Origin of the sequence: Acinetobacter sp. P8-3-8, assembly GCF_000214135.1 — a bacterium.
GTDB lineage: Bacteria > Pseudomonadota > Gammaproteobacteria > Pseudomonadales > Moraxellaceae > Acinetobacter.
In genome coordinates this window covers 1-57671 of the sequence record NZ_AFIE01000016.1, presented here as the reverse complement: position 1 = coordinate 57671, position 57671 = coordinate 1, and the positions used below count along the sequence as shown (strand labels likewise).

Genomic DNA, 57671 nt, shown 5'->3' with positions numbered 1-57671 from the left:
GGATTTCTGTACTGTTCTTCTTTGTTGTCATCACCATTGTGAATTTAGCCAATGTTAAATTTTATGGTGAGTCGGAATTTTGGTTATCGATCATCAAAGTTGCAGCTGTTGTTTCAATGATTGTTTTTGGCTTATATCTATTGATGACTGCCGATGCAGGTTCAACCGCATCATTTACTAACCTTTGGGCTCATGGTGGATTCTTCCCACATGGCTTTGATGGGTTATTTTACATGCTGGCATTTTTAATGTTTGCTTTTGGCGGCATTGAATTGATTGGTATGGCTGCTGCGGAAGCAGAGAATCCTGAAAAAACGATTCCTAAAGCAATCAACCAAGTTGTTTTCCGTATCCTACTTTTCTATGTAGGTTCGTTAACTATTCTTTTATCACTTGTGCCTTGGAATCAGTTAGACCTCGGTGGCTTGGATAAAAGTCCATTTGTTATGATTTTCAGTCAATTGGGAATCGGTTGGGCAGCACATTTACTGAATTTCATTATCTTAACAGCAGCTCTTTCTGTTTATAACAGTGGCATGTATGCCAATAGCCGTATGCTCTTTGGTTTAGCGCAACAAGGAAATGCACCGAAAGTCTTCTCTAAAGTGAATAAGCAAGGCGTTCCGATCCCAGCAGTATTGTTCTCTGCACTGCTTATTTTTGGTTGCGTATTGTTGAACTATTTTGTTCCTGAAGATGCTCTAAGCCACTTAATGTATGTGGTTGTTGGTGCTTTAGTTTTAAACTGGGCAATGATCAGTTTGACTCATCTCAAGTTTAAACAAGCAATGCAAAAAGCGGGTAAGTTAACTAAATTTCCTGCGCTTTGGTCGCCAATTAGCAACTATTTAGTATTGTTATTCATTTTAACTGTACTTTATATTATGTGGATGCAAGGGTTTAAGGAATCTGTAATCATGATTCCTGTATGGATCGTCGTCATGGCCATTTTGTTTAAAATGCTTAATCCTAAAAAATCGAGTTAGTTGATTCTGAACAGAACTTAACGCTTATTTTAAAAAGCTATTATTTCGATAATAGCTTTTTTTTCATAGGTATATACGGTAAATTACTTGCCTATCGTGCCCTTAGCTTAACTGGATAGAGCAGTTGCCTCCTAAGCGACCGACGTGGGTTCGAGTCCCGCAGGGCGCACCATTTTATGGTTTAAAATAGCTGTTGATAACGAAAGTAGTCTACTTTAATCGAGCATTTTAGTTTTACGAATTTCTCGAGGAGTCATACCAAAAAGCAATTTGAACTGCTCGGTAAATCTAGATTGAGATTGATAACCACATTGCTCAGCAATATTACCAATATGAAATTGCGTCGTTTGTAATAAATGAAGCCCGTACCCTAATCGCACTCGATTGCGAATATCTTGAATATTATTACCTTCACTTTTGAGCTTACGTCTTAATGTTGATGCACTCATACATAAATTCGAAGCAATTAGATCAACAGGCCAATCACAAGAAACATCATTTGAAAGCATGGAATGAACTTTTTCACTCATGCTTGGAGGCTCAATGATATTGCAAATATCCTTGTAACCAGAGTGGTAAATGATCTCAAGTATTTCTTTTTTCCTAAGCTTCAAAATTTGAGATGGTGCAATGGACGAAAATTCCATGAATTGGCAGAGTGCGCTAGCAAGAACTGGGTTTATTTCACCCTGAAAATATTTTTTATATGGTGCATGATTCTTAGGAAGTTCAGAAAAATCTTCTTTATCAAAATCAATAATTACTGCAAAATATTCCTCTTGAACTGGAATATTACGTATATCTATACAGGGACTATTTGATAAAAATACAAAGCTACCTGACAGACATTCGACCGAACCAGATTTACCCAATTGTTTGGCGCCACTCAATATAAAAATAAGTAAAGGCTTTATAATTGGAACATTAGTAATCATCTGCTCTTTATGCGATGAATATACAGAAAAAGGTAATTTTGATTGGTTTTTAATCGCTTTTTTAGCAACTAGAATAATATTATCCATAATTAAGCGTTGGGGATATAAGCCAAATCTTCCACACTATACCCCAAAACTCTCCCCCCTAATATTAAATTAACACCCCATAAATAAATCGAACAATTTCATAAACTTATATTTCAATTAAAAGCTAAAGTAGAATTCTTCTAATACCCCTCATGATATATCAAGACAGATCTCTAATATGTAAATTCTATATCTTTAATCCAACAAATAAGATGCTTTATCTTTTATATAAGGCTTCTATCGTACTTGATGCCAATGAATTGGCTTTAACCATATAACCTGTTAATGCTCCAGATGCGTCAGCAGGTAATTCCAGTTTCTTTGAAAGAGCATACACAGTAAATTGATAACGATGTGCTCCATCTCCTTGAGGCGGGCATGCTCCCCCAAATCCCTTTTGACCATAATCATTGGTTACATTAATCACATCTTTATAATCAAACTTACCATCACTAGATGAAATTGAAGTCACTTCAGCAGGGATATTCACCACTTGCCAGTGCCACCAACCACTACCAGTTGGTGCATCTGGATCATAGGCCATGATTGCATAAGCCTTTGTTCCAGTTGGAGCACCACTCCATGACAATTGAGGAGTTTTATTTTCGCCCGAACAGCCAAAACCCTGGAATTCGAACGTTTTTTCCATGAATACGCCGTGTGCAATATTGTTACTTTTTAATTTAAATTCATCAGCATGTGTAAATCCTGCGATCAGTCCGATCAAGAGCAACAAGTGTTTTAAAATAGATTTATACATTAGTATCTCTGTTTATGGAGGAAATACGCTAATCTTAATGTTTTTGATTCCTTCAAATTCTCTCTAACACGCCATATTTTCGCTTAAACACATCAATCTTATTAGGATATCTGAATAGAGACTGGCTCTCCCCTCAAGGGAAAGCCTTTCAAAATAAATGAATACTTAGTTCTCTAAAGCATAAGCAATCACATAATCACCATGGTCAGGAGACTGGCGTGCTCCGCCCGCAGAGACAACAACATATTGCTTACCTGTTTTTGGTGAAATGTAGCTCATAGGCGTTCCTTGGCTACCCACAGGCAAACGTGCTTTCCATAGTTCTTCACCATTAGAAGAGTTGAATGCACGTAAGTAATAATCCTGAGTCGCTGCAAAGAATACTAAACCACCTTGAGTCGCCATCGGTCCACCAATGGTTGGCATACCAATCGGGGCTTTTAGACCCATTTTGATCCCCATTGGCCCAGTATCTTGTACTGTACCCAAAGGCACTTGCCAAGCCACTTGACGAGTTTTCATATCAATCGCTGTCATCGTTCCGAAAGGTGGTTTCTGACATGGAATACCAAAGACTGACATAAAGCGGTTTTTATTTACTTTATAAGGTGTCCCATTCATCGGCACCGCACCCATACCAGTATTCACCTTCTCACCACCACTTGCCTCAACTTTAAGATCTTCTGGTGTTTGTTTAATGAGCTGAATCCAAAGCCCTAGACGCATATCATTCACAAACATATAACGATGAGTTGGATCAAATGCAATACTACCCCAGTTCATCCCGCCCAACGATCCTGGAAAACTTAGAGAAATATCCGTTCCAGGTGCTGTAAATAAACCTTCATAACGCATGGATTTAAAATTAATACGGCACATTAACTGATCAAATGGCGTAGCGCCCCACATATCCGATTCAGTCAAAGTTTCATTACCAATTTGTGGCATTTCAACTGAACGAGGTTGAGTTTTACTATATTGCTCACCCGGAATATCAGCGACTTTAACAGGCTGTTCAATCACTTTAGTTAAAGGCTTCCCTGTTAAACGATCTAAAACAAAGAACTGACCTGATTTTGTCCCAATAACCACAGCAGGTTTCGTCGTACCATCTTTTAATGGAAAATCGACAAGGCTCGGTTGCATTGGTAAATCAAAATCCCATAGATCATTGTGAACCGTTTGATAGATCCATTTTTCATGTCCTGTGGTCGCATCTAATGCCAATACCGAAGTATTATATTTATGATCAATTGGCTGACGATTTCCACCCCAGACATCAACTGATGAACTCCCCATTGGTAAAAATACAGTGTTCATTTGCGGATCATAAGACATCGCTGCCCAAGAGTTCGCTGAACTACGTTTATAGATTTCACCCGGTTTTAAAACATAATTTGGATCAGGATTACGTGGATCAAATGCCCAACGTAATTGTCCAGTGATTGCATCATAGGCACGAATTACCCCACCTGGCATATCTGCCGCCACATTATCTGCAACACGGCTACCTACAATAATACTGGTTCCTGCAACAGTTGGTGCCGAGGTAACTTCAAAGCGAGGCGCTTTAGTTCCATCGCCTAAACCAACCAATAAATCTACTGTTCCATTTACACCAAAATCTGCACAACGTTCACCAGTATCTGCATTCACTGCAATTAAACGAGCATCAGGCGTATTGGTATAAACACGGCGTGGGCATGCAGTATTGCTTGCTACCGCTGTAACAGGCGTTGCACCTGCCAAAGTCGGTTGTTGCAATGGCTGAGTCGAATCAAAGTAAGCTACACCACGACAACGTTCCCATGCATCTGCTGTAGAATTCACCTCAGCTTTCCAGATTTGTTTTCCTGTATCGGCATCTAACGCAATCATATTGTTATGTGGTGTACATAAAAATACTTTATTCCCGACTTGCAATGGGGTCATTTGATCTTCCGCACCATTGCCTGAACCTGTACTGAAATCACCTGTTTGGTAACGCCAAGCTTCTTTCAACTTAGATACATTATTACGGTTAATTTGATCCAGTGCAGCAAAACGACTACCACCTGCATCATTACCATAGTGAGACCAATTCACTTGCTGCGACGCAGCTGTAACAGGAACGAGTGGTAATTCCTGACCATTGGCTTTAACCGTTGGATGAGGAATAAACATGCCATATAAACCAGCCAGCATACCTAAAACGGTAAGACCACCTATGGCATAGGCAGGTGTTGATAAAGGGGTTTGAAATTGATATTTACGAATCGAAGGTAAAGTCAAAACTAGTGCCGCAAATACACCTGCTGGAAACATCAGTCTGGAAAAAAGTGCCCAGAAATCCCAACCCGCATCAAATAGCGCCCAGAGAATCGTGCCTAAAAAAACCAGTGCAAATAGCCATACACCGAGTGCTTTTTTTCGGAAAATAAAAATTGCCGATGCAAGGGTCAATAATCCTGCAATCAAGAAATACCATGAACCACCAAGGCTTATGAGCTTTCCACCGCCAATCACATAAAATAAACCTGTTAATAACAGGGCAAGTCCCAGTATAAAACACCATATTTTGAATATGGGCTGAGACTTGGTATGATCTTCAGACATACATCTTACTCCTAGTATTGTGAACTAAAACGATTAACCACTTGCATTTTTAATCATTATTTTCAATTACATAAAAACATTTCACTGTACAGCCAACTTTCATTAACAACTTACTAACGAATAACGCAAAACTAATAACGTAGAAATTAATAATTTAAAAATAAACACAGTTACATAATTGACTATTTTTTAATCACATTCAAATCATTATGCAATTAAAAATTAACTTTCATGGTTAAACCTGCCACCCATGCATCATCTACTTCTTTCACACCAGCAGGTTGATAAACATATTGCAGATTGGGTCTAAGCATGACTGCTGGAGACCATTGATAGGTATAATTTAATTCGACGTTCAATTCATCTCGTTGAATGGGAATATAGTCATTGGCAAAAGCATCGTAACTGTAATAACCATTCGCTTCGTTACTCGCAATTTGACGATCTTTTGCTCGGTCATTGACTACATAATTAGCTAAACCGAAGCCGACTGAATCATTCGGGCGGCTGTCGAAAGGCCCTTTGTACCATAGTGCTAATTGCTGCGTACTTTCGACCATCGTGGTGGCTTTATCATTGATCACACCGTTAAAACTGACATATAAACCACGTTTTGGGTCTGCCCCTTGTTGAGTCAGTTGTTGTTGTGCATTCAACCAAAAACTATGTTTTCCATCATGAACTTTACCTGCGGTTTTAATATCATTGGCTTCTGCATTTGAATACAACGCGCCAACTTTATATTCACCAGGTAGATCATTAAATGCTGCTAGTTTTGGCTTCCAAGCTAATTCAACAGGAATGGTCACCCCTTGAACATTATTCATGTCCAGATTAAAACCATCACTGTTTGATTCAGTTTTAACATTGTCAGGATTAACTTCATACACGCCTAAACCGAATGACCAGTCGGGTGCAAATTGATATTTAACATTGGTGCCCCACAAACTTACAGGCCAGTTGTACCAAATTGAGCCGATAGATTTTCCTAGTTGACCGCCACAAAGTAGTAAGTTCTGAAATTCACATTGTGAACTGTTAAAGTCATCTGACATGCCCATACGACCAATCTTAAATTGGACACGATTGTCATCAAATCCTGTTTTGATCCATGCCTGAGTTAAACGCCAAATTTTGCCACGCCCATATATTTCCTGCGTATTTCCTAAAGCACTGCTACGAGGGTCTTTTATACGTTCCAGACTCAAGGCATTCCCATCACGTTTGGTGATCATAATTGCCGCTGTAGTGTCTTCCCAACCTGCAATTTTATTTAAATCAAAATTTGCACCTAACGTTAACTGAGCTGCGTTTTCGAATGTATTGTCATCGTTATAACCTCCTGACAAATTGGTCGCTGCCTCGCTCATTATTGAAGCCGTAAACTTATAACCCTTTTGTTCTAACTGAGTACGTTCTCCGTCCCAATCACCAAGTAGCCATTGACGGTCTGCTGACCAAAACTCATTGGCTGAAGCAAACTGGCTCGATAAAACAGCTAAAGATAATGTGCCAAGTTTTAAAATGTTTTGCATCACGCATATCCTTCTTGTTTTGGAAAAGCTCACAGCAACGGAGCTTTTCCTATGGTCATTCTTCAACTGACAATTATCGAACAGCAACGGCTGAGCTTAGCTCAGAAGTTGCACCTAAATGGTCGGTTATATTGGCAGTTACACTGGCATAGCCGCTCACTGCTTTCCAACTGGTTTGCGCTTTACCATCTGCATCAGTCATCACGACTTGTGTACCTAAATATTGTTCAGCTTCCTGAGTCTTGGCTTGATGATTGCCAAAATATTCAATTTGATAGCGTTGATTCGGTTGTGCCTGCAATTGCGCAGTCACTACACCTTTGCTGTAACTTAAACGAGGTGCCTGAATGTTTTGATTTGGCATGGCATTACAACCTTGCTCATTAGGCTGAGTGCAAGTTTTTTGTAGCTTCGCTTCTTCAATCACCACACCACCACCACGAGAACCAACAAAGCCTGCATGTTCAAGCGCAGGTACAGCAAAGACAATTGCTCCTAAACGTTGATTCGGTACGCAAGAACCGCCTGCCTCACAACGCTTGATATCTTTACCATTATTCCAAATTAAGTTTTTGGTTAATGTCGTTCGTGCATTGGCATCTTTTTCTGAACGAATAGCAATACCTAGTCGATTTGCATGGACTTTATTACTGTCAAAAATATTACCATCACCGGTTAAATTAAAACCAATAGAATTGTTTGTAAGTTCGTTGTACGCAATGTAATTACGTTTGCCCCAGTTAATTTGTAAACCATCAGAATAGTTTTCAAACTTATTACCAATCACTGCATTATCATTCCCCCACAAAATTTCAATCCCTTGCGAAGGTTCTGGATTGGCTTTGGTCGAAGTAAATAGGTTATTGGCAACAAGGTTAAATGCCGCACCACGGGTGAGCTCTAAGCCATCACCATTATCAACAAACAGATTATTTAAAACTTTGTTGTTATTGGTGGTGGTTGAAGTCGGATTACCCTTACCATCATCACCTGTCAGCATCACCCCTGAACCACCATAGTTATTACTGATGCGGTTGTGTTGAATCAAGTTATTGCTCGCACGATTGATCAAGACACCAATACAGAAACGATGGATATCTAAACCTTGCAAGGTCACACCATTCACATCTTGCAGAACCAAACCGGGTAAGGTCATGGTACGGACATTGGTACCATATTGTTCAGTATTTGCTCCCGGACATGCTTTAGCACCCTCGCCTTTAATATAATTAGAACCATCAATGGCAATAAATTCACCTGTTTTATCCCATTGTGTCCCGATGATCTTCACAGAAGATTTGATTGGCGGTAGAGGTTGATTCAGCTTAATCGTATAAGGTGCTTTACCCACCGCTTGAATTTGAATTTCATTTTGTTGTGTTGCATTGGCATTTGATTGTTCAATTGCCCAACGTAATGAACCTTTCGCTGTATCGTCTTGATAACGGTCTACCACGTAGGTTTCTGCACTGGCTAAACCTGATACAGCTAAACTCAAAACCAATGTGGTCAAACGTAAAGTTGATGATTTCATATTTAAATCCTTCTCTATCCTGAACACTTAAGGCGTGGGTTGTACAGTTTTCAGCAACTGTTTTAACTGTGTTACATCAATTTGACCGGGTGCAGAAGCTTCACCAATCATGCCAAAGCTCAAACTACCGCCCATATTGGCAGTTGCAATCCGTGAAATAGTGCCTAACTGTCCCATTGACATAGTGAGTAATGGTTTTTTGCTCTGCTGACTGACTGCCAAAGTCGCATTCATCAGTGTGAATACATCTTGTTTTGACTGAGGCATTACTGCGATTTTGAGAATATCTGCTCCCATTTGGTCTTGCTTGAGTAGACGGCTTTCAATTTCTTTTTGCTCAGGTGTTTTAGCAAAATCATGATTCGACATAATCACTAAAACATGATTTTTATGTGCCAGTTCAGTCAATTGCTTCACTACTGTTGGATCACGAAACATTTCGATGTCCAGCAATTGCATAAACGGTTTTTTTAAATAATCGCTATATGTTTTTAAATATGCTTGATCTGTAATCGTCATTTTTCCACCTTCATTGTGAGTACGAATGGTGGCGATTAGCGGTTTATCTTTCAGAATTTGATTCAGTTGCTGACCAAGTGCAATCACTTTTTTAGTGTCGGCAGCGAACTCAAGTAAGTCGATGCGAAACTCAGCAACATCTGCATTTGAATTGCTGGCAATGACTTGCGCCTGAGCAATCGCCTGCTCTGCTGTTTTTGCAGTAATCGGTACAATAGTTTTTACAGGTAAATCACCAATATTGAGGTTTTTGACCATATAATGCTGTGTGGTATGCGACACTGATTCTGCTGCAAATGCAGATGGGAGTGTGGCAAATACAGCCGTGCTGATGCAAATTTGCATCACTAATTTTTTTATCATAAACATTACATTTCCTTGTATTTTCAAGAGGGTTGCGAAATATAAAAATTGCGTGCAACCACATAAAGAGTCATAAAATAAACAACGAGATTGCCGTAACTTAACTAAATCATTGGGTTCAGAATGCGATCAATTCAGTGACCGCAATTCCTTATTTCCAATGCTTCAATACCGCGTTTAAATATCTAAAAATACGGTTTCGTTCTCACCTTGAATACGAATATCAAAGCGATATACCACTTCACCATCACGTTCTTCACGTTTTGCAATTAAGGTTTGACGACGAGGTGCCCATTCAATACTTTTTAATACAGGATCTTGTGCATTGGCTTCGGCTTCATCTTCAAAATACACACGTGTATTCAAGCCAATATTTATCCCACGAGCAAAGATGATCAGTGCAATATGTGGTGCTTGAGTCGAACCTTTACGTCCCGGCACTGCGCCCGGCTTGACAGTATTAAAACTCCAAAAACCTGTTTCGAAGTCAGCACCTGTGCGTCCCCAACCCAGAAAGTTTGGGTCAGCTTGCTTGCCTTGCGTATCAGCAGCACTTGGATAAACACCGTTGGCATCAGCTTGCCAAATTTCAATCAATACATCACGTAAGGGTAAACCTAAACCATCAAACACTTGACCTTCTAAACGAATACGCTCACCTAAGGTCTTGTCTTGAACTAACTGATTATCAAAGTTATTTTCAAACACTTCGATATTGGCTTGCTTTGGTAATAAACCAATATGTACGTATGGCCCACCTGTTTGAGATGGCGTTTCATGCAATTCCTGAAAATTCCAATTGTTCATGTTATTCTCCCTGTATTAAGTCAAATCATTTTCGAAATATGTCGCACGACGACCACGCAAAGTGATGTCAAAACGATAACAACGACTGTCTGCTTCAATAAAATTGCTCTTATCTTCTAAAGCAATCAATGCGCGGCGTTGTTCTTCCGAAGGAATGGTTTTAAGAATCGGGCACGAATCAATCAACGTATCGCCTTCAAAATAAAACTGAGAAATAAGACGCTGTGCCCAACCATTGGCAAGCAAAGAGAAATGAATATGTGCTGGGCGCCACTCGTTAATACGGTTACGCCATGGATAAGGGCCCGGCTTAATCGTACGGAATACAAAATAACCATTTTCATCGGTCATCATACGACCACAGCCACCAAAGTTTGGATCCATTGCACCAATGTATTGGTCATTCGGATGACGATAACGCCCAGATGCATTGGCCTGCCATACTTCCAATAAAGCATTTTTCACTGGACGCCCAAATTGATCACGAACATAGCCATGCACAATGATACGCTCACCAATTGGTAAGCCTTCTTTAGCATGGTTTAAAATCAAATCATTGTCTTTCGGGCCAAACTGCTCTGCACTAAAATGAGGTGATGTCACTTCAGTTAAGGTTTCTGCAATTGAAATCAACGCATTTTTTGGCGAACGTAACACACTGGTTTTATAACCGGGCGCGTATGCTGGCGGATGATCTTCGGTATTACGTTGTGCATAAGCACCTAAGATAAGTTGCGACATTTGCTATCTTCCTTTCTATCTCGTTCCATTACTCATGATTTAACTGTTGATTTGCTTGCGCTTGCTGCAATTGCTTTTCATTCAACGGTTGCGGTGCTATACCCATTTCGGCAAAAACCTCTTCTGCCATATGCATGGCTGCATTAGCCGCAGGTAAACCCGCATAAAGTGAACAATGCAAAATCAATTCTTTTAAATCGTCTTTGGTGACATCATTGTTAAAACAAGCACGTAAATGCATGCGCAATTCATCTGCACGCCCCAATGCCAATAAAACAGCAATGGTGACTAAACTGCGCGTGTGACGAGGCATACCAGGTCTAGACCACACATCACCCCATGCAAAACGGCTAATAAAATTTTGGAAATCTGCATTAAAATCATTCAGGTGCTCAAGTGAACGATTGACATGCTTTTCACCCAGCACTTCACTGCGGACGGTGATACCTTGTTGATAACGTTGTTCATCATTCATAGGAGAAACCTCAATTAAGTTGCATCGGTATGTGCAACCAGTGATTTAACAAAAATAGCCACTGCTGCTGCGGTTGCAGGAATCAACAGCAAACTTAAAATGGCAGTAAACGACCAATCATTCCCCAGTAAAACTGCACCAATCCATGCACCAAATACCGCACCGAAACGACCGATTCCCGACATCCATGCCACACCTGTTGCACGGCATTGTGTTGGATAAAAACGAGCACTCAGTGCTGGCATAGCTGACTGTGCACCATTAATTGCAACACCTGCGCAAAGCACTAAGATGGCAAGTAATGTTGGATTTGCTAAGCTCTGACCAACGGCAAAAGCAAAGATCCCAGCGACAAAGTAGAAGCCTGCAATAATGCGATTCGGGTTGAAACGGTCCATTGCCCAGCCAATAAATAAAGCACTAAGTACACCGCCAAACTGGAATAAACCACCGATGAATGCAGCACGTTCCATGGTTGCGCCTGTTTCGCGCATTAAGGTTGGTAACCAACTGGTGAGCAGATAAATCATGACCAAACCCATGAAATAGGTGAGCCACAGTAAAACAGTACCTTTGACATATTTCTGAGAGAACAGCATGCCAAACACGCCTTTTTTCTCTGTGCCTTCGATATGCTCTTCTGGTACATGAAACTCAGTCACACCCTGTACTTTTTCAGGTGCAATACGTGCCAGAATTTTGCGGACTTTTTCACCATCACGTCCTTTTACAATCAGGAAACGGTACGATTCAGGCAGGAAAAAGATCACTAAAACCATTAAAATTAATGGTGACCAACCACCCAATAGAAATAAACTGTGCCAACCGAAAGTTGGAATCAGCCAACTACTGATAAAACCACCTGTTGCCATACCCAAGTTGTATCCACAGAACATACAAGTCACGAGCAAAGAACGAGAGCGCTTTGGACAATACTCAGAAAATAATGTGGTCGCATTTGGCATCGCAGCGCCTAAGCCGATCCCAGTTAAAAAACGCAACGCCACTAAAGTATTCAAGTCTGTGGCATAAGCAGACGCCAAAGTAAAACCACCAAAAATCAGCATGGACACACTTAAAACAATCTTACGTCCAAAGCGATCTGCAGTCGGGCCAGACACTAAAGCACCAATGATCATGCCACCCAATGCAGCACTCATCACAGGGCCAAGTTGCGAACGGTCTATTCCCCAGTCCTGTGCTAAGGCTGGTGCGATAAAACCCATAGCTGCCGTGTCGATACCATCAACAAAAACAATGAAAAAACATACAATTGCAATCAACCACTGATATTTACTAAACGGTGCATCGTTGATCAGTGCCTGTGCGTCTATACTCGTTTTCTGAGTAGTGTATTCCTGAGACGCCATACCTGCCTCCTTGGGCTTAAAGTCCTTTTACGTTTCTGAGTTACTGAACAGACTCAACAAATTTGATAAATGTCTGATTAAATAATTCAGGTTGTTCAATATTGGAAAGATGTGATGCTTCAATCTCTACCAGCTCACTGCCTTGAATCTGTTGTTGCATAAAGATGCCATCGGCAACTGTGGTGACAGGGTCAAATGCACCTGCAATAATTAAAGTTGGAATGTGAATATTTTTAATTTCAGCAGTTAAATCTGCCTGCGCCAAAGCACGACAAGATTCTGCATAGCCTGCTGCGGGTGTGACTGCTAAAGATTGGATGGTGCGTTGTGCCAAAGCATTATGTTGATAATCAAATCGCTCACTAAACCAACGGCTATGCGTCGTTGTGACTAAATCTGCCAAACCATTTTGTATAACGGCATCAGCACGAGTATTCCAGCCATCTGTTGTCCAAATTTTCGCAGCTGAATTGGCTACGGTAATACTTAAAAAACGATCTGCATGGTAAATACCCAACCATAACGCTGTTATTCCTCCCATCGAAATACCGCAAAAATGCGCTTTTTCAATGTTTAAACCGTTCAGAATATCAATCACATCTTCTGCAAGATTCTGTAGAGTTGTATGCTCAATTACATCACTTTGACCATGACCACGGGTGTCATAAGTCACTACTTTAAACTGCTGTTCAAGAGCAACAACCTGTGGTTGCCACATGTTTTTATCTGTACCCAATGAATTGGAAAATATAATGACAGGTGCATTTTCCTGCCCACTTACGGTGACAGATAAAGTTTTACCTTGACGATTGGTCATTGTGATATTCACTTTGCCTCTCCTTTCGCTTCCTGCAAAACTGCATCAATCTGGTCTTGAATATTGCCTAGATAAGACGCTGGTTTAAAAATTTCTTCGATTTGGTTTACATCAAAGTAAGCTTGCACTTCATCAAGCTCAGTCATTACTTCTTTTAAATGAATGTTTTTTTCTACGGCTGTTTTACATGCAACTTCAACCACATGATGCGCCTGCAAACGTCCAATATGGGGAGCTAAAGCCATCATCATTGCTTCAGCCATAATCAAGCCTTGCGTACAATCCAAATTGCGTTGCATATTTTCAGCATTCACTTGCATTCCTTGTAAAACGTCCAAAGTCCGTTCCAAAGCACCTGCACATAATTGGAAAATTTCAGGCAATGCCAACCATTCCGCATGCCATCCACCTAGACTACGCTCATGCTCTTGCACCATGCTTTGGTACAAGCTCGACATCAGAACTGGAACACGGTTAGCCGCTGCTAAAACCGATGCCGCAGCAACAGGATTACGTTTATGTGGCATGGTTGATGAACCACCACGACCTTTCGCTGTAGGTTCAAATACTTCTGCAATTTCAGTTTGCATCATCAATGACCAATCACGAGCCATTTTGCCCAAACTACCTGTTACCATAGCCAAAACGCTCGCAACTTCGACAATACGATCACGCTCGCCATGCCAAGTGCATGTTGGAACTGAAAGCTGTAATTGTTCAGCAAAGGCTTGAACTACTACCGTTCCTTGATCTTGCAATGATGCTAATGAACCAACAGCACCGCCCAATTGCGCAGTAAAAACTCGCGATTTCATTGCATCAATACGGTTTAAATCACGGTGAAATGCGGAAGCCCAACGTGCTAACTTATGTCCCAAAGTAATCGGCAAAGCCTGTTGTAACCATGTGCGCCCAATCATGACTTGAGAGCGATATTGTTCAGCTTGAGTCAATGCAGTGCGATAACATTGTTGAATCAAAGACTCAATCTGTTGTAATCCAGCACGACATTGCAAAATACATGCAGTATCTAAAATATCCTGACTGGTTGCGCCCCAATGTACATAACGTGCAGCATCTTCATCTTGTTGTTTAACAATGGCTGTGAATTGTTTTACGAACGGAATCGCAATATTCCCCGCCAATCCTGTTGCAACAGCTAAAGCATCAAAATCAATTTGCTCAATAGCAAATTGTGCAGATTGAGAAATCGCTGTTGCAGCTGATTCAGGAATAACACCGACCTGAGCCTGAGCTTGTGCCAAAGCGACTTCAGCTTGAATCATGTATGACACCAAAGCTTGGTCACTGAAAATTTCAGTCACCTCTTTTTGATAAAATAAGCTGGCATATAACTGGCTCATGATTGTTATTCCTTAATTTGCCTTAAACTCTTTCAATAATCATCGCAATGCCTTGCCCAACACCAATACACATCGAACACAAAGCATAAGTCCCACCCGTTTGTTCCAACTGATTCAAAGCCGTCGTCACTAAACGCGCACCCGATGCGCCAAGAGGATGACCGATTGCAATCGCACCACCATTCGGATTCACCTGTGTTGTATCATCCGTTAAACCAAGATCACGCGTCACAGCAAGTGCTTGTGCGGCAAAAGCTTCATTCAACTCAATCACATCCATCTGTTCGATGCTGAGATTGGCTTGTTTAAGCAGCTTTTTGATGGCAGGCGCAGGAGCAAATCCCATAATGCGCGGTTCGATTCCTACAGTTGTGGCTGCAATAATTTTGGCACGCGGTTTGAGTTGGTATTGCTGAATGGCTTCATCCGAAGCAATCAATAAGGCTGCTGCACCATCATTAATTCCTGATGCATTGCCTGCAGTGACTGTTCCATCCGTTTTCACTACACCTTTGAGTTTGTTTAAACCTTCTAGTGTAGTTGATGCACGTGGATGTTCGTCTGTATCCACGATGATCGGGTCACCTTTGCGTTGTGGAATGGTGACTGCAATAATTTCGTGTTTAAAGAAGCCTTGGGCTTGTGCCGCTGCTGTCCGTTGTTGGCTGTTCAAAGCAAATTGGTCTTGATCAGCTCGGTTGATGTTGAATTGTTCTGCTACATTTTCAGCCGTTTGTGGCATGGTATCTACGCCATACATGGCTTTGAGTTTTGGATTGATAAAACGCCAACCCATGGTGGTGTCTTCTATTTTTTGGCTTCGGCCATAAGCTGTTTCTGATTTACCCATCACGTAAGGTGCACGGGACATGCTTTCCACACCACCTGCGATGATCAAGTCTGCTTCGCCTGCTTTAATCGCACGCGCTGCCATCGCAATAGCATCTAAAGATGAACCACATAGGCGATTGACTGTTGTTGCTGGAACTTCAACGGGTAGTCCTGCCAATAGTGCCGACATACGTCCAACATTACGGTTGTCTTCTCCTGCTTGATTGGCACAGCCGTAAATCACGTCATCAACTTGGGTCCAATCAATGCTTGGATTACGTTGCATCAAGGCTTGTATCGGCAATGCACCGAGGTCATCTGCACGAACAGGGGCTAAGCCTCCTGCATAACGGCCGAATGGGGTACGAATCGCGTCAATAATGTAAGCGTTTTTCATTTTTTAATTTTTCCATTTCTACCTCCCTTTGTCCCTCCTGAAAGGAGGGAGATGAACTCTATTTAACGTATTGAACGTTTCCCTCCTCTTAGGAGGGATTCAGGGAGGTCATATTGATTCAAAAGTTAAGCTTGCGTCGCATCCACTAAAGTTGCACCCGTCATTGACTGCAATTCTGCAAAGCTTAGGCCGTCGACTTTTTCAATCACTTTTAAGCCTTCAGGTGTGACATCAATGACACACAGATCGGTGTAGATGCGGTCCACGCATTTCAGACCTGTGGCTGGATAGCTCAGTTCTTTGACGATTTTCGGTTCACCTTTTTTGGTGACATGGTCTGTGGTGATAAAGACTTTCTTTGCACCTACAGCTAAATCCATTGCACCACCCACAGCGGGGATGGCATCGGCCGCACCTGTATGCCAGTTGGCCAAATCACCATTTTCGGCAATTTGAAATGCACCGAGTACCGCAATATCTAAATGACCACCACGCATCATGGCAAAGGAGTCACCATGGTGAAAAAAGCAACCACCTGGTAATAGCGTGACGTATTCTTTACCTGCATTAATCAGTTCGGGATCTTCTTCGCCTTGTGCAGGCGGTGGGCCAAAGGCCAGTAAACCATTTTCAGAATGTAGAAAAACGTCTTTGTCCGCAGGTAGGTAACTGGCAATTTTTGTGGGTAAGCCTATGCCTAAGTTGACATAGGCGCCATCAGGGATATCTTGTGCCACGCGTTGTGCAATTTGATCACGGCTGAGTTTGTTGTAGCTCATGGTTATTCTCCCGATCCAATTATTGTGCAGGTGTCACAGCAACAACATGCTGTACAAAGATGCCTGGTGTAACGATCTGTTCTGGATCGAGTGCGCCGAGTTCAACCACTTCTGTGACTTGGGCAATGGTGATATCGGCTGCCATAGCCATGATCGGACCGAAGTTTCGTGCGGCTTTGCGGTAGATGAGGTTACCCCAACGATCGCCTTGTTGGGCTTTGATCAAGGCAAAGTCGGCTTTGAGTGGGGTTTCGAGGACGTAGTCTTTACCTTGGTAGTTGAGGGTTTGTTTGCCTTCTGCCAGTTGTGTGCCAAAACCTGTTGGGGTGTAGATTGGACCCAATCCCATGCCTGCGGCTTGGATGCGACAGGCTAAGTTGCCTTGGGGGACTAATTCGAGTTCGATTTTGCCTGCACGGTAGAGTTCATCGAAAACCCAAGAGTCGGATTGGCGTGGGAATGAGCAAATCATTTTACGCACTGCGCCGGCTTTGAGGAGTTTGGCAAGGCCATAGTCGCCATTGCCTGCGTTGTTATTGATAATGACGAGGTCTTTGACGCCGAGTTCGATTAAGCCATCGATTAATTCGGCAGGTTGTCCTGCTGTTCCAAAACCGCCAATCATGATGGTGGAACCATCTTGGATCTGGCTGAGTACTTCCTTCATGGATAATGAACTTTTATCGATCATCAGATAACTCCATTGCGCGTCACGCGAATTAGAAAAATCATGGAAACCTAACTTTCTGAGAGATAATTCAACTAAAACAATATTCCCGAGTGCTTTAGTTCGATTTCCTTATTTGTTCATTTTTTATCATTTCCAATCTAAGGGCTAGGTCATTAAGGTATGTTTTGTTCGATGATCGAACAAATTCACTATGTATCGAACAAAACCTGATTATTTCACTCTGATTTCACGTTATAGTGAATCATCAAAACCTCAAATGAATAAAATTCCGAAGGCTGCTTAAAATGGATAAAACATTAAATGAATCTAAAAAAATGATTCAAAATAAAGACAATAAAAAAGTCATACGACACGAAGACTTTGTGGCTGGTATCAGTAAAGGTATGGCGATTTTGGATAGCTTTGGAACAGATCGACATCGGCTGAATATTTCAATGGTTGCAGAACGTACAGGCATGACCCGTGCAGCGGCACGACGGCATTTACTTACACTTGAATATTTAGGTTATTTAGAAACAGATGGTCATTATTTTTATTTAACGCCAAAAATCTTAAAATTTTCAGGATCTTATTTAGGTGGAGCACAACTTCCTAAAATTTCTCAGCCTTTATTGAACTTACTGACCAATCAAACATCTCTTATTTTTTCTGTCATGGTATTGGATAGCTATGAAGCTATTACCATTGCTCGTAGTGCAGCGCATCAACAAACAGATCGTGTTAATCCTTATGGCTTACATTTGGGTAATCGTTTGCCTGCCCATGCGACTTCTGCTGGAAAAATATTATTGGCATATTTAACGCAAAATGAACAACACGAATGGTTAGAAAAATATCCTTTACAGCGTTTAACCAAATATACAATAACGGATAACCACGATTTTCTTGCTTTGTTAGATAAGATTAAGGAACAAGACTGGTGCTATTCTAGTGAAGAACATGAACTCGGCGTACATGCACTGGCTGTACCTATTTATGACCAAAAGTCTAAAGTTGTTGCTGCATTGAATATTGTTTCTCCAACCATGCGAACCACCAAAGAATATTTAGTTCAACATATTTTGCCGTTGTTACAAGAAACAGCGCGAGAATTACGTAATATTTTATAATTATGAGGGAAGAAAATTTATAAATGCATCAACGTTTATAGTTGCTATTTATGTATATTTTCAATAGATAAAACGATCTGATCAGCAAGCTTCGGCAATAACAATGAGGCATTGACTGTTAGAATTAATTCTTAGATTAGCATTTGAAATAAACTGCCTATGACGAACCAATATAATAGTGGACTTGATTCTGTGAAATAAAATACAAGAGTGCAAGTCCACTATTTTATAAACCTCTACAAACTGGTCATTTATAAATTATTGCTTCGCATATGCATTTATAGTCGAAATTAAATCTGTAAATTTCTGTCCTTGAATCACAACATGCTCACGTAATAATGTCGCAGCTTTCGTTTCATCACCACCAATAATGGCTTGAACAATCTCATTATGCTCTGCAAAAGAATTGTTCATTCTGTTGTTTACTCTCAGTTGTAATCTACGATATGGATGTAATCTTTTATGTAGGCTACTGGCTTGTTCAATTAAAAAAGTATTGTGACTCGCTGAATAAATTTGAAAATGAAACTGTCGATTCATTTCATAATAATTTTCCGAATCATTCGATTCTAGATATTCCTCACAGCGTTTATGCAAATGTAATAACTGCACTTTTTCATCTTCTTGAATACGTCTAGCAGCCAAGCGCCCACACATCCCTTCCAACTCAGCCATCACTTCAAACATTTCGCATAAAGTCATCGGGTTAACTTCAGGAACAATTGCGCCTCGTCTTGGGCGAATTTCAACAAGCCCCTCTGCAGCAAGCAGTTTCAAAGCTTCTCGTATAGGTGTTCTAGAAGCACCATAACGTTCACAGAGTTCAGCTTCATCAAGCTTTGTCCCAGGTAAAAAATGCCCAAAGATAATATCATCTTCTATTTTTTTACTGACTTGAATAGATAACGGTAAGTCTTTGATTAAATTCATATCACACCATTTTGTATACAATATTATGTATTTTGAGCACAAAAATATTGCCATTTGAATACATTCTAGATATAACTATAACAAAATATAAGGATGTTTATTACTACTAAATCTCGATCCATGGAGGATAGAAGATGATTATTTACGGTACAGCATTACTCGCAATCTGCCATCTACTTGGCGATTATCTCGGTAATACACTGGGTATTTTACTTGGTGTAAAAGCAAATGTTGGCGGCGTTGCCATTGCCATGATCCTTTTAATTGCCAGCAAGGAGTTACTGGCTAAAAAAGGTTATTTGCCTAAAGTCACTCAATTTGGTGTTTTGTATTGGTCAGGCATGTATATCCCTATCGTTGTAGCGATGTCTGCGGGGCAAAACGTTGTTGCGGCTTTATCTGGTGGCATGGTGGGTCTGATTGTTGCAGTTGGTTCTCTCATTGCAACGGTTTTGGTGATCCGCTGGTTAAACAAATTCAGTAATGACTATGACAGTTTTGAATGGCCTACTGAACAAAAAACACAATCGACTGATGCAACTAAAGCATAAAAGTCACCACTCCTCACATATAAAGGAATTTAGGGAGTTTTTGTATGGACGTTTTAATTCAAGTATTAACCAAAAATGCATTAGTCACGGCACTCGCTGTCACTGGATTGATGATGTTTGTTTCGCAGATTCTTTCAAAATACCTAACTGGAGGTAAATTACAGAGTTCTGCGATTGCAATCACAATGGGCCTTGTCGTTGCCTACTTTGCAGGTGTGTATACCCACGGTACTAAAGGCTTATCCGATATTGCGATTTTCTCAGGTTTTGCACTCCTTGGTGGATCAATGATCCGTGATTTAGCGATTGCATCTACAGCTTTTGAAGTGGATGTAAAAGAAGTTAAAAAAGCGGGCAAGGTTGGACTGATTGCACTGGTTTTAGGTTGTGTTATTCCGTTTATTGTGGGTGCAGGTGTGGCATGGATGATGGGCTATAAAGATCCGATTTCAATGACCACAATCGGCGCAGGTGCCATGACTTATATCGTCGGCCCCATTACAGGTACAGCAATCGGTGCGAGTTCAGAAGTCATTGCTTTGTCCATTGCGATTGGTCTCATCAAGTCGGTCTTTTTCATGGTCGGAACACCACTTCTTGCTAAATTTATGTATTTAAAAAGCCCACGTTCTGCAATGATTTTTGGCGGTATGGCAGGTACAACAAGTGGTACTGCTGCTGGTCTTGCGGGTACAGATGTTCGCCTTGTGCCTTATGGTGCTTTAGTTGCAACCTTTTACACAGGTTTAGGCTGCTTACTGGCTCCCTCGCTCTTTTTCCTGACAGTCAATGCAATTTTCAGTTAAAAATATCAGGTGATTAAATGAATAACATCATCAATAAGCGACTTTGGAATACACAAAAGTCTAGAACGCTTAAAAAGCTTGAACAGGCAAAATTAAAAGGTTTTGAAAAACAGGTCACGCATTCTCGTGTGATAGAACTGCTAGAAACGGTTATTTCCAGTGGAGATAAAGTTTGCCAAGAAGGTAATAACCAAAAGCAGGCAGATTTTTTATCAAAAGCACTGAGTCAGTGTAATCCTGAAGTTTTGCATGATCTGCATATTTTACAATCTGTACTTGCTCTACCGAGTCATTTAGATGTTTTTGAAAAAGGTATTGCATCAAAAGTTGATTTTTCATTTTCAGGACCTCAAAGCCTTCGTTTAGCACAGCTTGTACAACAACAGAAGATTTCTATTGGTTCTATTCATACCTATTTAGAACTTTATGGTCGTTATTTCATTGATCTAACACCAAATGTTTGCTTGATCACAGCACATTCTGCAGATGCTGAAGGTAACTTATACACAGGTGCGAATACCGAAGATACTCCTGCGATTGTAGAAGCCACAGCTTTTAAAAGCGGTATTGTCATTGCGCAAGTGAATGAGTTAGTTGATAAAGTTCCACGTGTCGATATTCCTTCCGATTGGGTTAATTTCTTTATTGTCAGCCCTAAAGAAAACTATATTGAACCGTTATTTACCCGTGATCCAGCGCAAATTACAGAAGTGCAGATCCTTATGGCAATGATGGTGATTAAGGGCATCTATGCACCTTATCAAATTCAACGCTTGAATCATGGTATTGGATTCGATACAGCAGCTATTGAATTATTATTGCCTACTTTTGGTAATGAATTAGGTCTAAAAGGAAAAATTTGTACCAATTGGGCTTTGAATCCACATCCTACTCTCATTCCAGCTATTGAAAGTGGTTTTGTTGAATCAATTCATAGCTTTGGTTCTGAAGTTGGTATGGAAGAATATATCCGTAATCGTTCAGATATTTTCTTTACTGGTGCAGACGGTAGCATGCGTTCAAATCGTGCTTTTTCTCAAACAGCAGGTTTATATGCGTGTGACCTATTTATTGGTTCTACCTTGCAAATGGATTTACAAGGGAATAGTTCCACTGCAACAGTAGACCGTATTGCTGGTTTCGGTGGTGCGCCAAATATGGGTTCTGATCCGCATGGGCGACGCCATTCTAGTTTTGCTTATACCAAAGCAGGCAAAGAAGCTGTTGATGGTAAAGCCATCAAAGGTCGTAAATTAGTTGTACAACTGGTTGAAACATTCCGTGAACATATGCATCCCGTATTTGTAGAAGAGCTTGATGCATGGCAATTACAAGAAAAAATGGGCAGCGACTTCCCTCCAATTATGATTTATGGCGAAGATGTCACTCATGTTGTTACCGAAGAAGGTATTGCCAATCTACTGCTTTGTCGGACGGCTGAAGAACGTGAGCAAGCCATTCGTGGTGTTGCAGGCTACACAGCCATCGGCATGGGACGTGATCATCAAAAAGTAGAAGAACTCCGTAGCAGAGGCATTATTCAACGTCCAGAAGATTTAGGCATTGATCCCTCACAAGCCACTCGTGACCTGCTTGCCGCACAGTCCGTTAAAGATTTAGTGAAATGGTCTGAAGGCATGTATTCCCCTCCAAGCCGCTTTAGAAATTGGTGATTGTTATGGAACAACTGAATTTTTCCCTTCGTTCAAAGCCAACTGAACTGGCACAGCATGACATTATTTGTGGTGTGGTTGGTTCAGGAAACTTAGAAGTTTTTGTTAAGCCTCTAGAAAATACGCAAATGTGCGAGATTTCAGTCAATACCTCTGCAACTGGTTTTGAAAAGATTTGGCATGCTGTACTCACTGAGTTTTGCAATCGACACAATGTTGGCGGACTCAAATTTCAGCTCAATGACATGGGTGCTACACCTGCGGTAGTCAGTTTACGCCTCAGTCAGGCTGTTTCAATGCTGAAGGATGATGAACATGTTTAATATGATTAAAAAAAGCTTTTATGAAAAAACCGCAAGAAATCGTATTTCCAGTCTTGTCGATCAAAGTAGTTTTGCTGAGTTTCTAAAGCCAGGAACTGTTGAACTGAGTCCGAACTTACTTGCCTTAGATATTCCAGGCAGTTTTGATGATGGAGTGATTATTGGTAAAGCCACCATCAATCAAACCCCTGTACATATCATCGCTCAAGAGGGTCAATTCATGGGTGGTGCTGTTGGTGAAATTCACGGCGCGAAGATTGTAGGGCTATTGCTCAAAGCAATTCAGGAAAAATCTTCTGCTGTAATCTTCCTTGCAGATTCAGGTGGTGTACGTCTGCACGAAGCCAATGCAGGACTGATTGCAATTTCTGAAATTATGCGCGCCATGCTAAAAGTGAGAAACGCTGGTATTCCAATTATTACTGTCATTGGTGGGACGTGTGGTGCATTCGGAGGTATGGGGATCAGTGCATGTTTGAGTAGCCATATTATTATGTCTGAAGAAGGTCGTTTGGCGCTTTCAGGACCAGAAGTGATTGAAACAGTGAAAGGTGTGGAAGAATTTGACTCCAAAGACCGTGCCTTAGTCTGGCGAGTGACAGGTGGGAAAAACCGTTATTTACTCGATCATGTACAAGTGCTGACTGAAGATGATACGGATGACATTAGAAATAGCATTATCAATGCCCTATCAATAAAGCCAGAAGCTTTAAATTTAAATACGCTACAACAAAAACAGCAATCTCTGGAACAGCAATACCACCGCTGGTTCGGTCAAAAAGATGGCTTAGACATTTGGAAGGCGATGGGAATTGAAAATGCAGAACAAATTCCAATGCTGAGTGCTGAAGAAGTCATCCAGATTAAAAAAGGAATTCATTATGGAAACTGAAGTTATTTTAAATCAGCTATTCCCTCAGGGACTGAATTACAACATTCAAGGACATTTTATTAAAGGTTCCGCACAAACTTCTGCTGGAAAAGTTCGCATTGTGGGTACAGTAAACTCAGCACCGATCAATCAAGAAATTGCCCTGCAAATTGCAACAGAAGTGTTAGATATCATTGCACAAAATGATCAAAGCCCTGTTGTTTTTATTGTCGATACGCAAGGACAGGCTTTATCTCGCTCAGATGAATTATTGTGCTTAAACAGAACTTTTGCTCACCTTGCCAGCTGTGTAGATTTGCTACGCAGACAAGGACATCCGAACTTAGCAATTATTTTTGGAGAAGCGGTCAGTGGTGGTTTTCTGTCTTATGGACTCATGGCGAATCAAGTCTTTGCTTTGCAAGACAGTCAGGTCAAAGTCATGGATTTAAATGCAATGTCGCGTGTCACAAAAATTCCAGTAGAACGATTGAAAGAACTGTCACAAAGTTCGGCAATTTTTGCTCCAGGCGTACAGAATTTTTACAAAATGGGAGCCATTGCTGAAATTTGGGATGACCTAAGTACTGATCTAATTGGTCAAGCCATTCAAAAGCAGACCTTTCAGATAAATACTTATCTAGATGATGAACGTCGAGAACTTGCTCAACAAAGACAAGGTCGTCATTTGTGCAATGACATTGTTCAGGCTGTATTATCCGCATAAAGGAATCACAAAATGAACCGCCACGATCTGATCTATCTTCAAACAACAGATAAATATCAATTTTTAGATGAATCTCTTTCTCAAGAAGTTCAATCTAAAGTACAGGATATGATTCTGCACAATATTCCGTTTACTGTGTGTAGACAGGAATCTGAAGATTATTTCAAAGTGGCAATCAATTGTATGGTTCAAGGTCAAAAACACCGTGTGGCTTTGGGTTTAACCAAGACACCAAAGTTAAGCCATAGACCACTTCTGTTATCGACCATCCTTGATTTTTTTAATGATCAAACCAGTGCTGAACTGAAAAAATTTATTCGCCGAATCGCTATGCTTTCATGTTCAGTACATGTCTATGGCTCTTATGCAAATCAATTTTTAACCAAAGAACCTTTTGTACGTACGCAATCGGATTTAGATCTGCTGATTCAACTTGAAAATATCAGTGGCTTAAATCCGTTACTTGAAGAAATTATTCAATTCAAACAGCGTATTCCCATCAATATTGATGGAGAAATAAATATAACTGAAACTCAAAATATTTCATTTAATGAACTTATTTTTGCGCTTCAGCATCAACAAGAGCAAGTCATTGTAAAAGAATTACGACACATCAGCCTGCAAAATATTGCTGATATCGGTGGAGGTCAGCTCAATGTATTACAACAGCAACACCATTACCAAGCCTGAATATACCTTAGATCTTGATTATATTGCAGATCAAGTCGATCAATTGGCTTTGTCTGCCCTACAAGATGAAGTAAGCCTTGAGCTTAAACCGGGACTGGTTTGCCCTTCAAGTCGGGGAAGCCATACCGATATGGATTATGCCTTGTTTCTAAAAAGTATTCGCTCTATGCAGAGTTATTATGCGCAGTTGTGTGAACATGGTTTTGCCCAAAATCCATTTCATCGCTTACAGCAAACTGGCATACACTATGAACAGCGTATGCTCAAGGCAACAGGTAATATTAATACCCATAAAGGTGCGATTTTTAATCTCGGCTTTGCTTGCGCAGGCTTAGGTCAATGTCTGAAAAAAAGCCTACCAATACGCACTGAACATATTTGTCAGCAAATTATTGAAAACTGGCAATCTGACTTATTACACAATCTGGCAAGAAATCCATTGAGCCACGGTCAGCAAATGCGCAAAAAATACGGCATTACAGGTGCTATTGAGCAAGTTGCTCACGGTTTTGAAATTATCCAAAATCAAGCATTGCCCTGCTATAAATCGACCCTGCTTGCGACAGGTGATTCCGTTTCAGCATCTATGCAAACCCTGTTATTGCTCATTAGCCAATTATCCGATACCAATATCGTTTGGCGTGGTGGGATGAGTGCGCTTTTTATTGTCCAAGAAATGGCAAAAAAGTTTCTTGATGATGGCGGTGTGTTACAACATGATTGGAAAACCAAATTAAATCATATGAACCAATATTTTACAGCACATCAGTTGAGTCCTGGTGGAAGTGCTGACCTTTTGGGTATTACTTTATTTTTTTATAAGGTGGAACATGAACTTTGTCGTGATCTTTAGTGGACAAGGTCTACAGTCAATTCAGCATATTCAGGAAGTACAAGCAGGTGCTCAAGAATATGCATTGAATATACAACATTTATCCGATCAATTATCAAGCTTAGATGTACAGATAAAACCCGAAACGATTTTTGAAAATCAGTTTGCTCAACCTTTTATATTCACTTTGCAATATTTAAGATGGCAAAAAATTATGACCCAGTTGCCAGAGCCTGAACTGCTTGCAGGCTATTCATTGGGAGAAGCCAGTGCATTTTGTTGTAGTGCGAATATGGACTTTTCTCAATCCCTACAAGTGATTTCAAAACGGGCGGAATTTATGAGCCAGCACAGCCCTGAAAATAGTGGTCTAGTTTCAATACAGGGTTTAAATAGCGAGCAACTTTCACCCTTACTGAAAAGCACCCATACCGAAATTTCAATTAAGCTAAATGAAGCACATTATATTATTGGTGGTACAGATTTCGAGCTGGAACAATTGTTGCAAAGCGCTCAATCTCAAGGCGCTCAAAATGCGAGTAAATTAAAAGTTTCTATTCCCTCACATACCTCTTTTTTAAAAAGAGCTGCAGATGACTTTTCTACATATTTGCATCAACAATCTTTAAATAGAATGAACTTCTCGTTGATCAGTGCCAGTCATGGGCAAAAATATTCATTAACTCAAGATGCTATAGCAATTTTGTCAGCACAAATTGATCATGCACTCAATTGGTATAATTGCATGGAAACCATTCAAGAGTACCAACCCGATGTTATTTTAGAAATAGGTCCAGGTAATGCATTAACCCGCATGATTAACCAAGTGATGCCGAATGTACATGCTCGCAGTATCGATGATTTTAGTAGTATGGATGGAGTGAAAAATTGGATTTCTAAATTTATTTAATAATTTATTTAAATTGTGATTTCAAAAATAGCGATTCTGCTTAAATCTAGCTAAATCGATATTTATCAGGAATATCATTTGATTTAGATTGATTTTATTTTTTAAGAAAATTCGAAATTTCCTCAAAATCATGCTCAACAATTTGACGAGCATTTTCTTCCATACGTCTAAATTGATTGAGAATTTTTTCTCCAAAATCAGTAACCGTTGCACCACCGCCATGCGTTCCACCCTTTTGCGTTTCAACCAAAGGATACAAAAAACTATGGTTCATGGTTTCAACCAATTGCCATGCGCGGCGATAACTCATATTCATGCTTTTCGCTGCTTGTGAAATTGAACCAGAACGGCGGATTCCTTCCAATAACTCAGCCTTACCGGGGCCAAAAGCAATATCTTCTTTGAGTAGCACTCTTAACTGTAATTTTAATTTGACGTCATGCATAAATTTACTCAAACAAGTAGATAGCCTTACAATCGTGGATAAAAAGATATCCATTCAATTTTATTTTTCTATAAAAATTTGCTTTTAAATCATCACGTATATAAAACAAAACCATCACCACGGCAAAAACTCGCCAATGTGAGACCTGATCTTTTTGCCATATTGATCGCCATACTGGTTGGCGCGGAAATACATGCAAGCAGACCAATATTAAGCTGTGCACATTTACGAATCAATTCATAACTTGCCCGACTGGTCATGACTACAAAGCCTTGGCTTACATTACACTGGTTTTCAGCAATATAACCTAATAATTTATCTAGAGCATTATGTCGCCCGACATCTTCAAATAAGGCAATAATTTCTCCAGATTCAACCCATGCAGCGGCATGTGCTCCACCTGTGATTTGAGTAATTTTTTGACGTGTCTTGAGTTGAGAAATGGCTTTGGGAATTTGAGCCAGCCATGACTCAGTAACTTGCGTAGTAATTTGAGGTAAATCAAAATGTAGTTGTTGTAAACTTTCAATACCGCACAAACCACAGCCTGTTCGTCCAACCATCATACGACGATGTTGTTTAAGTGCCATAAATGCTCTGGCAGAGATCGTCATTTCAACTTGGATGCCAAACTCAGTTTCTTGTATTTCTAAAGAATAAAGCTCTTTCAAACTTGTCAAAATACCTTCTGACAAACTAAAACCTTTGGCAAATACTTCAATATCTGCTGGAGTAGCCATCATTACAGCATGCGAAATTCCATTATAAACCAATGCAATAGGGTATTCTTGTACAACAAAATCAGACTGTTCCACGGCTACATTCTGATTTAAACGCTGAATATCAACGCTTTCATATCCCTGAGAATTCAACATCGGCTTCCTTACATCCATTTTGGTTTTATCGAGATTTTTTAGCAGCAATAAAAACTATAAAAATTTCAAACCATTTGATCGTTGGAATGACACTTTGAAAAAATGTCATTCCATAAATCAATACATTCTTACTTTCTAAACAACATACAACCTAATTATGCCTTAGCCTGCTCTTTCTATAATTTCATCCGCATTTTCAGGATCTACTGCTTCTGCTAAATTGAAATGTTCAGGTGCTTGTCCCGCATGTAAAATCACAGGCACACTTTTTGAGGCAGGAATTTTTGCATATTTATCATGGCTACTGAGCGCAACCAATGGATTTGTTTCAGGATAATAAGCAGCCAAACTTCCTCTTGGAATATTGTACGGTACAATACGGAAGCTCTGAACGACACGTTTAACACCATCTGAATAAATACTTTCGATATCCACCCACTGATCTGCGACAAAACCTGCAGCAGCGATATCATCAGCATTCATAAACAATACACGGCGTTGACCATATACACCACGATAACGGTCATCTAGTCCATACAATGTTGTATTGTATTGGTCGTGAGAACGTGTGGTCATCAAGGTATAGACTTTTGCGCCCGTATATTGTTCAGCATATTTATTTTCTTTATCCGCATAGACCTCAGCCAATGGGGTAATTAAAAATTGTGCCTTACCAACTGGCGTATTCCAAACATGCTGATTCGCTGGATGTTCCAAGTGGAAACCACCCGGTTGATATACCCGTGTATTGAAATCATGGAACTCATCAAAAACTTCTTCAATAGAATCGCGAATGCGGTCATAACTTTCCACATACCATTTCCATTTAATATCACTGTTGGGTAAAACTGCAGTTGCTATACGCGCTACGATATCTGGTTCTGATAATAAGTCATTGGAAATAGGTTCATTACGACCTGCAGAAAGATGCACATTACTCATTGAATCTTCAACACTCACCGCTTGCACGCCATGTAACTGCTTATCAATTTCGGTACGCCCCAAACACGGTAAAATAAGTGCTTCTTTACCACAGACCAAATGGCTTCGGTTAAGTTTAGTTGCAATATGTACCGTTAAATTACAACGACGCAATCCTTCTTGTGTGTACGGTGTATCAGGCGTTGCAACGGCAAAATTACCGCCCAAACCGATAAAGACTTTTACATCCCCTTCATACATCGCTTTGATGGTATCGACCACCCCAAAACCATGATGCCGTGGTGATTTGATCCCAAAGACACGATCAATATTGTCGAGTAATTTAGGACTTGGTAATTCATTGATCCCCATTGTCCGATCGCCCTGCACATTACTATGCCCACGAATCGGCGCTAAACCTGCACCTGGACGACCAATATGTCCTCTTGCCAACATTAAGTTTGCAAGCATATGAACATTCGCAGTACCGTGACGATGCTGTGTAATCCCCATGCCCCAACAGAAAATTGCAGTTTTGGCATCGAGATACATCTTAGCTAAAGACTCTAAATGCTCAGGTGAAAGCCCTGTATGTGCATGAATATCTGGCCATGCAGTTCGATCAATTTCTTCCATCATGGCATCAAAGCCAACCGTGTTCATTTCAATAAATGAACGGTCAAACACGCTCTTTTTACCATCAGCAAGTGCTTGTATGTCCCACTCGCGCAAGTGTTTAAGCACACCAAACAGTAAGGCATAGTCGCCCCCCACTTTCGGCTGGAAATAATAGCGACTAATTGGTGTACTACCATTGGTCATCATTTCAACAGGCGCTTGTGGGTCTTGAAAGCGTTCTAATCCACGTTCTTTCAATGGGTTAATCGCAACAATATTACCACCACGACGTGAAACTTCACGTAAAGTACCTAACATACGTGGATGATTGGTCCCCGGATTGTGACCAAAACTGAAGATCGCATCTGCGATATCAAAATCTTCTAAGGTTACAGTCCCCTTACCGAGTCCAATCGAATCAAGTAAGCCCACACTGGTGGTTTCATGACACATATTTGAACAATCAGGGAAATTATTGGTTCCATATTCGCGAACAAAGAGTTGGTAAAGGAAAGCAGCTTCATTACTGGTACGACCAGAGGTATAAAATGCAGCTTGATTTGGATCATCCAAAGCTTGCAAATGTTTAGCAATCAGCTTAAAAGCTTCATCCCATGAAATCGGCGTATATTTATCTGATACTGGGTCATAACGCATTGGATCAGTCAATCGACCTGAATCTTCAAGGAAGAAATCACTTTGTTCGGATAACCAACTGACAGTATGTGTAGCAAAAAATTCAGGCGTTACTCGTTTTGACGTTGCTTCAAATGCAACTGCTTTGGCACCGTTTTCACAAAAGTTAAAAGCATGTGCATCTTTCTTTTCAGGCCATGCACATCCCGGACAATCGAAACCCGTCGGTTGGTTAATATTGAGGAGCGTAATCGCCCCTTTTTTAAAGACTTCTTGTCGTTTTAAATTTCTTGCAACACTTAATAAAGCGCCCCAACCACCAGCAGGATGAGTATAAGGTTCTATTCGTGCATAACTTGGCTGATCATCGTTATGCTTTTGATCCTCAACATTTTCCATATTCCAGCCCTCTGCGTCAGTTTTTCCATAAAAAGATGCGTATTACTTAATCCAATATAACTTACTTATTGTTCAAAATTGATTGCAATAACAATTAAAAAACATATATATAACGCATACAATTAAACCATCGTTTAAGTTACTTAATGCTGTTTCATTGCACCTTTTTCAAAAAATAAGCCTTATTTATTTCAAATATCCTCTCTTTTTTATGAGATTTCAATTGTAAATTGATCATGAGAATTTTGAATAATAAAACAATCACAGAATATATTTTTAATGTGAAACATAACTTAAAATAAACAACACTGCGTTCACAAAACCTGAATGGTTAAGTTGATATTTAAAATAAAACGACTCATACTGCTTTATATATGACCTTATCCTGTGATTAAACAAGGTAAATTATGACTATGGACGGCTCGATTAAAGCATTAAAAACACCTGAAATGCCGCTCATCACCAATGCAGCAACGCAGTTGGTCGATCAATTTGGTCGTCATAAACATAAACTCAGAATATCACTAACAGACCGTTGTAATTTTCGTTGTAGTTATTGCATGCCAGATAAACCTGAATGGTTGGCGAAAAAAGATATTTTAAGCTTTGAAGAATTATTAAAATTTTGTGAAGTCATGGTGCAATTGGGGATTCAACATATCCGTTTAACGGGCGGAGAACCGTTAATGCGTCAAGGCGTTGTGAACTTTATTCACGATCTTAATCGGCTAAAAGCACATGGCTTAAAACGTATTTCCATGACAAGCAATGCTTTCTATTTAAAAAAATATGCACAAGAATTAAAACAAGCAGGTTTAGATGACCTGAACATTAGTTTGGATAGTATCCAAGCAGATACATTTAAAAGTATGACCAAACGCCCACTTGAACCCGTATTACAAGGCATTGCTGCGGCGCAACAGGTCGGTATTCCAATTAAATTAAATTGTGTTTTGGTCGCAGGTAAAAATGATCATGAAATTGTTGAACTGACCCAGTGGGCGTATCAACAGAATATAGAATTACGTTTTATTGAATATATGCCCTTAGATCAGCCTGAACACTGGCAACCTGAAAAAGTGATTACTGAAGATGAAATTATTCAAAAACTTAGTGCTCATTTCCAAATAGAAAAACAACAAAGGCAACATGATCCTGCGACGATTTACCGACTTAATGATCACTATAAATTAGGCATCATTTCTACGATTAGCAAACCTTTTTGTCAAACCTGCAATCGTTTACGTTTAACTGCAACAGGTGAGCTATTTACTTGTTTATTTGCTAATTCAGGAACACCTTTGCGCAACTTGCTTCAGCAAAAAGACTCCTCTTTACTGACATCTACGATTATGGATGCTGTATGGCATAAAAAAGCAGGGTTTATTGCTCATCAGCAAGCACCTTCGCGTAAGATCAGTATGCATGCCATAGGTGGTTAATGAGTTGGGGAAGTTATTTTTAAATTTTGTCAGTCTTTCAGCTGTATCATCATTTATTTTTATGTTATCTAAATAAGAAATTATTTTTCCTCTGATCAAAGCGTTTACTGTAGGTCAGTCCCTTTATTTTCGGAATATTCTATGAAAAATGTTGGCATGAAGCCAGAAAGCTATCGAATTGCAACTGCAACTTCTGAACTGCTTGCACCAGCACATTGTTTACAACTTCTTGCGGATGGCAATACCGAAAAAGGTGATGCGTTGAAAACAGCACGAATTGCTGGAATTTTGGCAGCAAAACGTACCGATGAACTGATCCCACTTTGCCACCCTTTACCCATTTATCGTGCTGATGTTGATTTTGAATTACTGACTGATCGTGTGGTTATTCAAGCAACAGTTGAAACCATTGCACCTACTGGTGTGGAAATGGAAGCACTGACTGCAGCCAGTCTTGCAGCATTGACGATTTACGACATGCTCAAACCACATTGTGAACCCCATGAACTGATTATTCAGCAATGTAAATTAGACCTGAAAAAAGGTGGAAAATCACACTACAAACGCCATTTACGTCAACCTGTTTCAGCAGCAGTATTGGTGCTCTCTGATACTGTTGCAGCAGGTCGAAAACCAGATACAGCAGGACGTTCAGTGGTAGATACTTTGACCGAAGCCGGTTTTGACCCGATTCATTATCAAATTTTGCCAGACGAAGCAGACCAGTTAAAAGAATTGGTCTTAAAACTCACTGAATCCTATGCTTGTATTATCACAGTAGGTGGAACGGGTATTGGTAAGCGTGACATTACTGTAGATACTTTACAGCCGTTGTTAGAACGAGAGTTAAACGGTTTGATGGAAGCTGCCCGTGCATTTGGACAAAGACGCACCCCTTATGCAGCGATGTCTCGTGGCGTTGCAGGCTTTATTGATCGCTCACTGGTGATCACCCTACCGGGAAGTCGTGGTGGAGCAAGTGAATCTATGGCGGCGATTTTACCTGCTTTGGTACATATTTTTGATGTATGCCGAGATCTACCTCATCCCGGAGGTTATGAATGAGTTGTTCAGGTATCGGTTTGATTACAGTTGATCAAGCACTTGCACACTATAGTTCAGTCAAAACATTGTCTACTACTTCCCTGCCTTTAATTCAGGCACATCAGCATGTTCTAGCCACAGATGTACAATCAACGGTTTCACTCCCATTGTTTACTCAAAGCGCTGTCGATGGTTATGCCTTGAGAAGTGAAGATTTACTCGCTGGTATCACTAAGTTTGAACTAGTCGGAGAAATCCGTGCAGGTATTGCAGAACATATAGAAATTCAATCAGGTCAAACTGTGCGTATTTTTACAGGTGGAAGACTTCCCGATTCAGCAGATACTGTTGCAAGACAGGAAATCATCACTCGTACAGACAATCAGGCTATTTTAAATCAAGCTTTAGAAAAAGGGACAGACATTCGTTACCAAGGCGAAGAACTCTCTGTCGGGACAATACTTGCACATAAAGGTCAGCGTTTAGGTAGTGGTTTAATCGCAGCGTTGAGTATGGCAGGCGTGCAGGAAGTACAAGTTTATCAACAACCTAAAATTGCTGTGTTGATTACAGGTGATGAAGTCAGCACCCAACTTGATAATGAATCTAAAGTTTTCGATGCAAATGCACCAATGATTTTAACGTGGCTAAATGAACAAGGCATAACTGATGTACATTTAGAACATGTGATTGATGATGAAGATATGCTCACTCAAGCATTATCCAATGCAATGAATCATTATGATCTCGTCATTACCACAGGTGGCGTTTCTGTTGGAGATTATGATCTGATTCGACCTATTTCTATGACTTTGGGTGCAAAAGAAATCTTCTGGCAAGTTGCTCAAAAACCGGGTAAACCGCTTTATTTTGCAGAATATCAACAAGACGATCACCACGCTTATCTAATTGGTTTACCAGGTAATCCAGCGGCTGTTCTGACTTGTCTGGCTGTACATGTATCAACCTTAATGGCAGCATTACAAGGCATAGATTCACCTGCACCAGCTTGGAAAAAAGCTCGATTCGCAGAAACAGTCAAACAAGACAGTCGTGAACAATTATTGAGAATGGTGGTTCATGTAGATGATTACGGTCAATTGACCGTTTCTAAACTAGCAAAACAACAATCACACATGCTCAGTAATTTGAATCGAGCCAATGCCATTGTTCGTATTCCAGCTAAATCTGACACAGCAGTGTCATTTGACTATGTCGATTTTATTACGATTTGAAGACAGATTGATTGCTATTTGAAGGCGGATTGATTGTTACAACTGAAGTATTCTGCATTGCATTATGGATGGTCACATTCATATCTTGCTCTATTTTGAGCCAATGCAGATGCTTCAAAATAAATCATTCAAGATATATTCAATGTCCTTTCAAATATCGTATATAGCTTTTAGGTAGAGATCAGGTAAATAGGATGCAAGACTACCCTGCAACAGCACTGGTTATTTTAGCAGGCGGACAAGCCACACGGATGAATGGCGCCAATAAGCTTTTACAAAGCTTTGACCATGAAATTCAGCTCTTAAAAATAAATAATGCGTTTCAAGGCAAAGTACAAGAAACATGGATCAATAGCCATCGAGATTATGATCGTTATCTTGAGTTGATTCCTCATATCCACTATTTCAAAGATGATACTGATGGCTTTCTTGGCCCGTTAATGGGCATGAAAAGTGCATGGTCACATGTTCAGTCAGATTATGTTTTATTTGTGCCATGCGATATTACCGAAATTCCAGCCAATATATTGTCGGATCTACACTCGGCATTGAAGCAAAATGCGTCATCGTCTGTGGTCTATGTGTCGTTTAATGGACAGGCACTCTACCCGTTTTGTTTACTCAAACGTAGCAGTGCTGCAACATTAACAAAGCATTTAGATCAGCAACAATTCAGTATCAGACGATGCTTTGCAGAACTTATGCCTCAAGTTGTGAATATTCAGAATCAGGAGATGAATTACCATAGCCTGAACTCATTGGAAGAGTTGCAACAGTATCGAAAATAACCCTTGTAAATAATCCGATTTACAACCATAAATGTTTTGATTTTGCATGAGGATAAAATTGACTACAGCGCAGAAAATTGATGAAAATACTGATGAAGCTGATGAATAAATCACTTTCAGAAAATTACTTTTCCATTTTGATGATTAAATTGAATAATGTTAAAGTGCCTGAATAGCTAATTTTATCTCGATGCACGATTGATTATTTTTAAAACAGTTTCAACAGAGGCAGATATGCAGGAAATTAATATTAAAGTCGAATCTTATGGTGCTATTGAAAAACACCTACCTGCTGACCTCAGCCTAACTTGTGCATCAAATAGTCTTGTTGCAGATGTACTCAATCAAATTAAAACAATTTATCCATCTATTTCCGAGATGGTTGAACGCTGTGCCTGCGCAATTGGTGAAGATATTATTTCACGCCAAAGCGTCTTAGAAAAAGACAGCACTTTAGTGCTACTCTCGCCTGTTGCAGGAGGTTGATATGTTACAGTTTGCTCGTATTCAAGACACTGCGCTTAATTTAGAAACTTTTGATACGATTCAGGCTTTCCCTGAATGTGGCGGAACAGGCGTTTTTATTGGTACAGTGCGAAATCATCATGAAGGACGTGCAGTTCAAGCACTGAAATATACAGCTTATGCGCCAGTTGCAGAAAAAATGATCCGAGCGATTGAACAAGAAATACAAGAAAAGTATGCAGTTAGTTACGTCCGTGTCATCCATCGTATTGGAACTTTAGATATTGGTGATAAAGCCATTATTGCGATTGCCTACGCACCACATCGCAGAGAAGCATTTCAAGCTTGTGAAGAAGCAGTTGAACGTGTAAAACATGAAGTACCTGTATGGAAAGAAGAATTTTATACAGATGGAAGCAGCCAGTACGTTGCAGGTTGTTGTATTCGTCAAGACTACGATCAAAATGATGAAAAACACCATCATCATTCACATGAACCACACGCGCATGGACATACGCATACATAAACCTAAATAACATTCGGTTATTTTTTATTGATGTCCGTTTAAAGATAGAAATTGAAAAAAGTTTTGCATAAGATGCTGAGTCGAAATCACTAAATTCAAATATTCAAACGTCATTTGAGTTGTGAATATGGCGCTTATGCAAATCAATTCCTTAAACATACCATGCACGAATGTCTAATTTTCCCCTTTAACTCTGTCACACCATGTATAAAAATTAATTTTATAATCAAATGGATAAAGCCTTTAAACATCATCTGAAAATCTAAGGTTTTATTTACTGATTCAAATCACATGCTCAATTTGAACTCGATACGCATTGGGAGAGATTCCTGTCCAATGACGATAAGCTTTCCTAAAATTTGAAGTGTCTGAAAAACCCATTCTTTGTGCAATTTCATCAACGGTTAATGTCGTACCTTGCAAATATTCATCTGCAAGCCGTCGTCTGGTACTGTCTAAAATGTCCTGATAACTCACATTGAGTTCAGCTAAACGGCGATATAATGTTCTTTTTGAAAGATGTAAACGCTCAGCCATTTCTTGAGCTGTAGGGAAACAATCCACACGATCAAGCAAAATTAAACGTATGGTTCGAATCAATTCAGGTGTTTCGTCATCTTCAATCCCAAGCATCCGCTCACAAAATAATTTACACATATCCGCTGTAATCAGATTCGCATTTGGACATGCGACATCAAGCCATTTCAAATCAAAGTGCCATTGTAAAACGTCCGCATCAAACTCAATTGGACAATGGAACACATTTTGATATTCATCTGCATATTCAGGAGCAGGATAAGGAAGTAACAGCTTCTTCGCTTGAAATGGTCCTTCCAATACACTTTCAATCAGAGTCTGCATTGAACTGAACCAAAACTCGCAAATCAGCGGTAATAACTTTCCTAAAGCAATGACTTCTTTACCTTCAAAAATTGCTGCGTCATCTTCAATACGAAAAGACTTCTGTAAAACTGGGCCAGCCAATTTAATGTGGCGAATCCCTAATTCCACAGCTTGTTGAAAATTTTTAGATGAATAAAGTGCATAACCATAAACGCCAAAATCTGAGAGACGTTGTTTTTGTCCAGCTCTGAGTCCCGTTAATGGATCTTGTGATAATCTTTGAATATTCTGAAATAACTGTAATTTCTGATATTGTGTAATATGAGATGTCGCATTGTTCAGAACAGCATAAGTAATACCTGTTCCGTGTAGCAACTCTTGTAAAGAATGACCTTGCCGTAACATTTCATCAATAAGACTGGTCAAGCCTTGTATGACAGTCCCTTGACCTAGTGTTGAAGCGTCGTAACGAGCTTCTATAAACGTACGCTGATTAGACATTTTATTTACACCATCCATCTAATGAAATGTATAATGGCACTAAATTACCTCTTATTGTCTCAATTTAACATCGACTCTTGCCCCTATCAAGCATAAAGTTTAATCAATAATAAGTATGAATGGAGTAACCGCAGAAATGACTATTTTACAGGACATGGGTCATACAGCGCATACGCATATGCAAACAGTTTTTGACAGACAAAGTGCTGCGTTTAAAGCTGCGCCTTATCCCGATTCAGATTTACGACGTTCTCAATTAATCAAGCTGAAAAAGCAAATCATTCGTTATCAAGACGTCATTGCAAATGCAATCAATGCAGACTTCAGTTCAAGATCTGTAGATGAGTCCAAATTGTTAGACTTACTCGGTTCTGTGCTAGAAGCTGAACATGCAATCAGTCATTTACGTCGTTGGATGCGTCCAAGTAAACGCAGTACAGAATTACTCTTTTTATCGAATCGTTTACGTGTCCAATACCAGCCGAAAGGCGTGGTTGGTGTCATTGTTCCGTGGAATTTCCCTGTTTATTTAGCACTTGGCCCTCTTGTTGCAGCCCTTGCAGCAGGCAATAGAGTCATGATCAAACTCTCTGAGTTGACTCCTGCAACAAATGCAGTGATGCGACGAATGCTTGCAGAAATTTTTACAGAAGATGAAGTTGCTGTTTTTGGTGAAGAAATTACCAACCCAGCGGAATTTACATCCTTGCCTTTTAATCACATTGTTTTTACAGGTTCCCCTGCAATTGGCCGTGTGGTGATGCGTGCTGCTTCAGAAAATTTAACCCCTGTAACACTAGAATTGGGCGGGAAATCTCCGGCTTTAGTCAGTCGACATTATCCATTGGCAGATGCAGCAAAACGTATTTTGCATGGTAAAGCGACAAATAGCGGTCAAATCTGTGTCGCACCTGACTATGCGCTGATTCCTAAAGAAAATGTTGAACAATTTGCAGCAGAATGTAAGTCGAATTTTACAGCTATGTATGGCCATAATATTCACAATAATGATAATTACACGTCAATTATCAATGATCGTCATTTAAAACGTATTCAAGACATTTTAGCGGATGCAGAACAACAAGGTGCGACAGTCATTGCTTGTGGTGAATACAATCCTGAACAAGATGCACGGCGCATGCCTGTTCATATTGTGCTGAATTGCACAGCTAATATGCGTATTATGAAAGAAGAACTGTTTGGCCCTGTACTGCCTGTTGTGGCATATGACACTCTGCAAGATGCGATTCAGTACATTAATGCAGGTGAACGACCATTGGCTTTATATTGTTTCACGCATGACACTCAAGAACGTGATCGTATTTTGCAACAAACACATTCTGGTGGTGTAACAGTCAATGACTGGGGCTGGCACGTTGTTAATCACGATGCGCCTTTTGGGGGAATCGGAAACTCGGGGATGGGAACGTACCACGGTGAAGAAGGTTTTAGAGAGCTTTCACATGCAAAAACAGTGTTTATGCGTCATCGCTTCTTCCCTACCCAATTGTTCTATCCGCCTTATGGAACGTGGATACAAAAGCTTGCTATCCGCTTTTTCTTAAAGAAAGCAGATCCGAATCTCAAATAAAACCGAATGAATACAAATATTAAAAAGCACCTATCTATTCTTTATGTAGGTGCTTTTTAAATTTATTCCATATTTTGACTTTAGTTCAATCATCCGTACTAAATCAATTCAGCATTGTGTTGAATAAACGGCTTAAAGCAACCAAATATGCTCAGTCAATTGCTTAATTTCACTCATATCATGGCTGACATATAACATTGGAATATCAGTTTCTTGTTGAACCTTTTGAAAGAATGGAATAATTTCTTGTTTATGTGCGGCATCGAGTGCAGACAACGGTTCATCTAATAACAATAAATTGGGTGAATATAATAACGCCCGACCTAAGGCAACCCTTTGTTTTTCTCCACCAGACAGTTTCATCGGCATACGATCAACCAAATGATTTAATTTAAGTAATTCAATAATATAATCTGGATCAAAACGTTTTCGTTGTGTTGTGATACGCTTATATCCAAACATTAAATTATTCATTACGGTCATATGTGGAAATAATTGTGCATCTTGGAAAACTAGCCCCACATGGCGTGCTTGTGGGCTTAAATTAATCCTTTGTTCTGAATCAAACCACGTTTGATTTCTAATTTTAATCCACCCATTCACTGGCGTATTGAGCCCTGCAATTGCATGTAAAATACTGGTTTTCCCTGAACCAGAAGCGCCAAATAACCCCACCACATTGTGTTCAGACACAAATTTCTGATCCAGTTTAAACTTGCCTAAATTCAGTTGAATATGACAATCAATCATTCATGCCTCTTTTTCTTTTCTGATAGCGATGGAACCATTGTGCAAACCACAAAGCAAAAAAAGCCACAGTTAACGAGAGTATGATTAAACGCCATACTGCATTTTCAGTATCAGGTTGTTGCATTAAACTGTACATTGCCAATGGCAGTGTTCTTGTTTCTCCAGCAATATTTCCTACAAAAGTGATCGTCGCCCCAAACTCACCTAAACTTCGACAGAAACATAAAATTGCCCCCACGAGTATTCCACTACTTGCCAACGGTAAAGTGACATAGCAGAACGTTCCGAATGATGAAGCACCCAATGTTTTTGCCGCCATTTCCAGACGTTGATCGACCAACTCTATTGCTAGGCGAATAGATTGTACCAATAAAGGAAATCCCATCACTGCGGAGGCCAATACAGCCCCTTTCCAATTGAAGGCAAAATTTAGTCCGAACTGTTCAAGATATTGCCCTACAACACCACGACTACCAAAAACTTGTAATAATAAATATCCTGGAACAACAGGAGGAAGCACTAAAGGTAGAAAAATCAATGTTTCAAATAATGATTTTCCAAAAAACTCTTTACGTGCTAATAGCCAACCCACTGCGAGTGCAGGGATCAAGCTAAAAGCCAAGCAGGTCGCAGCAACTTGGCAAGAGAGTTTAAGAACTTCAAGCTCTTCAAATGATAAAGGGAACATCATCATTTAGCAGGTAATAAGACCGTAAAACCATATTTTTTAAATACTGCATTGGCTTGCTTTCCTTGCAGAAATTGGTAAAAAGCCACAGCGTTTGGATTGTTTTTAACAAGTCCCAATGGATAAACAATTGGTGTATGTGTGCTGATTGGAAATACACCTACCACTGTGACATTTTTACTGATTGCAGCATCTGTAGCATACACAATGCCTAACTGACATTCACCTCGTGCAACAAAGTTTAACGCAGCTCTGACATCCTCTGTTTCAACCAAACGTGGTGCTAACTTCTGCCACCATCCAAGTGAAGTTAAAGCTTGTTTACCATATTTACCCACGGGCACACTTTTGGTATCTCCAGTACACAATTTGCCTTGAAAAGCCGTAGAAGGATCAAAGCTTTTATCCATTTTAATTTTTACAGGTTTAGATTTGGGTGAAATCAACACTAAGCGATTCCCCAGTAAATTCACTCGTTTGTTTGGCTCAATCATTTTTTTATTTTGTAGATAATTCATCCACTGTTCATCTGCTGAAATAAACACATCTGCTGGCGCCCCAGCTTCAATTTGTTTGGCTAAAGTGGATGAACCTGCATAAGAGCTTTTAACTTCTACTTTTTTTTGTTTTTCGAATAAAGCATCCAAATCTGTAATCGCATTGGTGAGACTTGCTGCTGCATAAACGGTAATGGCTTGTTCTGCATGTACATTTGTCCCTAGAAGAAAACCGCAACAGAGCAATGCTGACTGAATACTTTTATTCTTAAAATGTAGAAACATCGTGTTCACCTTAAAGATTATATAATGAGCGATATGTTTTCAAAAATATATTGATAAATGCGCTACGTCAATTCAATAACACGATTATTCATCGATCAGTTTGAATAAATTCAGTATTCAATAGCTTTCATCTTTTAGTTCATCTGCAATGTCTTATTCAATTGTTAATTTTTATTGACTTATAATTGATTAAATTATATACATCAATAATGATACGGTATGTATCATTATATAAAAATATAAAAAAGGATGTATAAAAATGATAGGTCTTATAGGAATCGTGTTGTCCCTAATATTGCTTATGTATTTGGCGTATAAAGGATTTAGTGTGATTATTCTCGCTCCATTACTGGCGCTTTTTGCAGTCATGTGGAGTGGGCTCAGCAATGAATTACTGGGTATGTATTCCCAAGTATTTATGACTGGCCTTGGTGGTTATATTATTAAATATTTTCCACTGTTTTTACTTGGCGCGGTTTTCGGCAAATTAATGGACGATTCTGGCTCAGCCAGAACCATTGCGAACTTTTTTGTAGAAAAGCTTGGTCATAAGAGAGCCATGCTTTCCATCGTATTGTCTTGTGCCATCCTCACCTATGGTGGTGTTTCTTTATTTGTCGTTGGATTCGCAGTGTTTCCTATTGCAGCGGCTTTGTTTAAAGAGCTTGATATTCCTAAACGTTTAATCCCTGCTGCAATTATGTTAGGTGCTTTAACTTTTACCATGACGGCATTGCCGGGTACGCCAGCGATTCAAAATGCCATACCTATGCCCTTCTTTCATACTGACCTTTATGCAGCACCAGGCTTAGGTATTTTGGCATCTATCTTTATCTTAATTACAGGTATGTGGTGGCTCAATAGACGCATTCAAACAGCATCTACTCAGCAAGAAGGTTATGGTCATCACATCGAATCACATCCCCATTTAAGTTCAATGAGTACATCTGATCCGAGTCTTCTTATTGCAATGATCCCGATTTTAGTCGTGATCATAATGAATTTAATATTGGCTAAATTGGTTTTACCAACACTTGATACAGCTTATTTGGCAACAGATAAATTTGGGAATATTTCACTCAATTCTGTCATCGGGCTTTGGGCCATTATTTGTGCATTAGTTTTGGCTTGTGTGACGATTATTATATTGAATTGGAAACACTTCAAAGATATCAAAGACACCATTCAACAAGGTGTTTCTTCTTCATTTTTACCTATTTTCAATACAGCATCAGAAGTCGGTTATGGCTCTGTCATCGCTTCATTGGCAGGTTTTATTATTCTTCGTGATTTTCTCGTAGGAATTGCACCGAGTAACCCGCTTATTTCTGAAGCCATTGTGATTAATGTTTTAGCAGGGATCACAGGGTCAGCTTCAGGTGGTTTAAGTATTGCCCTAAATACTATGGGCGAAACTTATATGAATTTAGCAACTCAGTTTGGCATATCCCCTGAATTGATGCATCGAGTTGCATCTATGGCTTCAGGTGCACTGGATTCGCTACCGCATAATGGTGCAGTCATTACCATTATCACACTCTGTGGATTAACCCATAAACAGTCTTATTACGACATGTTTATTGTCGCTGTGATTATTCCGCTCTTTGCGCTAAGTGGTGTCATTACCCTTGGCACATTATTTGGCTCATTTTAAAAATCCTGCTTTTCAATTTTTATAAGGATATAAAGATGTCACACAGTATAAACCTGCCTCGAATTATGGAAATTGGGAAGAATGCACGTAGCAAACTCCCTGATATTCTAAATAGTTTAGGTTGTAAAAACCCACTAATCATTACCGATAAAATGATGGTTTCATTAGGCTATATTGAGAAAATTCAACAGCTTTTAAATGAAGCGAATATACATGCCGATTATTTCGATGAAACCATTCCAGAACCGACTTCTGGCTCCATCGCTGCGGGTGTAAAGCATGTAAAAGATCATCATTATGATTCGATCATTGCCGTGGGTGGTGGTAGTCCCATAGATAGTGCCAAAGCCATTAGTATTTTAGGCAAATTTGGTGGCGAAATACGTGATTATAAATTCCCAAGACAGGTCAATGAGTCTGGCTTGCCCATTATTGCCATGCCTACAACAGCAGGCACAGGATCAGAATGTACTCGTTTTACCATCATTACTGACGATCAAACCAATGAGAAAATGCTCTGTGCAGGTTTAGGTTTTCTACCTATCGCTGCCATTGTTGATTATGAACTGACGATGTCGTTACCAGCTCGTACCACCGCAGATACGGGTATTGATGCACTCACACATGCGATTGAAGCTTATGTGAGTAAGAAAGCCAATCCTTATAGTGATGCTCAAGCACTTGCTGCCATGAAACTGATTGGCCCGAATTTACAAACAGTTTATCACCAACCAAATAATGAAGCTGCTCGTGAAAAAATGATGCTCGGTTCTACTTTGGCAGGCATTGCATTTTCCAATGCATCTGTTGCTTTAGTTCATGGGATGAGCCGTCCAATTGGTGCTTTTTTCCACGTACCACATGGTCTATCGAATGCCATGTTATTGCCTATGATCACCTCTTATTCCATCGAAGCAGCACCTGAACGTTATGCAGATTGTGCAAAAGCGATTGGTGTAGCCAATCAGGATGATCATCATGACATTGCCAATCAAAAACTCATAGAAGCACTCATTAACATTAACAATGAATTGCAAGTTCCGACTCTCGCTGAGTTTGGCGTGAGCAAACAGACTTTTGATGATCTGGTTCAAACCATGGCAGAACAAGCCTTGGCATCTGGATCACCACTAAATAACCCACGGGTACCAAGTGTTTCCGAAATGGTTTCACTGTATCAGCAACTTTGGTAAGCAATACATTTTTAAAAACGATTCAAAGAGGACACATCAAATGAATATCATTGGACATTTAATTCAGGGTCAACTTAACTATGACCATACTAGAACTCAGCCTGTATACAACCCATCAACAGGTGAACAATGTAGACAAGTTGCAATTGCCAGTAAAGCCACAGTTGAACAAGCCATCGCTGCCGCAGAAGCAGCCTTTCCAGCATGGCGTGATACACCAGTGATTAAACGTGCACGTGTCATGTTTAAATTTAAAGAGTTATTAGAAAAGAATGCAGATCAGATTTGTGCGCTGATCGGCGAAGAACACGGAAAAATTGTGCATGATGCTGCTGGTGAGTTACAACGTGGTATTGAAAATGTGGAATATGCATGTAGTGCGCCTGAATTTTTAAAAGGTGAATTCAGCAAAAATGTAGGGCCATCGATTGATTCTTGGAGTGAGTTTCAACCTTTAGGTGTAGTTGCAGGTATTACACCTTTTAACTTCCCTGCTATGGTGCCTTTGTGGATGTTCCCAATGGCGATTGTTTGTGGAAATACTTTTGTATTAAAACCATCAGAAAAAGATCCTTCTGCTACCCTATTTATTGCTCAATTACTTAAAGAAGCAGGCTTACCCGATGGCGTCATGAATGTGGTCAATGGTGATAAAGAAGCTGTAGATACTTTGTTATATGACAAGCGAGTCCAAGCGGTGAGCTTCGTGGGTTCTACTGCGATTGCTGAATATATCTATCAAACAGCAACCTCTACGGGTAAACGTTGCCAAGCACTTGGTGGTGCAAAAAATCATGCGATCATTATGCCTGATGCAGATTTGGATAATGTGGTCAGCTCTTTATTAGGTGCTGCTTTTGGGTCATCTGGTGAGCGTTGTATGGCCCTTTCTGTGGCGATTGCTGTTGGTGATGAAATTGCCGATTCATTGATTTCTAAATTTGCGGACACCATTAGCCAGCTTAAATATGGACATTTTTCAGATAAAAATAATGACTTTGGTCCAGTGATCACCGCACAACATAAAGCAAAAGTTATTGGCTATATCGACAGTGCCGAACAGCAAGGTGCAACCATCGTTGTTGATGGTCGAAATGCAGCACCATTAGGTTATGAAAATGGTTTCTATGTTGGAGCAACTTTAATTGATCAAGTGACACCGAATATGACCAGTTATAAGGAGGAAATCTTTGGCCCTGTATTACAAATCATGCGGGTAAAAACCATGCAAGAAGCCATGGATCTTATTGATCAACATGAATATGGCAATGGTACATGCATCTATACACGAGATGGAGAAGCAGCTCGTTATTTTAGTGATCATATTAAAGTTGGGATGGTGGGTATCAATGTTCCTCTACCTGTTCCAGTGGCATATCACAGTTTTGGTGGTTGGAAACGTTCATTATTCGGTGATTTATATGCCTATGGCCCTGATGGTGCTCGTTTTTATACTCGTCGTAAAACCATTACTCAACGTTGGCCAAGTGCCAATGTTCGTGAAGGTGCTCAGTTCTCAATGCCTACATTAAACTAAGTTGCACTTTATCTGAGAATCTAAGAACAAATAAAAAGAGCAAATCGTTCAAGTATTTGCTCTTTTTCCTTTTAATCTTTGTTATTTATATTTTTATTCAATTCTTTATTTAATTTACTCAATATCAATCAGCTTATTTAAATCACTGGCAGCTTGGCGCAATAAAGGTTCAAAAGCCAGTAAATCGTCCAAAGACTTACGTATCGTAGGCGCATGTGTATATAAGCAAGCTACAATCGTATCTTTTCTTAGAATCGGTACAGAACATGCCACCATACCTGAAATAAACTCTTCGTTATCTGTTCCTATTTGATTTTTAAAAATATCCTTTAAATTTTGTTCAAGTAATACAGGGTCGGTGATCGTATTTTTAGTCAATTGTGTGATCGGTAAATATTCCAATATCTTTTTACGTTTATTTTCAGGCTGAAAACTTAAAAATAATTTGCCACTGGACGTACACCACAATGGGACTGTAGAACCCACAGGTAAATAAACCTGTAACGGCCAATTGGCTTGTACTCGATCGGTATATAACATCTGATTATTATTTAATATTGCGATTCCACAGGTTTCATTGATTTGATCAGAAAGTTTTTGCAGTATTGCCAATCTTTCCATTTTCCGTGGCTCTTGCTCCCAAGAACTCATCAAGAGTTTATAGGTTCGATCACCGACAATATAACCACCATAGATATCATTTTTAATAAAACCTTCTTGTTCTAAGGTTTGTAATAAACGATGAATACTAGGTTTTGGAATGTCTAATTCAATGGCAAGATCTAAGGGTGTAGGTGGATGTTTTGCTGTAGAAATTGCTTCAATAATATCTAATACACGAGTAATCGATGACCCTTTTTTATTCATTTTTACTGCCAATAAAGATCGCTTAATTTATACTTTATTATAATCAACCAGAATCCGTTTAGATAACATTCATTTTATTTATATTAAACAATAACCTATATAACCATTTGATACAGAAATTTTAATATTCTCTTTTTAACAGGTATAAAGACGATGTTCTGCTAGGACAAAACTTGAGCTTTTGAAGTATTGTTTTGAACTATAGTAACCTGAGTTCCAGATAAGATATGTTCCCAACTATCTGATACGCGGAAACGTCAGTCGCATTGTTCGAGGCCAGGCTACATCTGTAATATACTGTTTTTGCAATCTATTTGGTACTTGATAGTATTTGTCGAGTTGGCGACTGACATATGGTTTTGCCTACTTTTCCCGAAAGAAAAGTAGGTCGAACCGAAGGTTAATCCTTGCATTTAACTTTTAAACGGTAAGACTCCGCTGTGTCTGATCTATCTTTTCAATAACTTACATCAAAATTTATCCCGAACTGACGTTATAGTAAAGTCGTTTAAATTTTCATACAAATACTAAAAAATAACTGAAACAGAATATCAATTGAATCGATCAACCATTCTTTACATTTTCTCTTGACCCAAGCCCACCTTGCGCGATATATCGCTCATCTATTGAATTTAAATCAGGACTATAAGGGGGAAGCCATAAAATTTTATGTCCATGTTGTTCCAATATTTCCTGTAAATCTGATCTTTTATGAAAAGCAGCATTATCCATTACAATTACACTGTTTTCTGATAATTCTGGGATAAGGAAGTTTTCTACCCAAAAATGAAATACATCTGAATTCACTTTACAATCAAATAAACCTACTGCGAATAACTGACCTTTATATATTGCTTCTATAGCATTAGTTTGGTTCTTTAACTGCCAATTATATAATGAATTAGCAACTGAGTTGTGGGATCTCATTAGGTAAAATTAACTGTAAATCTGCTAGTCTAGAGCCTTTCTAATTCTGAATTCACCATATTTGATGATAGAAATTTTTATTTTGAATGAGCTTCATTTTCATAAAGTTCAATACATTTCACTATTTCAGACCGTGCTTTTTCAAGATTTCCCCAGCCCTGCAATTTCACCCATTTCCCTTCTTCTAAGTCTTTATAATGCTCAAAGAAGTGTTGAATACGATTCAAAGTACCTTCATCAACATCTTTAAGATCTGAGATATGATCGTATTGTTTAGAAAGTTTCGTATGCGGAACAGCAATGATTTTAGCATCTATTCCATGTTCGTCTTCCATATACATTACCCCAACTGGACGACTCCGAATCACAGAACCAACCACTACAGGATAGGGTGAAATCACCAATACATCTAATGGATCGCCATCTTCACTTAAAGTATGTGGAATATAGCCATAATTGGCTGGGTAAAACATGGCTGTTGTTAAGAAACGATCAATGAAAATCGTGTCATATTCTTTATTCATTTCATATTTAATAGGGTCATTATTCTGAGGAATTTCAATAATGCTATAGAAATCATCAGGTGGATTTATTCCAACAGGGATAGTTTTAAAGCTCAAAATGATTTACCTTCTTTATTTCCAACGGTTCCATATTCAACGGGTGTTTTTACATAAAAAATCGAGACATCTTCACTATTTAAACGATTAAATAATTGCGTGGTTTCAGATTCACTTAAAGCAAATTGAACTGTGATCGGTTCATCGACTAAATCAAAGAAATTAGCTGAATGAAGTTTACCTGTGTGGTCTATACCTTCAGAACCATGTACGACAGTAGCCCCATTAAAATGCATTTCTTTTGACAAAGATAATAACCAGTCATGAATTTGTTTACCTTTATATCTTTGATTTAATTCAGTATAAAAAGTCACTAAAAAACCATTCATTTTATTTCTCCAAATTTAACCCGTCGTAACCAATTGATAGCTGTAAATGCCCAGTCCTGTAAAGATAAGCGAACCGACTACATGGATTACGATTGTAAAAATTGCATAATCAATTTTGCCATTTTGCAATAATTCAACAACTTCGAGCGAAAAGGTCGAAAAGGTCGTTAATGCACCACAAAAACCCGTGACTACAAATAATTTATAATTTGGACTGAGAGAACTATTGGAAAAAAATGCGACTGCAAAACCAATGATAAAAGCGCCCATTAAATTCACCAGCACTGTTCCAAAAGGAATATTTTCAAATACTTGATTAAATTTAAGACCGATTCCCCAACGGAGCCATGCACCGAGTACAGAACCTAACGCTATGGATAAAAGAGAGTAATACATGATTTTTCCCCATTACAATTTTGAGGAAAAGAAAGAGTAAATGGTAATTTGAATTTTTATTTGGTAAATCATGATATTGCACTCCAATAAACAAAGAAGCAGAGCGCACGACTACGCACCCTCTGCATAAGGGTTACGTAGGTATCATCAGCCAATATTGGCGGTTTGTAGAAGGAGGATAGCCATCTCCTTTAGTGTATTAATTTAAAGCAATTATTTTAAAGGTCAATCTTTTCTTCAATATTTATACAATTTGTCATTTAAAACATCTACGTATTATGAGCAAATTGAGGAGTTAAATATTAATAAAATTCATTAATTTAAAAATTAAAATTACAAATATTTATACAATACAAAATACTCGATACAGCGACACCGTTATTTGGTCTTAATCGCCTGCTTTTTTAAACGATAATCTAAAGCTGCACGACTGATTCCCAATAAACGAGCTGCCTCAGAAATATTATTACTGGCTTTTTGCATGGCATTTGAAATCAATTGATTTTCATGCTCATCTAAACTAAAACCATCTTGTAAAAGCACATCTAAATTGAATGTTTTCGGTGTTTCTTCAGAATCTTGCTTAAGTTGTGGAAATAAACTATGCAACTTAATTTCCTGCTGATGATCCGTTAACAAAGTAGCTCGTTCTAATAAATTTTCTAGTTCACGAATATTTCCAGGCCAATCATAGTTCATCACAAAATTTTTAGCTTTATCACTCAATCCTTTTAAGGTTTTATCATACATATTTTCAAACCTTGCTAGAAAATGGTTAATGAGCAATGGAATATCTTCTCTACGCTCTCGCAAAGGTGGAATAATCACTGGGAAAATATTAAGCCGATAATATAAATCTGCTCTAAACTTTCCATTTTGAACAGCTTGCTCCAAATCTTCATTCGTCGCTGCAACGATTCTGACATCAACTTGACGTGTACGGAAATCGCCAACACGCTCGAATTCTCCCTCTTGTAGCATGCGTAATAATGCAGCCTGTGCCCTTGGTGATAGTTCAACAACTTCATCTAAAAAAATAGTTCCGCCATGTGCACGTTCAAATTTCCCCATTCGCGATTGAGTTGCACCTGTAAATGCTCCTTTTTCTACACCAAAGAGCTCAGATTCAATTAAATCAGGTGGAATACTCGCACAGTTTACCGCAACAAAAGGTTGTTCTTTTCGTTGGCTGCCATTATGAATCCCACGTGCAAAAGCTTCTTTACCTACGCCTGTTTCACCTTGCAATAAAACAGCGACTTTACTGCCTGCAGCTTTTTTCAACAGATCACAAACTTGACGATAAGCAGCAGACTCCCCGACTGAATTGAACATGGTGTAATCATTTTCAGCATGCGTGTAAATATTTTTCTTTAATTCATTCAATTCAGATTGTAAGGCGATAATTTCATCAGAAATTGGATCAGGTGACATAAATCGAATCAATTCATCTGCATTTTCCCACTCACTCAGTGGTTTTCCAATAATGCGACAATGATCATCCCCTTGAGCAACACAATGCGTTTCTTGGTAAATAATGGTTTGCCCCATGACAAAGCTACTATAACCACATGCATATCCTAAAAGCATCCAGCACGACGGCTCATCGGATGAACCAAACTCACTTAAATGTACCTCCGCTTCAAATGAATTGAACCAATTAAAATCCGCATAAAATTGTTTTAAATCATGACTCAAATGTAATTCATTAACATCAACTTGTACCATTCCACGTATGCCATGCATTTGTGGCCCCGCCATAAAAGCTTCTGTTTCATTTAAATTGGGTCGAAGTTTTGAAGTCACCTCTGCATCACGCATACCTGCCTGATAGCCACAGCGAATAAAAAAATGTTTGGTACGTTCTAACCCTAACATTTGAAAAAGATCTTTTCTTAAAAAACCTAAAATACTGGTATGCATCAGTAACATTCGATTTTCATCAAACCAGATTTGCCCATGCTGAGTATCAAAGATGATTTTATCCAGTAAATCCTGAATATCTTTATTCTGTTCAAGTATCCGCTTATATACCTTCACATCTTTGGCTTGGGGCATAATATCCATCCTTGGCTATATGTTTTGTGAATCATACAAAATCTCATATTACCTAAATCCAGTTAAAAAGCCTCCCTACCTTATTCTTATATTTTTATACCTTTGAGATATGTTAATTATTTTTTTCTACATATCAAATACTTGAATATTTCCAATCTTTATTCAATATCCAGTCATTATTTTTCTTCAAAAACCGATTTTTCATCATTTGATGAAACACGCTCATCCATAGCTTCATCATTTCATGAAAGTTTATAGCGAACAACACATATCCTTAAAACGAAAAAAACATAAGTGCATGTATTTTATTGTTTTTAAAAAGTTGGCATGCATTTTGGAATACATAATACATCCATCACTGAGCATGAAGCTCTTATCGAAATGCATTCGATATTGATTAAAAGGATAGTGAAATGGTTGATACCGAACATGATAAGCAACTAACCAAATATATCCGTATTACAGGTGATCGTGACGCCAAATTTGTCGAATTTGATTTTGCGATTCATGACCCGACGCTTTTTGTTGAATTGGTACTTCCCCAACAAGCCTTTCAACATTTTTGTGAAGTGAACCATGTCATTGAAATGACAGCAGAACAACAAGCTTGGAATGATGCGCAAGAAGATAAATGGCGTTATGGCATTGAACCAACCATTTTGAATAATACCCGTAAACCTACCGATCAAGATGATCAGACTTAATGTAGACATGGAGACTGTGTAATGACTTTAGAAATTAAAACATCCAATTTGGAACCGATTCGCCAAACTTATGCCTACATCGAACGCCGCTTCGGTGCTAAGCCTGCTACTCGTTATCAAGAAGTCAGTTTTGATATTCAGGCATCAACCAACTTCCACTATCGCCCATTGTGGAAACCAGACAAAACCTTAAATGATCACACGCATACCGCTTTGACGATGCAAGACTGGTATGCCTTTAAAGACCCGCGCCAATTTTATTATGGTTCTTATGTACAGCATCGTGCCCGCATGCAGGATACCGCTGAAAGTAATTATGCTTTCTTTGAAAAACGTCAATTAGTAGACAACCTAAGCGACGAGGTCAAACAAAAAATTATCACAGGTTTATTACCCTTCCGCTATGTTGAACAAACCGCCAATTTACACATGATGTCGGGGAGTGCTTATGGCTATGGAACAGTGATTACCCAAGCCTGTATTTTTGCTGCTATGGATCGTTTGGGGATGGCGCAATACATTTCCCGTATTGGTTTGATGTTAGATGGTAATACAGGTGAATCGTTACAACAGGCAAAACATGCATGGATGCATGATGATGCATGGCAACCTCTACGTAAACTCTGTGAGCAAAGTCTGACTGAACAAGACTGGTTCAAATTATACATTCTACAAAGCCTACTTATCGACAGCATGTTACAAGAGTTGGTTTTCGGTCAACTTGACCAATGGCTAGTTGAAAATGGTGGACGTGATATTGCCATTCTTACTGAATTTATGAAGGACTGTCTGACAGATTTACGTAAATGGTCTGACTCTGTCTTAAAAACTGCTGGTGCAGAATCAGAAGAAAATAAAGCCCTGATTCAAGCATGGATCGCTGAATTTTTACCTCAAGTCAAAGATGCTTTCAGCAATTGGGCAAAAGCAGTTCTGGCGGACGCTTCTATCGACAAAGCCCTGAACACTATTGCAGAACGCAGTAAAAAAGCAGGCTTAAATTTAACTGATTCAGCAGCATAAGGAATTGCCATCATGACATCTAAAGTTTATTTAGCACTACAAGACAATGACACTTCACGTTACATCATTGAAGCCATCGAACAAGACAATCCTGAAGCCACGATTCAATACCTACCTGCGATGATTCGTGTTGAAAGCACAGGAACACTGGTGATCCGAGCAGAAACCGTTTCCGAAAAATTAGGACAGGATTGGGACATTCAAGAACTACAACTCAACATGATCACGTTGGGTGGCAATGTTGATGAAGATGACGACACGTTTACATTGAAATGGAACTAGCTGATTGCTCATGCTTAGCCAAAACAACTGTTTAAAAGAATGAGAAGCAGGCCGCTTCAAACAAATGAAAGGATGATCAGAATGAATAACCAAGCGAATCAAACCAATCAAGCAAAAACAGCTACAAAAAAGCTCAATGCCAAAGATCGTTACCGTATTTTAACACGTGATTTAGACTGGGAATTTTCTTATGCAGATCGCAAAGATGCTTTCCCTTACGAAGAGTTTGAAGGCATTAAAATTACAGACTGGTCTAAATGGGAAGACCCTTTCCGTTTAACAATGGATGCATACTGGAAATATCAAGCAGAAAAAGAAAAGAAACTGTATGCCATTTTCGATGCTTTTGCTCAAAACAATGGGCAAATGAATGTTTCAAATGAGCGCTATATCAATGCGATCAAACTGTTTTTAACCGCAGTTACACCACTTGAATATCAAGCTTACCAAGGCTATGCCCATGTCGGACGTCAATTCGGTGGTATTGGCGCACGAATTGCCTCACAAATGCAATCTATTGATGAATTACGACACGTACAAACCCAAATTCATGCAATGAGCCATTACAACAAATTCTTTGATGGCTTCCAAGATTGGGCACATATGCATGATCGAGTTTGGTATCTGTCTGTTCCTAAATCCTTCTTTGAAGATGCACGTTCATCTGGGCCATTTGAATATTTATTAGCAATCAGCTTTGCTTTTGAATATGTGCTCACAAACTTATTATTTGTACCATTTATGTCAGGTGCAGCCTACAACGGTGATATGGCAACCGTGACCTTTGGTTTTAGTGCCCAATCGGATGAAGCACGCCACATGACACTTGGTTTAGAAATTGTGAAGTTCCTATTGGAACAGCATGAAGATAACGTACCGATCGTACAAGAATGGATTGATAAATGGTTCTGGCGTGGCACTCGCCTGCTTTCAATCGTCGGCATGATGATGGATTACATGCTGCCAAATAAAGTGATGTCATGGAAAGAAGCATGGGAAACTTATTTTGAAGAAGCTGGTGGTGCCTTATTTAAAGACTTGAGTCGATATGGTATTCGCATGCCAAAATATAGTGATGTGATTACCAAAGAAAAAGAACACGTTTCCCATCAAGCATGGTGGATTTTCTATAACTTTGGACATGCAGCGGGATTCCATACTTGGATTCCAACCGATGAAGAAATGGATTGGTTGTCTGCAAAATACCCAGACACCTTTGATAAATACTACCGTCCACGTTGGGAACTTGCTCGCAAAATGGAAGCAGAAGGCAAACGCTTCTACAGCGCAGGCTTACCTCAACTCTGCCAAATCTGCCAAATTCCAATGACTTTCACTGAAATGGATGGTGACCAAACCATGTTCAGTTATCGTGAGTCGATTTATAACGGCGAACGCTACCACACCTGTTCTGACGGATGCCATGACATTTTCGAACGTGAACCTGAAAAGTATGTTCAAGCTTGGCTGCCTGTAAATCAGATTTTACAAGGCAATTGTGGTGGTCCTGATTTAGAAAGTATTTTGCGTGATTATTACAATTTTAATGTTGGTGCTGACAACCTCGACATTGAAGGTTCACCAGATCAGCAACGTTGGAAAAAATGGAAAGGCCATGCGGCTTAACATCACTGATTAATAAATAAAGAAACAAGGAAACGATGCTTACTTGCAACAGTGAGCATCTTCTCAAGGAATATTGATTCAAAAAATTTGAGGAATGATGTCATGACTGTTAAAGCGATTGTTGAAAATTACCAATTTACTCCACTAGATCTACAACAGAATTACGGCGAAAACATGCTGTTATTTATTGGTTGGGATCATCATACCCTTTTCTGTTCAGCTCATGCTTTTGTGGTTTCTCCCAAACAGACTTTGCAAGAACTGATCGATGGACAAATTACAGCTGGTTTTTCACAACACCCTGATTTTGAAAATATTGATTGGTCTACAGTTCAATTTAGTTTAAATCGCAACATTTTAAATGCCGATTTTTCTAAACCCTTAGAAGACTTAGGTTTTGACCATAAATCTTTGCTGCGTTTTGTAACGCCAGATTTAAATGGCTTCAAAAATGCTCATGTTTAAGGAGAGTTCAAATGACTTATCAAGTAACGATTGAACCCATTGGAACAACCATTGATGTTGAAGAAGATCAAACCATTTTAGATGCTGCACTTCGTCAAGGTGTTTGGCTACCCTTTGCATGTGGACATGGCACTTGTGGAACGTGCAAAGTTCAAGTCACAGATGGTTTTTATGATGTCGGTGATGCTTCACCATTTGCCCTTATGGATATCGAACGTGAGGAAAACAAAGTCTTAGCCTGCTGCTGTAAACCAGAATCTGACATGGTCATCGAAGCCGACGTGGATGAAGACGAAGACTTTCTAGGTTATTTAGTACAAGACTATCAGGCTAAAGTCATTGAAGTTAAAGACCTGTCCCCAACCATCAAAGGTATTCGTCTTGAAATTGATCGACCTATGGAGTTTCAAGCAGGTCAATACATCAATCTTCAACTCCCCGATATTGAAGGAATTCGTGCTTTTTCTATTGCGAATCCACCTAGTGAAATTGGTATTGTGGAATTACATGTCCGTAAAGTTGAAGGCGGTGCGGCGACCAGCTATATCCATAATGAATTAAAAGTCGGTGATGAAATGGCACTTTCAGGCCCTTATGGACAATTTTTTGTCCGTAAATCTGATGAGCAAAACGTCATTTTCATTGCAGGTGGATCAGGACTGTCCAGCCCTCAATCAATGATTATCGATTTACTAGAACAAGGTGAAACTCGCACCATTTACCTATTCCAAGGTGCCCGTGATGTAGCCGAATTGTATAACCGTGAAAAATTTGAGGATTTAACCAAAGAATACCCAAATTTTAGATATATCCCTGCACTGAACGCACCAAAACCAGAAGATCAATGGACTGGTTTTACAGGTTATGTGCATGAAGCTGTAGCCAATTATTTTGAAAATAAATGTAGTGGACACAAAGCTTATTTATGTGGCCCACCTCCAATGATTGATGCTGCAATTTCCACATTAATGCAAAGCCGTTTATTTGAAAAAGATATTCATACTGAACGTTTTTTAAGTGCAGCCGATGGCGCTGCTGGGCAATCACGTTCTGCTTTATTCAGACATATTTAAAGCGAAAACCACGAATACAGTCATTCCTCAAGCTCAAATGGATACATAAAAACGTCATCCACTATTGTTCGAGGAAAGACTTATTGCCTAATCTATAGCTGTATAAACGTGCAATAAAAAATATCATTGAAAAGGATTTTCTATGAAACATTTAGCTTTAAAACTTTCACTTTCAATATGCTTTGGTTTCACTAGTACAATTACATTTGCGACAGAAAATGGCGCTGACTCTTATGCATTAGGTGCTGAAGGAATGATGTCTGGTGCTTTACCACCGCCCGGCGTATACCTATTGAGCTATTATCAAAACTATCATGCAGGCCATTTTGATCAAGGACCACCTAATTTCCATTTAGATGTAAATGCACTCATTCCACGATTAGTCTGGGTGACAGAACAAAACTATTTCGGTGGTCAACTCGGTTTTTATGCAGCACAACCTATGGTTGATTTAAGATTAACTGCAGCAGGAATGTCTGACCACAACAGTGCGTTGGGTGATTTAATGTTAGGCTCATTAATGGGTTGGCATCATGGTAATCATCACTGGATTGGTGCAATTGAAGTGGTCTTAGCCACTGGAAAATATGACAACCCAACGGCTCTTCAGCCCTTAGTCGCCAATATTGGTAAAAACTACAATACCGTTCGCCCTATCATTGCTTATAGTTATGCTCCAAAAAATGGTTTGGATATTTCAACCAAGCTTTCTTATAGTTTCAATACAGAAAATGACGATACCGATTATAAATCTGGAGAATATTTTGCTGGAGATTACAGTATAGGTTACAAACTGACGGATAATTTCAAAATTGCAGTTGAGGGTTATGCATTTAAACAAACGCAGTCGGATAAGCAACACGGTGAAGATATTGGAATGCGCGGGCAAGTATTGGCTGTCGGCCCTGCTGTACAATATCAGGATAAAAACTGGTCAATCGAAGCAAAGTATTTAAAAGAAACCCATGTTGAAAATCGCCCTGAAGGTCATACAGGTCTTTTAAAGTTTATTTGGGCATTTTAATCATTTAAATGTGAGTTGATTAAAATCCATAATATTCATTGCTTATAAATTAAGAAACGCCTAGTGAGGTTCATTAGGCTTTTTATTTTTCATTTAAAATCAATAATTTAAAATCAAAAACCACAAAAAAATAAAATTAAATCAACAACTTCATCATTTTCTAGGTCAAAACCAAAAGAACTTTTAGATCTAAAATAAATTCTTCAATGTCTTAAAATGAGTATGCATAAAATTGCCCATCTTTCATAATTTTGTCATGAACAAAATAAAATGGAGTGAGTTACGCATGCTGTTATCCAATTAATACCGAATCATCACAGATTTCAATTCTGTATA

General features: G+C 39.3%; 57 protein-coding genes, 1 tRNA gene and 1 riboswitch (1 of these 59 running past the window's edge). Of the genes, 29 read left to right on the top strand and 29 right to left on the bottom strand.

Going from position 1 to position 57671, the window contains the following annotated elements; genetic code table 11:
* A protein-coding gene (locus GGG_RS0109025; RefSeq protein WP_029574516.1) for an amino acid permease crosses the window boundary here: on the top strand, positions 1 to 986 show its 3' portion. Its footprint begins 373 nt before the window's first position; 986 of the gene's 1359 nt are visible here — the last part of the coding sequence; its start codon lies beyond the left edge, outside the window; the stop codon is at positions 984 to 986.
* 96 nt (positions 987 to 1082) lie between these two features.
* Positions 1083 to 1158 (top strand) — tRNA-Arg (locus GGG_RS0109020).
* A 43-nt stretch (positions 1159 to 1201) separates the two neighbouring features.
* On the opposite strand, the gene GGG_RS0109015 is transcribed toward GGG_RS0109020, so the two are convergent.
* From GGG_RS0109015 to GGG_RS0108945, 15 genes are all read right to left on the bottom strand, one after another.
* A complete protein-coding gene (locus GGG_RS0109015) occupies positions 1202 to 2008 on the bottom strand; it encodes a helix-turn-helix transcriptional regulator (RefSeq protein WP_010114045.1) in 807 nt (268 codons plus the stop codon).
* A 217-nt stretch (positions 2009 to 2225) separates the two neighbouring features.
* Positions 2226 to 2768, bottom strand: a complete 543-nt coding sequence (locus tag GGG_RS0109010; protein ID WP_010114043.1) for a YbhB/YbcL family Raf kinase inhibitor-like protein — start codon at positions 2766 to 2768, stop codon at positions 2226 to 2228.
* A gap of 165 nt (positions 2769 to 2933) precedes the next feature.
* Positions 2934 to 5363: a glucose/quinate/shikimate family membrane-bound PQQ-dependent dehydrogenase gene (locus GGG_RS0109005; protein ID WP_010114041.1), complete on the bottom strand. Its 2430-nt coding sequence runs from the start codon at positions 5361 to 5363 to the stop codon at positions 2934 to 2936.
* Positions 5364 to 5578: 215 nt separating this feature from the next.
* Positions 5579 to 6898: a carbohydrate porin gene (locus tag GGG_RS0109000; RefSeq protein WP_010114039.1), complete on the bottom strand. Its 1320-nt coding sequence runs from the start codon at positions 6896 to 6898 to the stop codon at positions 5579 to 5581.
* A gap of 73 nt (positions 6899 to 6971) precedes the next feature.
* Positions 6972 to 8432: a NosD domain-containing protein gene (locus tag GGG_RS0108995; RefSeq protein ID WP_010114037.1), complete on the bottom strand. Its 1461-nt coding sequence runs from the start codon at positions 8430 to 8432 to the stop codon at positions 6972 to 6974.
* Positions 8433 to 8459: 27 nt separating this feature from the next.
* On the bottom strand, positions 8460 to 9320 hold the full coding sequence (aroD, locus tag GGG_RS0108990; RefSeq protein ID WP_029574515.1) for a type I 3-dehydroquinate dehydratase: 861 nt from the start codon (positions 9318 to 9320) through the stop codon (positions 8460 to 8462).
* Between the two features lie 171 nt (positions 9321 to 9491).
* The gene (gene pcaG / locus GGG_RS0108985) at positions 9492 to 10121 is read right to left on the bottom strand and encodes a protocatechuate 3,4-dioxygenase subunit alpha (RefSeq protein WP_010114034.1); all 630 of its coding nucleotides are present in this window, start codon (positions 10119 to 10121) and stop codon (positions 9492 to 9494) included.
* 15 nt (positions 10122 to 10136) lie between these two features.
* Positions 10137 to 10862, bottom strand: a complete 726-nt coding sequence (gene pcaH / locus GGG_RS0108980) for a protocatechuate 3,4-dioxygenase subunit beta (RefSeq protein ID WP_010114033.1) — start codon at positions 10860 to 10862, stop codon at positions 10137 to 10139.
* 28 nt (positions 10863 to 10890) lie between these two features.
* The gene (pcaC, locus tag GGG_RS0108975) at positions 10891 to 11337 is read right to left on the bottom strand and encodes a 4-carboxymuconolactone decarboxylase (protein WP_010114032.1); all 447 of its coding nucleotides are present in this window, start codon (positions 11335 to 11337) and stop codon (positions 10891 to 10893) included.
* 14 nt (positions 11338 to 11351) lie between these two features.
* Positions 11352 to 12707, bottom strand: coding sequence for an MFS transporter (locus GGG_RS0108970; protein WP_010114031.1), 1356 nt, complete (start codon positions 12705 to 12707; stop codon positions 11352 to 11354).
* Positions 12708 to 12747: 40 nt separating this feature from the next.
* Positions 12748 to 13536, bottom strand: coding sequence for a 3-oxoadipate enol-lactonase (gene pcaD, locus GGG_RS0108965; protein WP_010114030.1), 789 nt, complete (start codon positions 13534 to 13536; stop codon positions 12748 to 12750).
* Positions 13533 to 14888 (bottom strand): 3-carboxy-cis,cis-muconate cycloisomerase, encoded by a 1356-nt coding sequence (locus GGG_RS0108960; RefSeq protein ID WP_010114029.1) that lies wholly within the window; start codon positions 14886 to 14888, stop codon positions 13533 to 13535. The genes pcaD and GGG_RS0108960 overlap by 4 nt, the downstream gene beginning before the upstream one ends.
* Before the next feature lie 22 nt (positions 14889 to 14910).
* On the bottom strand, positions 14911 to 16116 hold the full coding sequence (pcaF, locus tag GGG_RS0108955; protein ID WP_010114028.1) for a 3-oxoadipyl-CoA thiolase: 1206 nt from the start codon (positions 16114 to 16116) through the stop codon (positions 14911 to 14913).
* Between the two features lie 125 nt (positions 16117 to 16241).
* Positions 16242 to 16895 carry a 3-oxoacid CoA-transferase subunit B gene (locus GGG_RS0108950; protein ID WP_010114026.1) on the bottom strand — a complete coding sequence of 218 codons (654 nt, stop codon included), beginning with the start codon at positions 16893 to 16895 and terminating at the stop codon, positions 16242 to 16244.
* Between the two features lie 19 nt (positions 16896 to 16914).
* Entirely contained in the window at positions 16915 to 17586 is a 672-nt protein-coding gene (locus GGG_RS0108945; RefSeq protein ID WP_010111229.1) for a 3-oxoacid CoA-transferase subunit A, read from the bottom strand.
* Positions 17587 to 17870: 284 nt separating this feature from the next.
* Here GGG_RS0108945 and pcaU point away from each other — a divergent pair, with 284 nt between their 5' ends.
* Complete coding sequence (gene pcaU / locus GGG_RS0108940; protein WP_010114024.1) at positions 17871 to 18695, top strand: IclR family transcriptional regulator PcaU; 825 nt, start codon at positions 17871 to 17873, stop codon at positions 18693 to 18695.
* Between the two features lie 258 nt (positions 18696 to 18953).
* Here the strand turns inward: pcaU and GGG_RS0108935 are convergent, their stop codons facing one another.
* Positions 18954 to 19625: a GntR family transcriptional regulator gene (locus GGG_RS0108935; protein ID WP_010114022.1), complete on the bottom strand. Its 672-nt coding sequence runs from the start codon at positions 19623 to 19625 to the stop codon at positions 18954 to 18956.
* Between the two features lie 134 nt (positions 19626 to 19759).
* Here GGG_RS0108935 and madL point away from each other — a divergent pair, with 134 nt between their 5' ends.
* The 9 genes from madL to GGG_RS0108890 are packed head-to-tail and all read left to right on the top strand — an operon-like array spanning position 19760 to position 27008.
* On the top strand, positions 19760 to 20176 hold the full coding sequence (madL, locus tag GGG_RS0108930; protein ID WP_010114020.1) for a malonate transporter subunit MadL: 417 nt from the start codon (positions 19760 to 19762) through the stop codon (positions 20174 to 20176).
* Positions 20177 to 20220: 44 nt separating this feature from the next.
* Entirely contained in the window at positions 20221 to 20982 is a 762-nt protein-coding gene (gene madM, locus GGG_RS0108925) for a malonate transporter subunit MadM (RefSeq protein ID WP_010114018.1), read from the top strand.
* Positions 20983 to 20999: 17 nt separating this feature from the next.
* A complete protein-coding gene (mdcA, locus tag GGG_RS0108920; RefSeq protein WP_010114016.1) occupies positions 21000 to 22655 on the top strand; it encodes a malonate decarboxylase subunit alpha in 1656 nt (551 codons plus the stop codon).
* 5 nt (positions 22656 to 22660) lie between these two features.
* Positions 22661 to 22978 carry a malonate decarboxylase acyl carrier protein gene (gene mdcC / locus GGG_RS0108915; protein ID WP_010114014.1) on the top strand — a complete coding sequence of 106 codons (318 nt, stop codon included), beginning with the start codon at positions 22661 to 22663 and terminating at the stop codon, positions 22976 to 22978.
* Positions 22971 to 23870, top strand: a complete 900-nt coding sequence (locus tag GGG_RS0108910; protein ID WP_010114012.1) for a biotin-independent malonate decarboxylase subunit beta — start codon at positions 22971 to 22973, stop codon at positions 23868 to 23870. Before mdcC ends, GGG_RS0108910 begins: the two co-directional genes overlap by 8 nt.
* Positions 23860 to 24576 (top strand): biotin-independent malonate decarboxylase subunit gamma, encoded by a 717-nt coding sequence (gene mdcE, locus GGG_RS0108905; RefSeq protein ID WP_010114010.1) that lies wholly within the window; start codon positions 23860 to 23862, stop codon positions 24574 to 24576. The genes GGG_RS0108910 and mdcE overlap by 11 nt, the downstream gene beginning before the upstream one ends.
* A 12-nt stretch (positions 24577 to 24588) precedes the next feature.
* On the top strand, positions 24589 to 25266 hold the full coding sequence (gene mdcG / locus GGG_RS0108900) for a malonate decarboxylase holo-[acyl-carrier-protein] synthase (protein WP_010114008.1): 678 nt from the start codon (positions 24589 to 24591) through the stop codon (positions 25264 to 25266).
* Complete coding sequence (mdcB, locus tag GGG_RS0108895) at positions 25232 to 26119, top strand: triphosphoribosyl-dephospho-CoA synthase MdcB (protein ID WP_010114007.1); 888 nt, start codon at positions 25232 to 25234, stop codon at positions 26117 to 26119. The genes mdcG and mdcB overlap by 35 nt, the downstream gene beginning before the upstream one ends.
* On the top strand, positions 26097 to 27008 hold the full coding sequence (locus tag GGG_RS0108890; protein ID WP_010114006.1) for a malonate decarboxylase subunit epsilon: 912 nt from the start codon (positions 26097 to 26099) through the stop codon (positions 27006 to 27008). Before mdcB ends, GGG_RS0108890 begins: the two co-directional genes overlap by 23 nt.
* Before the next feature lie 94 nt (positions 27009 to 27102).
* On the opposite strand, the gene GGG_RS0108885 is transcribed toward GGG_RS0108890, so the two are convergent.
* The 3 genes from GGG_RS0108885 to GGG_RS0108875 all read right to left on the bottom strand — a co-directional run bounded on the left by GGG_RS0108885 (position 27103) and on the right by GGG_RS0108875 (position 30902).
* Positions 27103 to 27453: a winged helix-turn-helix domain-containing protein gene (locus GGG_RS0108885; protein WP_010114005.1), complete on the bottom strand. Its 351-nt coding sequence runs from the start codon at positions 27451 to 27453 to the stop codon at positions 27103 to 27105.
* 92 nt (positions 27454 to 27545) lie between these two features.
* Positions 27546 to 28346 (bottom strand): formate dehydrogenase accessory sulfurtransferase FdhD, encoded by an 801-nt coding sequence (gene fdhD / locus GGG_RS0108880; RefSeq protein WP_029574513.1) that lies wholly within the window; start codon positions 28344 to 28346, stop codon positions 27546 to 27548.
* Positions 28347 to 28490: 144 nt separating this feature from the next.
* Complete coding sequence (locus tag GGG_RS0108875; protein WP_010114000.1) at positions 28491 to 30902, bottom strand: FdhF/YdeP family oxidoreductase; 2412 nt, start codon at positions 30900 to 30902, stop codon at positions 28491 to 28493.
* A gap of 449 nt (positions 30903 to 31351) precedes the next feature.
* On the opposite strand from GGG_RS0108875, the gene moaA reads away from it, so the two are divergent.
* The 6 genes from moaA (at position 31352) to GGG_RS0108845 (ending at position 36402) form a co-directional block, all read left to right on the top strand.
* Complete coding sequence (gene moaA, locus GGG_RS0108870) at positions 31352 to 32344, top strand: GTP 3',8-cyclase MoaA (RefSeq protein ID WP_029574512.1); 993 nt, start codon at positions 31352 to 31354, stop codon at positions 32342 to 32344.
* 141 nt (positions 32345 to 32485) lie between these two features.
* Entirely contained in the window at positions 32486 to 33409 is a 924-nt protein-coding gene (gene moaCB, locus GGG_RS0108865; RefSeq protein WP_010113996.1) for a bifunctional molybdenum cofactor biosynthesis protein MoaC/MoaB, read from the top strand.
* Positions 33406 to 34623, top strand: coding sequence for a molybdopterin molybdotransferase MoeA (locus tag GGG_RS0108860; protein WP_010113995.1), 1218 nt, complete (start codon positions 33406 to 33408; stop codon positions 34621 to 34623). The genes moaCB and GGG_RS0108860 overlap by 4 nt, the downstream gene beginning before the upstream one ends.
* A 194-nt stretch (positions 34624 to 34817) precedes the next feature.
* Positions 34818 to 35411 (top strand): molybdenum cofactor guanylyltransferase, encoded by a 594-nt coding sequence (locus GGG_RS0108855; RefSeq protein ID WP_010113994.1) that lies wholly within the window; start codon positions 34818 to 34820, stop codon positions 35409 to 35411.
* Between the two features lie 234 nt (positions 35412 to 35645).
* Positions 35646 to 35897, top strand: a complete 252-nt coding sequence (locus GGG_RS0108850; protein WP_010113993.1) for a MoaD/ThiS family protein — start codon at positions 35646 to 35648, stop codon at positions 35895 to 35897.
* Position 35898: 1 nt separating this feature from the next.
* Positions 35899 to 36402, top strand: a complete 504-nt coding sequence (locus GGG_RS0108845) for a molybdenum cofactor biosynthesis protein MoaE (RefSeq protein ID WP_010113992.1) — start codon at positions 35899 to 35901, stop codon at positions 36400 to 36402.
* Positions 36403 to 36684: 282 nt separating this feature from the next.
* Here GGG_RS0108845 and GGG_RS0108840 read toward each other — a convergent pair whose 3' ends face one another.
* Positions 36685 to 37746, bottom strand: a complete 1062-nt coding sequence (locus GGG_RS0108840) for an AraC family transcriptional regulator (RefSeq protein WP_010113990.1) — start codon at positions 37744 to 37746, stop codon at positions 36685 to 36687.
* 136 nt (positions 37747 to 37882) lie between these two features.
* Here GGG_RS0108840 and GGG_RS0108835 point away from each other — a divergent pair, with 136 nt between their 5' ends.
* Positions 37883 to 39337, top strand: coding sequence for a coniferyl aldehyde dehydrogenase (locus GGG_RS0108835; protein WP_010113988.1), 1455 nt, complete (start codon positions 37883 to 37885; stop codon positions 39335 to 39337).
* Between the two features lie 132 nt (positions 39338 to 39469).
* Here the strand turns inward: GGG_RS0108835 and GGG_RS0108830 are convergent, their stop codons facing one another.
* The 3 genes from GGG_RS0108830 to modA are packed head-to-tail and all read right to left on the bottom strand — an operon-like array spanning position 39470 to position 41557.
* On the bottom strand, positions 39470 to 40087 hold the full coding sequence (locus GGG_RS0108830) for an ATP-binding cassette domain-containing protein (RefSeq protein WP_010113987.1): 618 nt from the start codon (positions 40085 to 40087) through the stop codon (positions 39470 to 39472).
* The gene (gene modB / locus GGG_RS0108825) at positions 40080 to 40778 is read right to left on the bottom strand and encodes a molybdate ABC transporter permease subunit (protein WP_029574511.1); all 699 of its coding nucleotides are present in this window, start codon (positions 40776 to 40778) and stop codon (positions 40080 to 40082) included. Before modB ends, GGG_RS0108830 begins: the two co-directional genes overlap by 8 nt.
* The gene (modA, locus tag GGG_RS0108820; RefSeq protein WP_010113985.1) at positions 40778 to 41557 is read right to left on the bottom strand and encodes a molybdate ABC transporter substrate-binding protein; all 780 of its coding nucleotides are present in this window, start codon (positions 41555 to 41557) and stop codon (positions 40778 to 40780) included. Before modA ends, modB begins: the two co-directional genes overlap by 1 nt.
* Positions 41558 to 41816: 259 nt before the next feature.
* On the opposite strand from modA, the gene GGG_RS0108815 reads away from it, so the two are divergent.
* Genes GGG_RS0108815 through GGG_RS0108805 form a run of 3 tightly spaced genes read left to right on the top strand, consistent with a single transcriptional unit; the run spans position 41817 to position 45941 of the window.
* Positions 41817 to 43211: a GntP family permease gene (locus GGG_RS0108815; RefSeq protein WP_029574510.1), complete on the top strand. Its 1395-nt coding sequence runs from the start codon at positions 41817 to 41819 to the stop codon at positions 43209 to 43211.
* Positions 43212 to 43246: 35 nt separating this feature from the next.
* A complete protein-coding gene (locus GGG_RS0108810) occupies positions 43247 to 44404 on the top strand; it encodes an iron-containing alcohol dehydrogenase (RefSeq protein ID WP_010113981.1) in 1158 nt (385 codons plus the stop codon).
* A gap of 40 nt (positions 44405 to 44444) precedes the next feature.
* On the top strand, positions 44445 to 45941 hold the full coding sequence (locus GGG_RS0108805) for a CoA-acylating methylmalonate-semialdehyde dehydrogenase (RefSeq protein ID WP_010113979.1): 1497 nt from the start codon (positions 44445 to 44447) through the stop codon (positions 45939 to 45941).
* Between the two features lie 114 nt (positions 45942 to 46055).
* On the opposite strand, the gene GGG_RS0108800 is transcribed toward GGG_RS0108805, so the two are convergent.
* From GGG_RS0108800 to mobR, 6 genes are all read right to left on the bottom strand, one after another.
* Positions 46056 to 46808, bottom strand: coding sequence for an IclR family transcriptional regulator (locus GGG_RS0108800; RefSeq protein WP_010113977.1), 753 nt, complete (start codon positions 46806 to 46808; stop codon positions 46056 to 46058).
* 564 nt (positions 46809 to 47372) lie between these two features.
* Positions 47373 to 47735 carry a transposase gene (locus GGG_RS19640; protein WP_010113975.1) on the bottom strand — a complete coding sequence of 121 codons (363 nt, stop codon included), beginning with the start codon at positions 47733 to 47735 and terminating at the stop codon, positions 47373 to 47375.
* Positions 47736 to 47812: 77 nt separating this feature from the next.
* Complete coding sequence (gene ppa / locus GGG_RS0108790) at positions 47813 to 48355, bottom strand: inorganic diphosphatase (protein WP_010113973.1); 543 nt, start codon at positions 48353 to 48355, stop codon at positions 47813 to 47815.
* A complete protein-coding gene (locus tag GGG_RS0108785; protein ID WP_010113971.1) occupies positions 48352 to 48684 on the bottom strand; it encodes a DUF190 domain-containing protein in 333 nt (110 codons plus the stop codon). Before GGG_RS0108785 ends, ppa begins: the two co-directional genes overlap by 4 nt.
* 15 nt (positions 48685 to 48699) lie before the next feature.
* Positions 48700 to 49080 carry a fluoride efflux transporter CrcB gene (crcB, locus tag GGG_RS0108780; RefSeq protein WP_010113968.1) on the bottom strand — a complete coding sequence of 127 codons (381 nt, stop codon included), beginning with the start codon at positions 49078 to 49080 and terminating at the stop codon, positions 48700 to 48702.
* A 131-nt stretch (positions 49081 to 49211) separates the two neighbouring features.
* A riboswitch (Fluoride riboswitch) is annotated at positions 49212 to 49279 on the bottom strand.
* A gap of 179 nt (positions 49280 to 49458) precedes the next feature.
* The gene (gene mobR, locus GGG_RS0108775; RefSeq protein WP_010113965.1) at positions 49459 to 51138 is read right to left on the bottom strand and encodes a phenol degradation transcriptional regulator MobR; all 1680 of its coding nucleotides are present in this window, start codon (positions 51136 to 51138) and stop codon (positions 49459 to 49461) included.
* Between the two features lie 413 nt (positions 51139 to 51551).
* Between mobR and GGG_RS0108770 the strand changes: the two genes are divergently transcribed.
* The 7 genes from GGG_RS0108770 (at position 51552) to GGG_RS0108740 (ending at position 57335) form a co-directional block, all read left to right on the top strand.
* A complete protein-coding gene (locus GGG_RS0108770) occupies positions 51552 to 51842 on the top strand; it encodes a phenol hydroxylase subunit (protein WP_010113962.1) in 291 nt (96 codons plus the stop codon).
* Between the two features lie 21 nt (positions 51843 to 51863).
* The gene (locus tag GGG_RS0108765) at positions 51864 to 52865 is read left to right on the top strand and encodes an aromatic/alkene monooxygenase hydroxylase subunit beta (protein WP_010113961.1); all 1002 of its coding nucleotides are present in this window, start codon (positions 51864 to 51866) and stop codon (positions 52863 to 52865) included.
* A 12-nt stretch (positions 52866 to 52877) separates the two neighbouring features.
* Positions 52878 to 53147: an MmoB/DmpM family protein gene (locus tag GGG_RS0108760; RefSeq protein WP_010113957.1), complete on the top strand. Its 270-nt coding sequence runs from the start codon at positions 52878 to 52880 to the stop codon at positions 53145 to 53147.
* An 81-nt stretch (positions 53148 to 53228) separates the two neighbouring features.
* Positions 53229 to 54773: an aromatic/alkene/methane monooxygenase hydroxylase/oxygenase subunit alpha gene (locus tag GGG_RS0108755; protein WP_010113955.1), complete on the top strand. Its 1545-nt coding sequence runs from the start codon at positions 53229 to 53231 to the stop codon at positions 54771 to 54773.
* Positions 54774 to 54875: 102 nt separating this feature from the next.
* A complete protein-coding gene (locus GGG_RS0108750) occupies positions 54876 to 55238 on the top strand; it encodes a phenol hydroxylase subunit P4 (protein WP_010113953.1) in 363 nt (120 codons plus the stop codon).
* Positions 55239 to 55249: 11 nt separating this feature from the next.
* Positions 55250 to 56311: an NADH:ubiquinone reductase (Na(+)-transporting) subunit F gene (locus tag GGG_RS0108745; protein ID WP_010113952.1), complete on the top strand. Its 1062-nt coding sequence runs from the start codon at positions 55250 to 55252 to the stop codon at positions 56309 to 56311.
* A gap of 142 nt (positions 56312 to 56453) precedes the next feature.
* Positions 56454 to 57335 carry a transporter gene (locus GGG_RS0108740; RefSeq protein ID WP_010113951.1) on the top strand — a complete coding sequence of 294 codons (882 nt, stop codon included), beginning with the start codon at positions 56454 to 56456 and terminating at the stop codon, positions 57333 to 57335.
* The last annotated feature ends 336 nt before the right edge of the window (positions 57336 to 57671 follow it).

Coding starts and splice junctions, on each gene's coding strand:
- GGG_RS0109015 (WP_010114045.1), bottom strand. CDS start 2,008: ATGGATAATATTATTCTAGTTGCTAAAAAAGCGATTAAAAACCAATCA.
- GGG_RS0109010 (WP_010114043.1), bottom strand. CDS start 2,768: ATGTATAAATCTATTTTAAAACACTTGTTGCTCTTGATCGGACTGATC.
- GGG_RS0109005 (WP_010114041.1), bottom strand. CDS start 5,363: ATGTCTGAAGATCATACCAAGTCTCAGCCCATATTCAAAATATGGTGT.
- GGG_RS0109000 (WP_010114039.1), bottom strand. CDS start 6,898: ATGCAAAACATTTTAAAACTTGGCACATTATCTTTAGCTGTTTTATCG.
- GGG_RS0108995 (WP_010114037.1), bottom strand. CDS start 8,432: ATGAAATCATCAACTTTACGTTTGACCACATTGGTTTTGAGTTTAGCT.
- aroD (WP_029574515.1), bottom strand. CDS start 9,320: ATGTTTATGATAAAAAAATTAGTGATGCAAATTTGCATCAGCACGGCT.
- pcaG (WP_010114034.1), bottom strand. CDS start 10,121: ATGAACAATTGGAATTTTCAGGAATTGCATGAAACGCCATCTCAAACA.
- pcaH (WP_010114033.1), bottom strand. CDS start 10,862: ATGTCGCAACTTATCTTAGGTGCTTATGCACAACGTAATACCGAAGAT.
- pcaC (WP_010114032.1), bottom strand. CDS start 11,337: ATGAATGATGAACAACGTTATCAACAAGGTATCACCGTCCGCAGTGAA.
- GGG_RS0108970 (WP_010114031.1), bottom strand. CDS start 12,707: ATGGCGTCTCAGGAATACACTACTCAGAAAACGAGTATAGACGCACAG.
- GGG_RS0108960 (WP_010114029.1), bottom strand. CDS start 14,888: ATGAGCCAGTTATATGCCAGCTTATTTTATCAAAAAGAGGTGACTGAA.
- pcaF (WP_010114028.1), bottom strand. CDS start 16,116: ATGAAAAACGCTTACATTATTGACGCGATTCGTACCCCATTCGGCCGT.
- GGG_RS0108950 (WP_010114026.1), bottom strand. CDS start 16,895: ATGAGCTACAACAAACTCAGCCGTGATCAAATTGCACAACGCGTGGCA.
- GGG_RS0108945 (WP_010111229.1), bottom strand. CDS start 17,586: ATGATCGATAAAAGTTCATTATCCATGAAGGAAGTACTCAGCCAGATC.
- pcaU (WP_010114024.1), top strand. CDS start 17,871: ATGGATAAAACATTAAATGAATCTAAAAAAATGATTCAAAATAAAGAC.
- GGG_RS0108935 (WP_010114022.1), bottom strand. CDS start 19,625: ATGAATTTAATCAAAGACTTACCGTTATCTATTCAAGTCAGTAAAAAA.
- madL (WP_010114020.1), top strand. CDS start 19,760: ATGATTATTTACGGTACAGCATTACTCGCAATCTGCCATCTACTTGGC.
- madM (WP_010114018.1), top strand. CDS start 20,221: ATGGACGTTTTAATTCAAGTATTAACCAAAAATGCATTAGTCACGGCA.
- mdcA (WP_010114016.1), top strand. CDS start 21,000: ATGAATAACATCATCAATAAGCGACTTTGGAATACACAAAAGTCTAGA.
- mdcC (WP_010114014.1), top strand. CDS start 22,661: ATGGAACAACTGAATTTTTCCCTTCGTTCAAAGCCAACTGAACTGGCA.
- GGG_RS0108910 (WP_010114012.1), top strand. CDS start 22,971: ATGTTTAATATGATTAAAAAAAGCTTTTATGAAAAAACCGCAAGAAAT.
- mdcE (WP_010114010.1), top strand. CDS start 23,860: ATGGAAACTGAAGTTATTTTAAATCAGCTATTCCCTCAGGGACTGAAT.
- mdcG (WP_010114008.1), top strand. CDS start 24,589: ATGAACCGCCACGATCTGATCTATCTTCAAACAACAGATAAATATCAA.
- mdcB (WP_010114007.1), top strand. CDS start 25,232: ATGTATTACAACAGCAACACCATTACCAAGCCTGAATATACCTTAGAT.
- GGG_RS0108890 (WP_010114006.1), top strand. CDS start 26,097: ATGAACTTTGTCGTGATCTTTAGTGGACAAGGTCTACAGTCAATTCAG.
- GGG_RS0108885 (WP_010114005.1), bottom strand. CDS start 27,453: ATGCATGACGTCAAATTAAAATTACAGTTAAGAGTGCTACTCAAAGAA.
- fdhD (WP_029574513.1), bottom strand. CDS start 28,346: ATGGATGTAAGGAAGCCGATGTTGAATTCTCAGGGATATGAAAGCGTT.
- GGG_RS0108875 (WP_010114000.1), bottom strand. CDS start 30,902: ATGGAAAATGTTGAGGATCAAAAGCATAACGATGATCAGCCAAGTTAT.
- moaA (WP_029574512.1), top strand. CDS start 31,352: ATGCCGCTCATCACCAATGCAGCAACGCAGTTGGTCGATCAATTTGGT.
- moaCB (WP_010113996.1), top strand. CDS start 32,486: ATGAAAAATGTTGGCATGAAGCCAGAAAGCTATCGAATTGCAACTGCA.
- GGG_RS0108860 (WP_010113995.1), top strand. CDS start 33,406: ATGAGTTGTTCAGGTATCGGTTTGATTACAGTTGATCAAGCACTTGCA.
- GGG_RS0108855 (WP_010113994.1), top strand. CDS start 34,818: ATGCAAGACTACCCTGCAACAGCACTGGTTATTTTAGCAGGCGGACAA.
- GGG_RS0108850 (WP_010113993.1), top strand. CDS start 35,646: ATGCAGGAAATTAATATTAAAGTCGAATCTTATGGTGCTATTGAAAAA.
- GGG_RS0108845 (WP_010113992.1), top strand. CDS start 35,899: ATGTTACAGTTTGCTCGTATTCAAGACACTGCGCTTAATTTAGAAACT.
- GGG_RS0108840 (WP_010113990.1), bottom strand. CDS start 37,746: ATGTCTAATCAGCGTACGTTTATAGAAGCTCGTTACGACGCTTCAACA.
- GGG_RS0108835 (WP_010113988.1), top strand. CDS start 37,883: ATGACTATTTTACAGGACATGGGTCATACAGCGCATACGCATATGCAA.
- GGG_RS0108830 (WP_010113987.1), bottom strand. CDS start 40,087: ATGATTGATTGTCATATTCAACTGAATTTAGGCAAGTTTAAACTGGAT.
- modB (WP_029574511.1), bottom strand. CDS start 40,778: ATGATGTTCCCTTTATCATTTGAAGAGCTTGAAGTTCTTAAACTCTCT.
- modA (WP_010113985.1), bottom strand. CDS start 41,557: ATGTTTCTACATTTTAAGAATAAAAGTATTCAGTCAGCATTGCTCTGT.
- GGG_RS0108815 (WP_029574510.1), top strand. CDS start 41,817: ATGATAGGTCTTATAGGAATCGTGTTGTCCCTAATATTGCTTATGTAT.
- GGG_RS0108810 (WP_010113981.1), top strand. CDS start 43,247: ATGTCACACAGTATAAACCTGCCTCGAATTATGGAAATTGGGAAGAAT.
- GGG_RS0108805 (WP_010113979.1), top strand. CDS start 44,445: ATGAATATCATTGGACATTTAATTCAGGGTCAACTTAACTATGACCAT.
- GGG_RS0108800 (WP_010113977.1), bottom strand. CDS start 46,808: ATGAATAAAAAAGGGTCATCGATTACTCGTGTATTAGATATTATTGAA.
- GGG_RS19640 (WP_010113975.1), bottom strand. CDS start 47,735: ATGAGATCCCACAACTCAGTTGCTAATTCATTATATAATTGGCAGTTA.
- GGG_RS0108785 (WP_010113971.1), bottom strand. CDS start 48,684: ATGAATGGTTTTTTAGTGACTTTTTATACTGAATTAAATCAAAGATAT.
- crcB (WP_010113968.1), bottom strand. CDS start 49,080: ATGTATTACTCTCTTTTATCCATAGCGTTAGGTTCTGTACTCGGTGCA.
- mobR (WP_010113965.1), bottom strand. CDS start 51,138: ATGCCCCAAGCCAAAGATGTGAAGGTATATAAGCGGATACTTGAACAG.
- GGG_RS0108770 (WP_010113962.1), top strand. CDS start 51,552: ATGGTTGATACCGAACATGATAAGCAACTAACCAAATATATCCGTATT.
- GGG_RS0108765 (WP_010113961.1), top strand. CDS start 51,864: ATGACTTTAGAAATTAAAACATCCAATTTGGAACCGATTCGCCAAACT.
- GGG_RS0108760 (WP_010113957.1), top strand. CDS start 52,878: ATGACATCTAAAGTTTATTTAGCACTACAAGACAATGACACTTCACGT.
- GGG_RS0108755 (WP_010113955.1), top strand. CDS start 53,229: ATGAATAACCAAGCGAATCAAACCAATCAAGCAAAAACAGCTACAAAA.
- GGG_RS0108750 (WP_010113953.1), top strand. CDS start 54,876: ATGACTGTTAAAGCGATTGTTGAAAATTACCAATTTACTCCACTAGAT.
- GGG_RS0108745 (WP_010113952.1), top strand. CDS start 55,250: ATGACTTATCAAGTAACGATTGAACCCATTGGAACAACCATTGATGTT.
- GGG_RS0108740 (WP_010113951.1), top strand. CDS start 56,454: ATGAAACATTTAGCTTTAAAACTTTCACTTTCAATATGCTTTGGTTTC.